The organism is Kitasatospora sp. NPDC048365, from assembly GCF_043200835.1.
GTDB lineage: Bacteria > Actinomycetota > Actinomycetes > Streptomycetales > Streptomycetaceae > Kitasatospora > Kitasatospora terrestris.
In genome coordinates this window covers 1-41,144 of record NZ_JBICYJ010000041.1, presented here as the reverse complement: position 1 = coordinate 41,144, position 41,144 = coordinate 1, and the positions used below count along the sequence as shown (strand labels likewise).

The 41,144-nt window shown below is 74.4% G+C and carries 43 protein-coding genes; 28 read left to right on the top strand and 15 right to left on the bottom strand.

Annotation, left to right across the window (positions count from 1 at the left end; all coding sequences use genetic code 11):
* Window positions 1–482: hypothetical protein (locus tag ACGFX4_RS32080; protein ID WP_393081916.1), on the top strand; the 482-nt coding region annotated here is incomplete at its 5' end.
* 58 nt (window positions 483–540) lie between these two features.
* Here ACGFX4_RS32080 and ACGFX4_RS32075 read toward each other — a convergent pair.
* Window positions 541–993 carry a nucleoside deaminase gene (locus ACGFX4_RS32075; RefSeq protein WP_393081913.1) on the bottom strand — a complete coding sequence of 151 codons (453 nt, stop codon included), beginning with the start codon at window positions 991–993 and terminating at the stop codon, window positions 541–543.
* Between the two features lie 147 nt (window positions 994–1,140).
* Here ACGFX4_RS32075 and ACGFX4_RS32070 point away from each other — a divergent pair, with 147 nt between their 5' ends.
* From ACGFX4_RS32070 to ACGFX4_RS32060, 3 genes are all read left to right on the top strand, one after another.
* Entirely contained in the window at window positions 1,141–2,007 is an 867-nt protein-coding gene (locus ACGFX4_RS32070; protein ID WP_393081910.1) for an EI24 domain-containing protein, read from the top strand.
* 78 nt (window positions 2,008–2,085) lie between these two features.
* Complete coding sequence (locus ACGFX4_RS32065; protein ID WP_393081906.1) at window positions 2,086–3,321, top strand: cytochrome P450; 1,236 nt, start codon at window positions 2,086–2,088, stop codon at window positions 3,319–3,321.
* A gap of 125 nt (window positions 3,322–3,446) precedes the next feature.
* Window positions 3,447–4,733: a GNAT family N-acetyltransferase gene (locus ACGFX4_RS32060; protein ID WP_393081903.1), complete on the top strand. Its 1,287-nt coding sequence runs from the start codon at window positions 3,447–3,449 to the stop codon at window positions 4,731–4,733.
* Between the two features lie 7 nt (window positions 4,734–4,740).
* On the opposite strand, the gene ACGFX4_RS32055 is transcribed toward ACGFX4_RS32060, so the two are convergent.
* Window positions 4,741–4,998 carry a Prokaryotic metallothionein gene (locus tag ACGFX4_RS32055; protein ID WP_393081900.1) on the bottom strand — a complete coding sequence of 86 codons (258 nt, stop codon included), beginning with the start codon at window positions 4,996–4,998 and terminating at the stop codon, window positions 4,741–4,743.
* A 129-nt stretch (window positions 4,999–5,127) separates the two neighbouring features.
* Between ACGFX4_RS32055 and ACGFX4_RS32050 the strand changes: the two genes are divergently transcribed.
* Complete coding sequence (locus ACGFX4_RS32050; protein ID WP_393081897.1) at window positions 5,128–5,442, top strand: antibiotic biosynthesis monooxygenase family protein; 315 nt, start codon at window positions 5,128–5,130, stop codon at window positions 5,440–5,442.
* Window positions 5,443–5,494: 52 nt separating this feature from the next.
* Here the strand turns inward: ACGFX4_RS32050 and ACGFX4_RS32045 are convergent, their stop codons facing one another.
* Complete coding sequence (locus ACGFX4_RS32045) at window positions 5,495–6,097, bottom strand: HdeD family acid-resistance protein (RefSeq protein ID WP_393081894.1); 603 nt, start codon at window positions 6,095–6,097, stop codon at window positions 5,495–5,497.
* 166 nt (window positions 6,098–6,263) lie between these two features.
* Between ACGFX4_RS32045 and ACGFX4_RS32040 the strand changes: the two genes are divergently transcribed.
* Window positions 6,264–8,030, top strand: coding sequence for an NAD-binding protein (locus ACGFX4_RS32040; RefSeq protein WP_393081891.1), 1,767 nt, complete (start codon window positions 6,264–6,266; stop codon window positions 8,028–8,030).
* Window positions 8,031–8,051: 21 nt separating this feature from the next.
* Here the strand turns inward: ACGFX4_RS32040 and ACGFX4_RS32035 are convergent, their stop codons facing one another.
* From ACGFX4_RS32035 to ACGFX4_RS32000, 8 genes are all read right to left on the bottom strand, one after another.
* Window positions 8,052–8,828, bottom strand: a complete 777-nt coding sequence (locus ACGFX4_RS32035) for an enoyl-CoA hydratase (RefSeq protein WP_393081888.1) — start codon at window positions 8,826–8,828, stop codon at window positions 8,052–8,054.
* A gap of 97 nt (window positions 8,829–8,925) precedes the next feature.
* Entirely contained in the window at window positions 8,926–9,954 is a 1,029-nt protein-coding gene (locus ACGFX4_RS32030) for an enoyl-CoA hydratase/isomerase family protein (protein WP_393081885.1), read from the bottom strand.
* Between the two features lie 95 nt (window positions 9,955–10,049).
* Complete coding sequence (locus tag ACGFX4_RS32025; protein ID WP_393081882.1) at window positions 10,050–10,244, bottom strand: hypothetical protein; 195 nt, start codon at window positions 10,242–10,244, stop codon at window positions 10,050–10,052.
* 189 nt (window positions 10,245–10,433) lie between these two features.
* Window positions 10,434–11,648 (bottom strand): fumarylacetoacetase, encoded by a 1,215-nt coding sequence (fahA, locus tag ACGFX4_RS32020; protein WP_393081879.1) that lies wholly within the window; start codon window positions 11,646–11,648, stop codon window positions 10,434–10,436.
* A complete protein-coding gene (locus tag ACGFX4_RS32015) occupies window positions 11,645–12,478 on the bottom strand; it encodes a hypothetical protein (protein WP_393081876.1) in 834 nt (277 codons plus the stop codon). The genes fahA and ACGFX4_RS32015 overlap by 4 nt, the downstream gene beginning before the upstream one ends.
* Window positions 12,457–13,644 (bottom strand): homogentisate 1,2-dioxygenase, encoded by a 1,188-nt coding sequence (locus ACGFX4_RS32010; RefSeq protein ID WP_393081874.1) that lies wholly within the window; start codon window positions 13,642–13,644, stop codon window positions 12,457–12,459. The genes ACGFX4_RS32015 and ACGFX4_RS32010 overlap by 22 nt, the downstream gene beginning before the upstream one ends.
* Window positions 13,645–13,667: 23 nt before the next feature.
* The gene (gene hppD / locus ACGFX4_RS32005) at window positions 13,668–14,876 is read right to left on the bottom strand and encodes a 4-hydroxyphenylpyruvate dioxygenase (RefSeq protein WP_393081871.1); all 1,209 of its coding nucleotides are present in this window, start codon (window positions 14,874–14,876) and stop codon (window positions 13,668–13,670) included.
* 133 nt (window positions 14,877–15,009) lie between these two features.
* Window positions 15,010–16,296, bottom strand: a complete 1,287-nt coding sequence (locus ACGFX4_RS32000; protein WP_393081868.1) for a phosphoribosyltransferase family protein — start codon at window positions 16,294–16,296, stop codon at window positions 15,010–15,012.
* A gap of 131 nt (window positions 16,297–16,427) precedes the next feature.
* On the opposite strand from ACGFX4_RS32000, the gene ACGFX4_RS31995 reads away from it, so the two are divergent.
* The 15 genes from ACGFX4_RS31995 (at window position 16,428) to ACGFX4_RS31925 (ending at window position 29,791) form a co-directional block, all read left to right on the top strand.
* Window positions 16,428–17,597, top strand: coding sequence for a sedoheptulose 7-phosphate cyclase (locus ACGFX4_RS31995; RefSeq protein ID WP_393081865.1), 1,170 nt, complete (start codon window positions 16,428–16,430; stop codon window positions 17,595–17,597).
* Entirely contained in the window at window positions 17,582–18,286 is a 705-nt protein-coding gene (locus ACGFX4_RS31990) for a cupin domain-containing protein (protein ID WP_393081862.1), read from the top strand. Before ACGFX4_RS31995 ends, ACGFX4_RS31990 begins: the two co-directional genes overlap by 16 nt.
* The gene (locus tag ACGFX4_RS31985; protein ID WP_393081859.1) at window positions 18,283–18,675 is read left to right on the top strand and encodes a hypothetical protein; all 393 of its coding nucleotides are present in this window, start codon (window positions 18,283–18,285) and stop codon (window positions 18,673–18,675) included. The genes ACGFX4_RS31990 and ACGFX4_RS31985 overlap by 4 nt, the downstream gene beginning before the upstream one ends.
* A 156-nt stretch (window positions 18,676–18,831) precedes the next feature.
* Window positions 18,832–19,980 carry a hypothetical protein gene (locus ACGFX4_RS31980; RefSeq protein WP_393081856.1) on the top strand — a complete coding sequence of 383 codons (1,149 nt, stop codon included), beginning with the start codon at window positions 18,832–18,834 and terminating at the stop codon, window positions 19,978–19,980.
* 119 nt (window positions 19,981–20,099) lie between these two features.
* Window positions 20,100–20,420, top strand: a complete 321-nt coding sequence (locus tag ACGFX4_RS31975; RefSeq protein WP_393081853.1) for a hypothetical protein — start codon at window positions 20,100–20,102, stop codon at window positions 20,418–20,420.
* The gene (locus tag ACGFX4_RS31970; protein ID WP_393081850.1) at window positions 20,417–20,854 is read left to right on the top strand and encodes a hypothetical protein; all 438 of its coding nucleotides are present in this window, start codon (window positions 20,417–20,419) and stop codon (window positions 20,852–20,854) included. Before ACGFX4_RS31975 ends, ACGFX4_RS31970 begins: the two co-directional genes overlap by 4 nt.
* Window positions 20,851–21,876, top strand: a complete 1,026-nt coding sequence (locus tag ACGFX4_RS31965; protein WP_393081847.1) for a zinc-binding dehydrogenase — start codon at window positions 20,851–20,853, stop codon at window positions 21,874–21,876. Before ACGFX4_RS31970 ends, ACGFX4_RS31965 begins: the two co-directional genes overlap by 4 nt.
* Window positions 21,873–22,592, top strand: a complete 720-nt coding sequence (locus ACGFX4_RS31960; RefSeq protein ID WP_393081844.1) for a cupin domain-containing protein — start codon at window positions 21,873–21,875, stop codon at window positions 22,590–22,592. The genes ACGFX4_RS31965 and ACGFX4_RS31960 overlap by 4 nt, the downstream gene beginning before the upstream one ends.
* A 51-nt stretch (window positions 22,593–22,643) precedes the next feature.
* Window positions 22,644–23,417 carry an SDR family oxidoreductase gene (locus ACGFX4_RS31955; RefSeq protein WP_393081841.1) on the top strand — a complete coding sequence of 258 codons (774 nt, stop codon included), beginning with the start codon at window positions 22,644–22,646 and terminating at the stop codon, window positions 23,415–23,417.
* Entirely contained in the window at window positions 23,414–23,950 is a 537-nt protein-coding gene (locus tag ACGFX4_RS31950) for a VOC family protein (protein ID WP_393081838.1), read from the top strand. The genes ACGFX4_RS31955 and ACGFX4_RS31950 overlap by 4 nt, the downstream gene beginning before the upstream one ends.
* Before the next feature lie 2 nt (window positions 23,951–23,952).
* Complete coding sequence (locus ACGFX4_RS31945) at window positions 23,953–25,083, top strand: NAD(P)-dependent alcohol dehydrogenase (protein WP_393081835.1); 1,131 nt, start codon at window positions 23,953–23,955, stop codon at window positions 25,081–25,083.
* Window positions 25,084–25,183: 100 nt separating this feature from the next.
* Complete coding sequence (locus tag ACGFX4_RS31940; RefSeq protein WP_393081832.1) at window positions 25,184–25,840, top strand: response regulator; 657 nt, start codon at window positions 25,184–25,186, stop codon at window positions 25,838–25,840.
* Between the two features lie 97 nt (window positions 25,841–25,937).
* Window positions 25,938–28,013 (top strand): sensor histidine kinase, encoded by a 2,076-nt coding sequence (locus ACGFX4_RS31935; RefSeq protein WP_393081829.1) that lies wholly within the window; start codon window positions 25,938–25,940, stop codon window positions 28,011–28,013.
* Between the two features lie 103 nt (window positions 28,014–28,116).
* Window positions 28,117–28,287, top strand: a complete 171-nt coding sequence (locus ACGFX4_RS31930; protein WP_393081826.1) for a hypothetical protein — start codon at window positions 28,117–28,119, stop codon at window positions 28,285–28,287.
* A gap of 169 nt (window positions 28,288–28,456) precedes the next feature.
* Window positions 28,457–29,791 carry a M28 family metallopeptidase gene (locus ACGFX4_RS31925; RefSeq protein WP_393082000.1) on the top strand — a complete coding sequence of 445 codons (1,335 nt, stop codon included), beginning with the start codon at window positions 28,457–28,459 and terminating at the stop codon, window positions 29,789–29,791.
* Window positions 29,792–29,847: 56 nt separating this feature from the next.
* Here the strand turns inward: ACGFX4_RS31925 and ACGFX4_RS31920 are convergent, their stop codons facing one another.
* Together ACGFX4_RS31920 and ACGFX4_RS31915 are read right to left on the bottom strand one after the other, a co-directional pair.
* Window positions 29,848–31,548 (bottom strand): acyl-CoA dehydrogenase family protein, encoded by a 1,701-nt coding sequence (locus tag ACGFX4_RS31920; RefSeq protein WP_393081823.1) that lies wholly within the window; start codon window positions 31,546–31,548, stop codon window positions 29,848–29,850.
* Window positions 31,549–31,550: 2 nt separating this feature from the next.
* A complete protein-coding gene (locus ACGFX4_RS31915) occupies window positions 31,551–32,114 on the bottom strand; it encodes a PadR family transcriptional regulator (protein ID WP_345699763.1) in 564 nt (187 codons plus the stop codon).
* 82 nt (window positions 32,115–32,196) lie between these two features.
* Between ACGFX4_RS31915 and ACGFX4_RS31910 the strand changes: the two genes are divergently transcribed.
* Both ACGFX4_RS31910 and ACGFX4_RS31905 read left to right on the top strand, forming a co-directional pair.
* Window positions 32,197–33,132 carry a winged helix DNA-binding domain-containing protein gene (locus ACGFX4_RS31910; protein ID WP_393081819.1) on the top strand — a complete coding sequence of 312 codons (936 nt, stop codon included), beginning with the start codon at window positions 32,197–32,199 and terminating at the stop codon, window positions 33,130–33,132.
* A 149-nt stretch (window positions 33,133–33,281) separates the two neighbouring features.
* Complete coding sequence (locus tag ACGFX4_RS31905) at window positions 33,282–33,725, top strand: SPW repeat protein (protein ID WP_393081816.1); 444 nt, start codon at window positions 33,282–33,284, stop codon at window positions 33,723–33,725.
* A gap of 98 nt (window positions 33,726–33,823) precedes the next feature.
* Here ACGFX4_RS31905 and ACGFX4_RS31900 read toward each other — a convergent pair whose 3' ends face one another.
* Complete coding sequence (locus ACGFX4_RS31900) at window positions 33,824–35,218, bottom strand: class II fumarate hydratase (RefSeq protein ID WP_393081813.1); 1,395 nt, start codon at window positions 35,216–35,218, stop codon at window positions 33,824–33,826.
* Window positions 35,219–35,344: 126 nt separating this feature from the next.
* On the opposite strand from ACGFX4_RS31900, the gene ACGFX4_RS31895 reads away from it, so the two are divergent.
* A complete protein-coding gene (locus tag ACGFX4_RS31895) occupies window positions 35,345–36,385 on the top strand; it encodes an aldo/keto reductase (RefSeq protein WP_393081810.1) in 1,041 nt (346 codons plus the stop codon).
* A 79-nt stretch (window positions 36,386–36,464) separates the two neighbouring features.
* A complete protein-coding gene (locus ACGFX4_RS31890; RefSeq protein WP_393081807.1) occupies window positions 36,465–37,031 on the top strand; it encodes a DUF6434 domain-containing protein in 567 nt (188 codons plus the stop codon).
* Window positions 37,032–37,055: 24 nt separating this feature from the next.
* Here ACGFX4_RS31890 and ACGFX4_RS31885 read toward each other — a convergent pair whose 3' ends face one another.
* Window positions 37,056–37,916 carry a carbon-nitrogen hydrolase family protein gene (locus ACGFX4_RS31885; RefSeq protein ID WP_393081804.1) on the bottom strand — a complete coding sequence of 287 codons (861 nt, stop codon included), beginning with the start codon at window positions 37,914–37,916 and terminating at the stop codon, window positions 37,056–37,058.
* 164 nt (window positions 37,917–38,080) lie between these two features.
* Here ACGFX4_RS31885 and ACGFX4_RS31880 point away from each other — a divergent pair, with 164 nt between their 5' ends.
* The 3 genes from ACGFX4_RS31880 to ACGFX4_RS31870 all read left to right on the top strand — a co-directional run bounded on the left by ACGFX4_RS31880 (window position 38,081) and on the right by ACGFX4_RS31870 (window position 41,048).
* On the top strand, window positions 38,081–38,407 hold the full coding sequence (locus ACGFX4_RS31880) for a hypothetical protein (protein ID WP_393081802.1): 327 nt from the start codon (window positions 38,081–38,083) through the stop codon (window positions 38,405–38,407).
* A gap of 100 nt (window positions 38,408–38,507) precedes the next feature.
* Window positions 38,508–39,689, top strand: coding sequence for an acyl-CoA dehydrogenase family protein (locus tag ACGFX4_RS31875; RefSeq protein WP_393081799.1), 1,182 nt, complete (start codon window positions 38,508–38,510; stop codon window positions 39,687–39,689).
* 96 nt (window positions 39,690–39,785) lie between these two features.
* On the top strand, window positions 39,786–41,048 hold the full coding sequence (locus ACGFX4_RS31870) for a multidrug effflux MFS transporter (RefSeq protein WP_393081796.1): 1,263 nt from the start codon (window positions 39,786–39,788) through the stop codon (window positions 41,046–41,048).
* The last annotated feature ends 96 nt before the right edge of the window (window positions 41,049–41,144 follow it).

Genomic DNA, 41,144 nt, shown 5'->3' with positions numbered 1-41,144 from the left:
ATGAGGTTGAGCCCGAGCCGGTCGTCGAGGTCGAGGCTGAGCCCGTGGCTGCGGCTGAGCCGGAGGTGGCCGTCGAGCCGGTGGCTGAGGTTGAGCCCGAGCCGGTCGTCGAGGTCGAGGCTGAGCCCGTGGCTGCGGCTGAGCCGGAGGCGGTCGTCGAGCCGGTGGCTGAGGTTGAGCCGGAGCCGGTCGTCGAGGTTGTTGCCGAGGTTGAGGCCGAGCCCGTGGCTGTGGCTGAGCCGGAGGCGGTTGTCGAGGCCGGTGGGCGGCCGGCGCGGCCGGAGGTCGTGCCCGGGCGTCCGGTGACCGCGTACGAGCCGGCGGAGCTGGTCGCGCTGGTGCGGTGGCTGGACACCGACGGCAGCACCCGGTCCGACGACGAGCTGCTCCGGGCCGCCATGAAGGAGCTCGGGTTCGCCCGTCTCGGCCCCCGGATCAAGGAGGCGCTGGGCGCCGCCGTTGCCGAGGTCCGCACGGCCTGACGTCAGGACGAGGGACGACCGCGCCCGCCCGCCGGAAGCTTCCGGCGGGCGGGCGCGGTCATTCGCCGATGTCCTCGAACCACAGCTCGGGCTGCGCGGTGATGAAGCCGCTCATCATCCGGACGCATTCGGGGTCGTTGAGCAGGGTGATCCGTACGCCGTGTTCGGCGAGCCAGTCGTGGCCGCCGCTGAAGGTGCGGGCTTCGCCGATCACCACCCGCCCGATGCCGAACTGCCGGACCAGGCCGGAGCAGTACCAGCAGGGTGACAGCGTGGTGACCATCACCGTGTGCCGGTAGCCGCGCAGTCGGCCGGCGTTGCGGAAGGCGGCGGTCTCGGCGTGCATGGACGGGTCGCCGTCCTGGACGCGCCGGTTGCGGCCGCGGCCGAGCAGTTCGCCGTCGGGGCCGAACAGGGCCGCCCCGATCGGGATGCCGCCTTCGGCGAGCCCGGTGCGGGCCTCCTCGACGGCGACCGCCAGCATCCGCGTTGCGTCGTTCTCCGGGTCCATCGGTCCTCCAGCTCGGTCCGTCCGTCGTGCCGCCGTCGCGCCGCCGTCGTACCGGCCGTTGCGCCGGCCGTCGCGGCCCTCCTCCCGACTCGTACCCACGCGGCACCCCGCCCGAGCGGTCCGGGGCCCTGACCGTAGGCTTCGCGCATGCGAGATTTCGGGGCGGGCCTGGGCTATCTGTTCAAGGGCCAGCGGTGGGTGGCGCGGCACGGCCGGTGGTGGGCGTTCGGGATGATTCCGGCGCTGATCACCCTGGTGGGGTACGTCGCGGTGATGACCGCGTTGATCGTCTGGTCGGGGGACATCGCCGACTGGGCGACGCCGTTCGCGGACGGCTGGGGCTCGCCCTGGCAGGGCCTGGTGCGGGGCGCGGTCTCGGTGGCGGTGGTGGGTTCCGGCGGGCTGCTGGCGCTGGTGACGTTCACGGCGGTGACGCTGCTGGTCGGGCAGCCGTTCTACGAGTCGTTGTGCGAGAAGGTGGACGAGTCGGAGGGCGGCGCGCCGGCCAAGCCGGAGGTGCCGCTCTGGCGGGAGCTGCTGGTCTCGGCGCGGGACAGCTTGGCGGTGCTGCTGCGGGTGGCGGCGTTCGGTGTGGCGCTGTTCCTGTGCGGGTTCATCCCGGTGGTCGGGCAGACGGTGGTGCCGGCGATCGGCATCTGCGTGTCGGGCTACTTCCTGACGGTGGAGCTGTCGGCCGTCGCGTTGCAGCGCCGGGGCTTCGCGCAGAAGGAGCGGCTGCGGATGCTGCGCCGCCGGCTGCCGCTGGCGGTGGGCTTCGGTGCGGCGTTGGCGCTGCTGTTCCTGGTGCCGTTCCTGACGGTGCTGGCGATGCCGGGCGCGGTGGCCGGCGCGACGCTGCTGGCCCGCGACCTGGCTCCGGTCGAGGAGTCGGGCGAGGAGGCCGACGACGAGACGGACCGCGACCAGACGGACGACCACGACGAGACCGGCTACGACGAGACGGGCGACGCACCCGGCGCCTCCGACGTGCCGGACGCCTTCCGTAAGTCATGATGATCGGACAATAGTCCCAACTCCCGTCCCGCTGACGGGATTTGACATCGCCTCCGCCGGTGCGCCATAACGTGCTGCATGAGTGCACCGGCGGGCGTCCACACGCCGAGCGGGATCGACCTCGGCGACCCCGAGTTCTGGCGGCTGCCCGCGCCCGACCGCGCGGCGGCGTTCGCCGAGCTGCGCCGGCTGGACGCGCCGGTGGTCTTCACCGACCGGGCGACCGGCCGGCCGTTCCACGCGCTGGTGCGGCACGCGGACGTGGTGACCGCCAGCCGTACGCCGGAGGTGTTCCTCAGCGGGCCGGGTGTCACCACGCCCGAGCCGGCCCGCTGGGTGCGGACGGTGTTCGGCGACTCGATGGTCAACCTGGACGACCCCCGCCACGCCGACCTGCGCCGGATCGTCTCCCGGGCGTTCACCCCGCGGCTGATCGCCCGGGTCGAGGACTCCATCCGGGAGATCGCGACCGGGCTGGTCGACCGGGTGGTGGCCGGGCGCCCCGAGGAGTTCGTCACCGCGGTCGCCGCCGAGCTCCCGTACCAGGTGATCTGCACCATGATGGGCATCCCGGACCGGCAGCGCCGGCAGATCCTGGCCCTGGTCAACCACGCCTCGGAGAACACCGGCGTGGCCCGCAGCCGGATCCGGGTCCCCGGCCGGGGGCTGCGGGCGCTGGCCCGGATGCAGTCGGTGATCGCCGCGCTGGGCCGGGAGCGCCGCCGCCGGCCCGCGGACGACCTGATCTCCGCCCTGGTGACCGCCGACGTGGACGGCCGCCGGCTGAACTCCCGGGAGCTGGGCGCCTTCTTCTCGCTGCTGCTGGTGGCGGGCGTGGAGACCACCCGCAACGCGCTCGCCCACGGGCTGCACCTGCTGACCGCGCACCCCGAGCAGCGGGCCCTGCTGCTCGGCGACCCGGACACCCACCTGGGCACCGCGGTGGAGGAGATCGTCCGGTACTCCACGCCGATCATCCAGTTCCGCCGCACCGTGGCCACCGACTTCGAGCTGCACGGCAACCGGCTGCGCGAGGGCGACAAGGTGGTGCTGTTCTTCGGTTCGGCCAACCGGGACGAGGCGGTCTTCACCGACCCGGAGGCCTTCGACATCACCCGCTCGCCCAACCCGCACCTGGGCTTCGGCGGCGGCGGCCCGCACTTCTGCCTGGGTGCCTACCTGGCCCGGCAGGAGATGAAGGTGCTCTTCCGCGAGCTGTACGACCGGCTGCCCCAGCTGCGCTCGGTCGGCGAGCCGGAGCTGATCCCGTCCAGCTTCGACCACCGGGTGCGGGCCCTGAGGTTCGACTACTGACGGGTACGGCCACCCGCGATCCGTACGGTTCGCACCCGCGCCGTTGTCCGCGCCGTCGAGCGCCCCGCCGACCTGCCTCGGCCTACCGTTCCGGGACCACCGAGCACGAGAGAGCGGGCCCCGGCATGGACTGGCTGATCCACGACTACCGCGAGGACGACCTGGCGGCGGTCGTCCACCTCATCGACACCACCGCCGAGCTCGGCCAGGAGTCGGTGTTCTCGCTGGCCGAGTGCATCACCGCGCTCACCTCCCGGCAGCCGGCCGTGGTCGCGGTCAGCCAGGGCGCGCCGATCGGCGCCGCGCTGGCGCACCTGGCGGGCGACCGCGCCTGGGTGATGCGGATCGCCATCGCCCCGGCCTGGCGCGGGCGCGGCCTGGCCAGCGGGCTGCTGCGCGAGCTGGAGCGCCGGCTGGTCGAGCGCCGGGTCCGCCGGATCGCCTACGTGCTGCCGGAGGAGGAGCAGCTCGGCGAGGGCCTGCGCAACGCCGGCTACACCCGCCGGCCGGCGGTCGCGTACTTCGAGAAGGCGGAGCCGCCGACCGGGCCGCTGGAGGGCCTGATGGAGGAGCTCGGCGGCCGGTTGCTGCCCGGCGACCTGTGGGCGAAGGTGGCCGGCATGGCGGCGGAGAAGTCGCTGATCGAGCGTCGGGTGGTCAGCCCGCTCGCCGAGCCGGAGCGGGCCGCCCGGCACGGGGTGCGGCCGCCCCGGGCGATCGCCCTGTTCGGGCCGCCCGGTACCGGCAAGACCACCTTCGCCCGGGCGGTCGCCTCCCGGCTGGGCTGGCCGTTCGTCGAGCTGCTGCCCTCCCGGCTCGCCGACGAGGGCAACCTGGCGGCCGCCCTGCGCACCGCCTTCGCCCGGATCTCCCGGCTGGAGCGGGTGCTGGTCTTCATCGACGAGGTGGAGGAGATCGCCCCGGTCCGTACCGAGGGGGTGCCGGGCGGCATGCACGGGGTGACCAACGAGCTGCTCAAGCTGATCCCCGGCTTCCGGGAGGGCGAGGAGCGGCTGCTGGTCTGCGCGACCAACTCGATCCGCTCGCTGGACCCGGCGTTCCTGCGCCCCGGGCGTTTCGACTACCTGATCCCGATCGGTACGCCGGACGCGGCCGCGCGGGCCGCGATCTGGTCCCGGTACGCGGCCACCCGCGCCGACGTGGACCTGGACACCCTGGTCGCGGCGAGCGAGCTGTTCACCCCCGCGGACATCGAGCACACCGCCCGGATCGCCGCCCAGACCGCCTTCGAGCGCGACCTGGCCCGTCCCGCCGACAGCGGCGGCGGCCCGGACACGGCGGGGGCGACCACGGACGACTACCTCGCCGCGATCGCCCAGTGCCGGCCGACGGTGACCCCCGCGATGATCGAGGAGTTCACCGCCGACATCGGCTCGCACGCACGCCTGTGACCCGGGCTCAGGACGGGTGGGCGCCCACCGCGTCGCGGATCTGGGCGCCCAGCTCGCTGTTGGCCCGGGCGCAGTTGGCGCAGCAGAAGAAGCTGCCCGCCACCTCTACGCCGTGGCCGACGATCCGGACCTGGCACTGCTCGCAGCGCGGTGCGAGCTTCTCCATCGCGCACTCGAAGCTGTCGAAGGTGTAGATGTCCCCGGTGATCGTCTTGATCTCGAAGGACAGCCAGTAGTCGTTGTTGCACACCACGCAGACCGCCATGGAAGGACTCCTGTTCTCGGGACGTTCGGACACAGCTGCGTGATCGAGTCTTCGCCGCCCGCAGCCACCCGGCAATCGGCGGCGGTCCGAACGGATAATGGGCCCAGGGGCCCGGCTGAGGAGGCCACCATGATCGTCCGCATCTGGGAGGCGCAGGTGTCGCCGCGCCGGATCGAGCAGTTCTGCGCCGAGCTCGCGGCGGAGGTGCTGCCGACGATCGCGGAGCGCGAGGGCTTCCTCGGCGGGGAGCTGCTGCGGGCCCTGGTCGACGGCGACCACCGGGTGCGGATGATCACCCGGTGGCGCGACGAGGACGCCCTGCGCGCGTACGCCGGGCCGATGTGGCGGATCCGCCCGGTGTGGGCCGAGGGCGAGCTCAACTTCCTGGACCACCCGCCGACCGTCTCGCACTTCACCTCCTTCGCCCGGGTCGAGCAGGACTGAGGTCGAGCAGGACTGAGGTCGAGCAGGGCCGGGGTCGAGCAGGACCGAGGGCTCAGGCACCGGACGGTAGGCCCTTGGCGGCGCTGCGCATCCGGAAGGCCGTGACGATCTCGACGAGGCCGAGGACCAGCAGGACACAGCCGGTCAGGACGGCGAGCGCGGTGATCGACTCCACCGGCCAGACCATCAGCAGGATGCCGCCGAGCACGTTGAGCACGCCGGCGAAGATCTGCCAGCCGCGCTGCGGCATGGCGTGGTCGGAGGCGGCCGCGGCGAGCTGGGTGATGCCGCGGAAGAGCCAGCCGATGCCGATCCACAGGCCGAGCAGGACCAGCGAGCGCACGGCGCTGCGGAAGCAGAGCAGGCCGAGCATCACGCACAGGGCGCCGCTGATGAAGGCCAGGACCCGCATCGCGGTGGAGACGTGGGTGCCGAAGGCGGCGACCAGCTGGACGACGCCGATCACCAGCAGGTAGATGCCGAAGAGCACGCCGATGACGGTCAGCGTCTCCTTCGGCCAGGCGATGACCACGACGCCGAGGGCCAGGGAGATCAGGCCGCCGATCAGCACGGCCTCCCAGGCGATCTTGGCCAGTCGCTGGAGCGGCCCGTCGAGACCGGGGTATTCCGGGGTCGGAGTGGGTGCGGTGGCCATGGTGACTCCTGAAGGGCGGAGGGCTGGACCTTTCCACTCTCCTGGCGGAACGGACGGACGGCATCGCGGGCACACCCGTTCGGATGGTCGGTCGGGGCAACTGATTGCCCGTCGGCCATCTGCCGTCTTCCTTCGGGGCCGAACGGGTGAACTAGAATCTGACGGTATGACGGAGGAAGGGCGGGGGACCCCTGAGGCCGAGCTCAGTGGGCACTACATCGTCTGCGGCGGCAACGCGCTCGCCCATCGGCTGATCGAGGAGCTGCTCGACCAGTACGAGGTGCCGGTGGTGGCGCTGGTGCCGGACCTGGCCCGGGAGCACGGGCCGCGGATCGCCGGGCTGGAGGGGCTGGCCGCGGTGGTGGAGTCCGGCGCGGTGACCGAGGAGGCACTGCGCTCGGCGGGGGTGGACGGCGCGGTCGGGATCGCGCTGATGGACGCCACCGACCAGGAGAACATCCACGCTGCGCTGACCGCCGAGAACCGGAACCACGGCATCCGGATCGTCCTGCGGGTCTTCAACCAGCGGCTGGGCGAGCACCTGGAGAAGCTGCTGCCCAACTGCGCCGCGCTGTCCGCCTCGGCGACCGCCGCCCCGGCGTTCGCCAACGGCGCGCTGGGCCGGCCGAACTCGGTGCAGGTCGGCGAGCGCTACCTGTACGTCGCGTACGGCGAGGACATCCGCGACAACCAGGTCTGCCTGGTCGCCGACCGGATCGACCCGCAGGACCTGAGCACCATGCGGGTCCTCCCGGAGGGCGAGAGCCGGATGGCCGAGTACGTGGAGCTGGCCACCCGGATGAGCGACGAGAGCCCGATCGAGCTGGGCCGCCCGCCGCTGCGGGAGCCGGCCGACCGCGGGCAGGTCGCCGCGCTGCAGGCGCTGACCACCGAGCCGCCGCTGCCGATCCCGTTCCGGAAGCGGCTGCGCTGGTGGGCGCAGGACGTCCTGCGGTACTTCACCAGCGTCCGGCTGCGGGTGGTGCTGTCGACCGCGTTCGCGGCGGTGCTGCTCGGCACGGTGGTGCTCTGGTGGCACAGCGGCGACCTCGGCTGGACCGTCTACTACAGCCTGCTGGACGTCGCCGGCGCCGCCCAACCCGACCTGCCGGGGCAGGAGTTGCTGGGCAGCGCGTGGACCAGGGCGGCCCAGGTGCTGATCACCTTCTGCGGGATCACCTTCGTGCCGGTGGCCACCGCGATCGCGGTCGAGGCGCTGGCCAGCGGCCGCCGCGGGATCCCGCGCTCGCCCGGCGCCCGGACCCGCGACCACGTGGTGGTGGTCGGCCTCGGCAACGTCGGCACCCGGGTGGCGACGGTGGCGCACGAGGCCGGGGTGCCGGTGGTGTGCGTCGAGCGGGATCCGCAGGCGCGCGGTATCGCGGCGGCGCGGGCGCTGGGGCTGCCGGTGGTGATGGGCGAGGGCCCGCTGGCCGCGCAGCTCACCCGGGCGCGGGCCAAGCACGCCCGGGCGGTGGTCGCGGTCACCCGTGACGACGCGGCCAACCTGGAGGCGGCGCTGGAGGCCCGGGCGATGCGGCCCGAGGTGCGGGTGGTGGTGCGGCTGTTCGACGACGAGTTCGCCCGCCGGGTGTACGCCACGCTCGGCAACGTGGCCTCCCGCTCGGTGTCCTACCTGGCGGCGCCGGCCTTCGCGGCCGCGCTGATGGGGCGCGAGGTGCTGGGCACCCTCTCGGTGTACCGGCACGTGCTGCTGATCGCCGAGCTGGCCGCCGACGAGGGGTCCGGCCTGCTGGGCAGCAACCTGCGCACCATCGAGGAGGGCGGCGGGGTGCGGGTGGTGGCGGTCCGCCTCGCCCGGTGGCCGGAGGAGTACCAGTGGAGCTTCGCCGACCGGGCGCGGGCGCTGGAGCCGGGTGACCGCATCGTGGTGGCGGCCACCCGGGCGGGGCTGGCCCGGCTGATCCAGTGATGCCGGGCCGCCGCCGGCCGCCTACTTGTTGCTGAAGTTCGCCGGGCGCTTCTCGGCGAAGGCGGTCATGCCCTCCTTCTGGTCCGCGGTGGCGAAGGCCGCGTGGAACAGCCGGCGCTCGAAGCGGACGCCCTCGGCGAGGGTGGTCTCGAAGGCCCGGTTCACCGACTCCTTCATCATCACCGCGGCGGGGGCGGACATCGCGGCGATCGTCTCGGCGGTGGCCATCGCCTCGGCCAGCAACTGGTCGGCGGGGACGATCCGGGAGACCAGGCCGGCCCGCTCGGCCTCCTCGGCGTCCATCATCCGGCCGGTCAGGCACAGCTCCATCGCCTTGGCCTTGCCGACCGCGCGGGTCAGGCGCTGCGAGCCGCCGATGCCGGGGATGACGCCGAGCTTGATCTCCGGCTGGCCGAACTTCGCGGTGTCGGCGGCCAGCAGGATGTCGCAGAGCATCGCCAGCTCGCAGCCGCCGCCGAGCGCGTAGCCCGCCACCGCGGCGACCACCGGCTTGCGCAGCCGGCCCAGCTCGTCCCACGGGCCCAGCCAGTCGTCCAGGTAGACGTCGGGGAAGCGGTTGTCCTGCATCTCCTTGATGTCGGCGCCGGCCGCGAAGGCCTTCTCCGAACCGGTGATCACCAGACAGCCGATCTCCGGGTCGCGGTCGAAGTCCTTGGCGGCGGCGACGACCTCGGTCATCAGCTGGGTGTTGAGCGCGTTCAGCGCCTTCGGCCGGTTGAGCGTGATGATCCCGACCCGGCCCTTGCGGTCGACCAGGATCGTCTCGTACTCGGTCATCGTCGTTGACTCCCTTGCGTTGCCCTGCGGCTCACTGACGGTGGATACGATCTCCGAACCGGCGCCCGGGCGCCAGTCTCGCCAGGCGAGACGATCGTCACCCGAGGCCCAGCTCGCCGTCGACCGGCGTGGTGAAGAATCCGGCCACCGCGGCCTCGGTGACCTCGGCGAGCGTCGCGGGGCGCCACCGGGGGTCGCGGTCCTTGTCGACCACCTGGGCCCGGATGCCCTCCACCAGGTCGTGGTGGGCCAGGGCGGCGCAGGAGATCCGGTACTCCTGGTCGAGGGTCTCGGCGAGGGTGGCCAGCGTCCGGGCCCGGCGCAGCGCGGCCAGGGTGACCTTGAGCATGGTCGGGGACTTGGCGGCGATCTGCTCGGCGGCCTCCTTGGCCTCCGGGACGCCGCAGTCCAGCAGCCGCTCCACGATCTCCTCGACCCGGTCGGCGGCGTAGCAGGCGTCGATCCACTCGCGCTGCCCGGCCAGTTCGCTCGCCGGGGCGTCGGCGGCGTGCGCGGCCAGCGCCTCGGCGGGGGTGCGGGTGGCGAGCTCGGCGGTGAAGGCGGGCAGCGCGGCGGCGGGCACGAAGTGGTCGGCGAAGCCGCAGTGCAGGGCGTCGCCGGCGGTCATCGACGCGGCGGTGAGCGCCAGGTGGGTGCCGAGCTCGCCGGGGGCCAGGGCGAGCAGCCGGCTGCCGCCGACGTCCGGGACCAGGCCGATCCGGGTCTCCGGCATCGCCACCGTGGTGCGCCCGGTGACCACCCGCACGCCGGCGTGGGCGGAGAGGCCGACGCCGCCGCCCATGGTGATGCCGTCCATCACGGCGACGTACGGCTTCGGGTAGCGGGAGATCAGCTCGTTGAGCCGGTACTCGTCGCGGAAGAAGCCGCGGTAGCCGGCGCCGCCCTGCTTGGCGTCGTCGTGCATGGCGCGGATGTCGGCGCCCGCGCACAGGCCGCGCTCGCCGGCGCCGGTGAGCACCACGGTGGCCACCGCGGGGTCGGCGGCCCAGCCGTCCAGGGTCTCGCGGACGGAGCGCAGCATGGCGTGGGTCAGCGAGTTGAGCGCCCGCGGCCGGTTCAGGACGATCCGTCCGGCGTGGCCGTCCCGCTCGAAAAGCACGTCCATGGTTGCTGTCTCCTTGCTGATCGAGGTCTCCCCGGCGGCAACGGTACCGGGCCCGCCGCGCGGGGCGGCGGGCCCGGGTGCCGGGGCGCGACCGGTCAGCAGGGGTGGGCGGCGGCGAGCGGGAAGGCGTGGACGCAGTGGGTCGGGTGCTGGGCCGTCGGATCGACGAGTACGGCGGCGGCCGGGGCCGGATGCGCCGGGTACGGGGCGAGGGCGTCGGCCGGCGGCACGGGCAGCAGCAGGTTGGCGGCGGCGAACGCGGCTCCGTAGAGCAGGGTGCGCAGCTTCATCGGGGGTCCTCCGGGGGAGAGTGTCCGCAACGGCGCGTCCCCGTCGGTGCCGGGCGTGGGATGCCCGGCTCGGGGGACGCTGGTGCGTCAACTTCTAGGGGAGGACCGGCCGGTGGGGCCACAATCTCACCCGTACGGCGGCGCGCTGCGTGCACGGGGTTGACGCGCGTGCCGCCGCGGGGAGGGGTGCTACGGGACGATCCGGCCGGTGACCTCGCCGAAGCCGATCCGGCTGCCGTCCGGGCCGGGGGCGGTGGCGGTGATGGTCACCTCGTCGCCGTTCTCCAGGAAGGTGCGGGTGGTGCCGTCGGCCAGCTTCAGCGGCTGCTCGCCGTTCCAGGTGAGCTCGATCAGCGCGCCGCGGGTGGCCGGCTCGGGGCCGCTGACGGTGCCGGAGGCGAAGAGGTCACCGGTGCGCAGCGAGGCGCCGTTGACCGTCATGTGGGCGAGCTGCTGGGCGGCGGTCCAGTACATCGAGGCGAACGGCGGGTGGGAGACGGTCTCGCCGTTGAGCGCGACCTCCATCGTCAGGTCCAGGCCCCAGGGCTCGGCGGCCCGGTCGTCCAGGTAGGGCAGCAGCTCGAACTCCCGGGCGGGCGGGGCGACCCGGGCCTGCTCCAGGGCGTCCAGCGGGACCACCCACGGGGAGACCGAGGTGGTGAAGGACTTGCCGAGGAACGGGCCGAGCGGCACGTACTCCCAGGCCTGGATGTCGCGCGCCGACCAGTCGTTGAGCAGCAGCACGCCGAAGACGTGCTCGCGGAAGTCGGCGAGCTCCACCCGGGTGCCCAGCGCGGTCGGGGTGCCGACCACGAAGCCGACCTCCGCCTCGATGTCCAGGCGGCGGCAGGGGCCGAAGGACGGCAGCGGGTCGGTGGGGGCCTTGCGCTGGCCGTGCGGGCGGATCACCGGGGTGCCGGAGACCACCACGGTGCCGGCCCGGCCGTGGTAGCCGATCGGCAGGTGCTTCCAGTTGGGGGTGAGCGGCTCGGTGCCGGGACGGAAGATCTTGCCCAGGTTGGTGGCGTGGTGCTCGGAGGCGTAGAAGTCGACGTAGTCGGCGACCTCGAACGGCAGGTGCAGCTCGACCTCGGCGAGGTCGTGCAGGCAGCGGCCGATCTCCGGCCGGTGGGCCTCGTCGGACAGCCAGCCGGTGAGTGCCGAGCGGACCGCCGTCCAGGTCGGGCGGCCGGCCGCCATCAGCGGGTTGAGGCTGTCCGCGTCCAGCAGCACGGAGGGGCTGCCGACCGCGCGGGCCGCCGCGCCGGCGTCCAGCACGAGGTCGCCGATCCGTACGCCGATCCGCCGCCGGCCGGGCTGGTCGGGGGCGGTGAACACGCCGTACGGGAGGTTGTGGATGCCGTACGGGGAGTCGGCGGGCAGGTCGAGCCAGGTGGTGGTCAACGGTCCTCCAGGGGGTGGGTCAGCAGGCCGAGCGTGTCCAGGTCCTCGAGCGGCTCGGTGATGCTGCAGGTGCCGAAGGAGGTGAAGAAGCGGCGGATGTAGGCGACCTGGTGGTCGCTCAGGCCGCGCACCGCGTCCGCGAGCACCGTGCCGTCCCGCTCGGCGAGCAGCTCGGCCGCGGCCTTGCGCTCCCCGGTGAGGGCGGCCAGCGCCACGTTCAGGAAGCCGTGGTGCTCGAAGCCGGTCGCCGGGTCGGTGTGCCGCACCGCGTGGTGCAGGCCGGCGGTGCACTTGTACGGCAGGCCGCGCTCGGCGCAGCCGGCCAGGAAGGCGGCCAGCTCGTCCTCGTCGGGGAAGGCGTCGGCGCTCAGGCCGCCGGTGCGGTACTTGGCGCGGTAGGGGGAGGCCACCAGGGCGTCCAGGTGGTCCTCCAGCCGCCCGGTGCGCGGGATCTCGACGGCCGCGGTGACGCCGATCGGCAGCAGCTCGTCCAGCGCGGCGACCGCCGCCGGGACGTCGGGCGCGGCCAGCTCGACCGTCACCACGGTCAGGCCGGCCGCGTCCGCGAGCGCCGCCGGGAGCTGGGCGCTGCCCCCCGGCAGCACCAGGCCCACCGGCAGGTCGGAGCCGGCCAGTTCGGCCAGCTCGCCGATCCGGCCCGCTCCGCACAGGAACGGGCCGACCGCGTCGGCGTACCGGGAGGACCGGTGCGCGAGGTGCGCGGGCACCGCCTCGGCGAGCGGCGCGTCCCCCGGGGGGAACAGCGCCGCGTCGTCGAACAGGCCCGTGAAGAGGGCGGGAACGGTCGTCATCGCCGCGACCACGTCCACGCGTAGTTCGGGTCCTCGGAGGCGCCGGCCGCCTCGCCGAGCTCCAGCGGGCGGAAGGTGTCCACCATCACCGCCAGCTCGTCGAAGAACTCCACGCCGATGGAGCGCTCGTACGCGCCCGGCTGCGGGCCGTGGGTGTGGCCGCCGGGGTGCAGCGAGATCGAGCCCTGGCCGATGCCCGAGCCCTTGCGCGCCTCGTAGTTGCCGCCGCAGTAGAACATGACCTCGTCGCTGTCCACGTTGGAGTGGTAGTACGGCACCGGGATCGACAGCGGGTGGTAGTCGACCTTGCGCGGCACGAAGTTGCAGATGACGAAGTTGTTGCCCTCGAAGACCTGGTGGGCCGGCGGCGGCTGGTGGATCCGGCCGGTGATCGGCTCGAAGTCGGCGATGTTGAAGGCGTACGGGTAGAGGCAGCCGTCCCAGCCGACCACGTCGAACGGGTGGTGCGGCACGGTGTACCGGGTGCCCACCACCCCGCCCGGGCCGCGGTGCTTGACCAGCACGTCGACCTCGCCGCCGTCCACCACCAGCGGGCCGACCGGACCGCGCAGGTCCCGCTCGCAGAACGGCGCGTGCTCCAGCAGCTGGCCGTACTTGGAGAGGTAGCGGCGGGCGGGCGTGATGTGGCTGTTGGCCTCGATGCAGTAGGCCCGCAGCGGCTCGTCGCCGACCGGCACCCAGCGGTGGGTGGTGGCCCGGGGGACGATCACGTAGTCCCCCTGGCCGACCTCCAGGCTGCCGAAGACGGTCTCCACCACGGCGGAGCCCGACTCGACGTAGACGCACTCGTCGCCGAGCCCGTTGCGGTACAGCTCGCTCGGGGCCCCGGCGACGACGTACGACAGGCGCACGTCCGCGTTGCCGAGCACCAGCCGGCGCCCGGCCACCACGTCGGTGTTCTTCCACTCCGCGCCCTGGAACAGCTCGTGCAGCTTCAGGTGGCGCGGGATCAGCGGGAGGTTCGCGGTGGTGGACTGGTCCGGCAGCTCCCACACCGAGGCCGCCGTGATCGCCGACGGGATGCCCTTGTGGTAGAGCAGCGAGGAGTCCGAGAAGAAGCCCTCCTCGCCCATCAACTCCTCGTAGTAGAGGCCGCCCTCGGGGGTGCGGTGCTGGGTGTGCCGCTTGCGGGGGACGTTGCCCAGCTGCCGGTAGTGCGCCATGGTCTACGAATCTCCCTGTCGACTCAGAGGTTGCCGCGCTTTTCCTGCTCGCGCTCGATCGCCTCGAAGAGCGCCTTGAAGTTGCCCTTGCCGAAGCCCAGGGAACCGTGCCGCTCGATGAACTCGTAGAACACGGTAGGCCGGTCGCCGATCGGCTTGGTGAAGATCTGCAGCAGGTAGCCGTCCTCGTCGCGGTCGACCAGGATGCCGCGGCTCTTCAGCTCCTCGATCGGCACGCGCACCTTGCCGATCCGCTCGCGCAGCTCCGGGTCCTCGTAGTAGGAGTCCGGGGTGTTCAGGAACTCCACGCCGCGCGAGCGCAGCACGTCGACGGTGGTGAGGATGTCGTTGGTGGCGAGCGCCATGTGCTGGCAGCCGGCGCCGGTGTAGAACTCGAGGTACTCGTCGATCTGGGACTTCTTCTTGGCGATCGCCGGCTCGTTCAGCGGGAACTTCACCCGGTGGTTGCCGCTGGCGACGACCTTGGACATCAGCGCCGAGTACTCGGTGGCGATGTCGTCGCCGACGAACTCGGCCATGTTCACGAAGCCCATGACGCGGTTGTAGAACGAGACCCACTCGTCCATCTTTCCGAGCTCCACGTTGCCGACCGCGTGGTCCAGCGCCTGGAACAGCCGCTTCGGCGCGCCCTCGGGGCGGACCACGGTGGAGGTCCGCGTGACGTAGCCCGGCAGGTACGGGCCGTGGTAGCGGGAGCGGTCGATCAGGGTGTGCCGGGTCTCGCCGTAGGTCGCGATCGCCGCGCGGCGGACGGTGCCGTTCTCGTCGGAGACGTCGTTCGGCTCCTCCAGGATCGTGGCGCCCTGGGCGCGGGCGTGCGCGATGCACTTGTCCACGTCCGGCACCTCGATGGCCAGGTCGACCACGCCGTCGCCGTGCCGGCGGTGGTGGTCCAGCAGCGGGCTGTCCGGCAGCACACCGCCCTTGATCACGAAGCGGCAGGAGCCCGACCGCAGCACGAACGCCTTGCGGTCGCGGCGGCCGGTCTCCGGACCGGAGTACGCGACCAGCTCCATGCCGAACACGGCCTGGTAGAACTGCGCCGTCTGGGTGGCGTTGCCGACCACGAAGACCACCGCGTCCTGGGCGGTGACCGGGAACGGGTCGTTCTCGGCGTCGTGCTCGACCAGGCCCACCAGGGTGCGCAGCTGCTCGGCCGTGAGGCCGGCCTCCAGCTCCTCGGGCGTCAGTTCAACGGCGTTGGCGGTCATGGGTGCTTCCTCCACGTCGAGGTCGGTTGCGCTGAGCTTGGCCCCTGCCGGATGGATGGGCAACAGGTCGGATTTGGGCTGATCAATGTGTGCAAGATGAGCAGGTGAGGGGGGCCATCGCTGTACAGATTGTTCAGTTGTCGGCCGGCAGGTGCGTGGTGAACCAGGAGACCGCCAGGTCCGCCACCGCCTCCAGCGCGCCCGGCTCCTCGAACAGGTGCCCGGCGCCCGGCACCACCTGCAGCGAACTCTCGCAGCGCAGCTCCGAGCGCGCCTGCCGGTTCAGGTCCAGCACGTCCGGGTCGGCGCCGCCGACGATCAGCAGGGTCGGCGTGCGCACCTCGGCCAGGCGCGGGCCGGTCAGATCGGGGCGCCCGCCCCGGGAGACGACCGCCACCGGATCGAGGTCCGGCTCGACGGCGGCCCACAGCGCGGCCGCCGCGCCGGTGGACGCCCCGAAGAAGCCGACCGGCAGGCCGCCGACCGCGGCCGGCAGCCGGCGGGCCGCCCCCGCCAGCCGGGAGCCCAGCAGCGCGGTGTCGAAGACCTTCCGGCGGTCCGGCTCCTCCTCGGCGGTCAGCAGGTCGAACAGCAGGGTCGCCAGGCCGGCGCGGTTCAGCTCGGCCGCCACCCGGCGGTTGCGCGGGCTGTGGCGGCTGCTGCCGCTGCCGTGCGCGAACAGCACCAGGCCGGCGGCGGACGCGGGGACCGCGAGATCGCCCGGCAGGGTGACGTCCGGGAGGGCCAGCTCGACCTCGACCGGATCTGGCTCCGGGTCCGGCTCCGGGGCCTCCGGCGCCGCGTCCAGCAGCTCGACCACCTCCGCGTCGGAGGTCTGCGAGAAGTCCGCGTAGAACTCGCCGATCGCCCAGAAGTGGCCCGGCGTGTGCGGGCACACGAACGCGTCCACCTCGGTGCCCAGGCGCTGCGCCCAGTCCTGCGGCGCCACCGGGACCGCCAGCACCACCCGCGCCGCGCCCCGGGCCCGGACGATCCGGCAGGCCGCGAGCGCCGTCGACCCCGTCGCCACGCCGTCGTCGACCACCACCACCGTGCGGCCGCGCAGGTCCACCGGCGCGCGGCCGCGACGGTAGCGGGTGGCCCGGCGGTGCAGCTCGGCGCGCTCGCGCCGCTCCACCTCGGCGAACTGCTCCGGGGTGACGGCCGCGCCGCGGACGATCGGGTCGTTGACCACCCGGGCGCCGTCCTCGCCGATCGCCCCCATGCCCAGCTCCGGCTGGAACGGCACCCCCAGCTTGCGGATCACGCAGATGTCGAGCGGGGCGTGCAGCGCCCGCGCCACCTCCGCCGCCACCGGCACCCCGCCCCGCGGCAGGCCCACCACCACCGGGTCCTCCGGGTGCGAGCGCACCACCTCCGCCGCCAGCCTGCGGCCCGCGTCACGCCGATCGGTGTACATGGCAGCTGCCTCCGCCTTCCACGGTACGCGCGCGGGCGCAGGCCATCAGGGGCTCGCCGTCCCTCGAAACCGGGACGTCGGGATGGCGACGGTGGAGGTCCGACCAGGCGAGACCCCGAGGAGCCGCTCCCGTGCGCACACCTGACACCCACACCCACGGACTGTTCACCACCGGCGAGCCGGTGAGTTCCTGGACGGTCGCCACCGCGCTGCCGGTCAGCTACGAGGTGCGGTTCACCCCGCGCCTGCTGGACCCCGGCAACCCCGCGCTGGGGGAGGCGGGCGCCGCCCCCGGCCGCCGGCTGGTGGTCGTCGAGGAGACCGTCGACCGCCTCTACGGCGCACGGATCCGGGCCTGGTTCCGGGCCCGCGGCACCGAGCACCGGATCTGCGTGCTGCCCGCCCACGAGCAGGTCAAGACGATGGACTCGGTCTACCGGGTCGTCGAGGCGATGGACCGGTTCGGGATCGCCCGGCGCGGCGAACCGGTGCTGGCGATCGGCGGCGGCGTGCTGATGGACGTCGTCGGCCTGGCGTGCAGCCTGTACCGCCGCTCGACGCCGTTCGTCCGGATCCCCACCACGCTGATCGGCCTGGTGGACGCCGGGGTCGGCGCCAAGACCGGCGTCAACTTCGGCGAGGGCAAGAACCGGCTCGGCACCTACCACCCGGCCGTCGCCACCCTGCTCGACCCGGCGTTCCTCGCCACCCTCGACCCCCGGCACGTCAGCAACGGCACGGCGGAGATCCTGAAGATCGCGCTGGTCCGGGACCGCCGCCTGTTCGAGCTGCTGGACCGGCACGGCGAGGCCCTGGTCGCCGAGCGCTTCCAGGGGCCGACCCCGGGCACCGAGGTGCTCACCAGGGCCGTCCACGGCATGCTCTCCGAGCTGCAGCCCAACCTCTGGGAGAAGCGGCTGGAGCGGTCGATGGACTACGGCCACTCGTTCAGCCCGACCGTGGAGATGCGGGCACTGCCCGAACTGCTGCACGGCGAGGCGGTCTGCGTGGACATGGCCCTCACCACGGTGATCGCCCACCGCCGCGGCCACCTGGACACCGGGCAGCGCGACCGGATCCACGCCCTGATGCGCCGGCTCGGCCTGCCGGTCTGGCACCCGCTGGTCGAACCGGACACCCTCGGCGCGGCGCTCGCCGACACGGTCCGCCACCGCGACGGCCGGCAGCGGCTCCCGCTGCCGCTCGGGATCGGCGACTGCTGCTTCGTCGACGACCTCACGGCCGGGGAACTCGCGGCCGCCGCACGGGAGACGGAGGCACTGGCATGCATCGCACGGTGATCGTCGCGGACACCCGCGAACCCGCCGACGTGTACGGCGTGCACGGCACCGAGGGCCTGACCCAGTGGGCGTGCCTCGCCCGCCGGGTCGGCCTCGGCGGCGGCTGGGAGGCCGTCGAGTGGGCCAGGATCCCGCCCGGCGGCGTCAGCGGGGAGCACCTGCACACCCGCACCGAGGAGGTCTACGTCCTCCTGACCGGCCACGGGGAGATCACCCTCGACGGCCGCCCGCACCCCGTCAGGGCCGGGGACGCCGTCCTCACCGGGCTCGGCACCCGGCACGGACTGCGCAACCTCGGCGACGAAGCCCTGGAATGGCTGGTGATCGAGATGCCCGCCGCCCCCGTCCCGCACCCCCGCGGGCCGCTGACGGACCACCGCGTCGTCAGAGACCTCCGCCGGGTCGGCCCGATCGACCCGCGGGCGGTGTTCACCGGGCCGCTGCGCCTGCTGGAGGCCCGCCGACTCCCGTACGGGGAGCGGCTGGTGCTCGACGCCGGCACCGTCGAGCACACCGTGTTCGTCACCGGCGGGTCCGGCCGCGCCGCGATCGGCGACGTCCGGATCCCGCTCCGCCCCGGCCGGGCGCTGACCCTGCCGCTCGGCACCCGGGCGGTGCTCGCCGCCGGACTGGACGGCCTCGAACTCGTCCACGCCGAACTCCTGGTGGAAGGAGGCGACCCGGCATGATCGTCGCTGGGCGGGACAACCCCGCCGTCCACCTCGGACCCGGCACCCAGCGCCTGCGCACCCGCTGCCTCGCCAGGAGGGGCATGCTGCACAGCGAGACCGAGTCCTTCGACCACCTGCGGATCGGCCCCGGCGCCTGCTTCGACCCGCCCGGCCGGGACGGCACCGAGGCCGCCTGGTACGTGCTGCGCGGCCAGGTCGCCCTGCTGGACCGCCCCGGCCGGCCGCACCGCACCCTCGCCGAGGGCGACCTGCTGCTGGCCCCCGACGGGCGGCGCGTCCACCTGCACGGCGGCCCGTTCGGCGCCGAGCTGCTCTGCCTGACCGTCCTGCCGGACCGCGTCAGCGCCGAACTCCCGCCCCGCAGACCGGACCTGACCCGCACCTGACCGACCGACGCACCGGGCGCCGCCTCCCGAACGGGACGCGGCGCCCGGTGCCGTGCCCGGGACCGGTCCGGGCCCGGCGGCTCAGGCGCCCGGGTCGGCGGGCCGCCGACGGTGGGGAGGTCGTACCGCACCGACCCCAGGAAGGGGAGTGCCGCCATGGCCGCCACCCGTCCCGTCGCCCTCGACCGGCAGCTGCAGGTCGGACCGGCGCTGCTGCGCCTCGCCGTCCGCGGCGGACCCGGCGCACCGGACCTCCTCCGGGCCGAACTCGACCGGCTGGGCGGCCCGTTCACCGTCCTCGCCGGCCCGGACGTTCCGGCCTCGGCGCTGCGGCCGCTGCTGCCTGGGGCGCCGGTGGTCCGCACCGCCGGCGCCGCCTCGCTGGCGGAGGTCCAGCGGCTCGCGGAGCGGCTGGCCGCCGCCGGGTTCCGGCCCGGCGGCGTGCTGGTCGCCGTCGGCGACGGCCTGGTGGGGGAGAGCGCCGGGGTGCTCGCCGCACTGCTCCACGGCGGCAGCCGGCTGGTGCACGTGCCCACCACCCTCGGCGCGCTGTGCGGGCCCGCGCTGTCGCTGCGGCACGCCGTCGGCGACGGCGCGTTCGGCGTGTGGCACACCCCCGAGCTGGTCCTCGCCGACCTGGACGCGGTGGCCCGCGCGGACGTGGCGAGCGGCCTGGCCGAGGTCGCGCGGCACGTCCTGGCCGTCTGCCCGGCCGGGTACCGGGAGGTCGCGGCCCTGCTCCGGCCCGAGCCGCGGTACGCACCCCGGGAGCTCGCCGCCCTCGTCGCGCTGTGCGCCGACGCCCGGGCGGCGGTCGTCGCGTACGACCCGCAGGAGCGCGGGCCCGGGCTGGCCCTCGGGTACGGGCGGACCGCCGGGCGGGCGCTGCGCCGGCTCGCCGGGCCGGTGCTCGGCGAGGGCGCCGCGGACGGGCTGGGCCTGCTCGTCGCCGCGCGGGCGGCGGTCGGGCTCGGCCTGCTGGACCGCGCCGACGAGCACGCCCACCGCGACCTGCTGGCCCGCGCCGGACTCCCGCTCACCCTCCCCGCCCACCTCCCGGTCGACCCCGGCGCGTTCGCCGCGGCCGTCCGCACCGGGCACCCCGGAACCGTCCTGCTCGCCGGCCTCGGCCGGCCGCACTGCCGGGACGGCACGCTGCTCGCTGACGTCGACGCCGGCACCCTCGCCGCCGCCCTCGACGCGATCCGCCCCGCCGGCACCGTCCCGCCCCAGCCGGGACCGGGCCGCCGGACGCGCCGCCGAGGAGCACCCGCCCTGCCGCCGACCGCGCGGCGGACGCCGTGACCGGGGCCCCGGCGCGCGGCCGGTCCCGGGTCGGGACCGGGTGCCCGTGCGGTCGGGACAGCGGGCGGACGACAGTCGAGACCGAGACACCCCGACGGAGCCCCCCAGGAGGACCCGAGATGCCCAGTACCGCCATCACCGCCCTGCACCGGGGCCGCGCCGTCGACCCGGCCCGGGTGCTCACCGGGCCGCTCCGCGGCATCGGCCTGGGCTGGCTGGACGCCGGCGAGGCCGTCGAGCTGACCGCCGAGGGCCACGAGCACGCGGTGTACGTCACCGCCGGCAGCGGCACCGCCGCCGGCCCCGGCAGCGACGTCCCGCTCGCCGAGGGCACCGCCGTGACCCTGCCGCTCGGCTCCCGCACCACCCTCACCGCCTCCGAGGAGGGCCTGGAGTACTTCCACGCCGTCCTCGCCGTCCCCCGGGGAGGCACCCGATGATCGTCGTCACCAGCCCCACCTCGGCCGCCCCGGCACTGCTGGGTGCCGACGGCTCCTGCGTCCGGATCCGCCCGCTCGTCCCGCGCGGGGTGCTGCACAGCCCCGCCGAGGGGTTCGAGCACCTGCGGCTGAGCCCCGGCGCCGAGCACCCGCACCGGCCCGCGGCCGGCGCCGAGTCCACCTGGTACGTGCTGCGCGGACCGGTGCTGGCCGAGCAACTGCCGGACGGCAACCAGCACCTGGCGGACGCCGGCGACCTGCTGCTGGTCGCCCGCGGCGGCGGCCTGCGGCTGCAGGCCGGACCGCTCGGCGCCGAGCTGCTCGGCCTGTCCACCGCAACGCCCGCGACGTCCGGTACCGCGAAGTCCGGTACCGCGAAGGCGCGTTCCGCCGAGCGGGCGCGGGCCCGGGGCCGACGGGCGGCCCGGCCGTGAACCGCCCGACCCCGCGCACCATGACCGCGCTGCGGATCGAGGGCCCGCACCGCGCCGCCCTCGCCCGGATCCCCGTCCCCCGCCCCGGGCCCGGCGAACTGCTGGTCCGCACCTCGCTGCTGGGCCTGTGCGGCACCGACCTGGAACTGCTGCACGGCACCGCCGCCTACCTGCGCGACGGCCGGGCCCGCTACCCGCTGGTGTTCGGCCACGAGTGGACCGGCACCGTGGTCGACGGCACCGCCGAACTGGCCGGCGGGCAGCGGGTGGTGGGCCACACCATGGTCCACTGCGGGCGGTGCCGGATGTGCGGCCGAGGCCGCCGCAACCTGTGTGAACGGCTCACCGAGGTCGGCCTGTACGGGCGCCAGGGCGCCGCCGCCGAGTACCTGACCATGCCGGTCGGCTCACTCACCGCCGTCCCCGACACCGTCCCCGACCGGGCCGCCGCCCTGGTCGAACCGGCCGTCACCGTGGTCGAGGCGATGGCCCGGGCCGGCTGCGGGCTCGGCGACCGGGTCGCCGTGGTCGGCACCGGCACGATCGGCCTGCTCGCCGTCCAACTCGCCGCCCGGCTGGCCGGATCGGTCGACGCGGTCGGCGTCGACCCGGCCGGACTCGACCTCGCCGTCCGCTGCGGCGCCCGCCACGCGTACACCCCCGGCGCGGCGGCGGACCGGGCGTACTCGCTGGTGGTCGAGGCGTCCGGCGCCCCGAGCGCCTACCGGCGGGGGCTGGACCTGCTGGAGACCGGCGGCCGGCTCGCCGTGGTCGGCGTCGCCGGCGAACCCGCGGAGGGCTTCGTCCCCGGCGAACTCGCCCTGCGCGGACTGGACGTGTACGGCATCCGGCACGGCCTCGACCACTACGACCGCACCCTGCGGCTGTTCCGCGACGGCGTCCTGGACGCCGAACCGCTGATCGCGGCCGTCCTCGCGCCGGGCCCCGAGGCGCTCGACCGCCTCGCCCACGGGCGCACCGGCCCGCCCAAGCTGCTGCTCGACTTCCGGGAGACCCGATGATCCTCGTACCGCTGGCCGTTCCCGACCGGGCGCCCGACCTCCGGCTGCTCGCCGCCACCGGGCACGGCACCGTCGCCGCGCGGGCGGTGCCCGCCGGAGGGCGCGCCGAGTTCACCGCCGGGGCCGGTGAGACCGTCCTCGTCCTGATCGGCGGCCGGGCCCGGCTCGCGCCGCCGGGAGGGGAGACGGTCGGACCGGGCGGCGGCGCCCACCTGCCGCCCGGCGCCCGGGTCGCGCTCACCGCGGTCGGCGGCCCGGCCGTCGTCCTGACGGCCACCGCGCACGGCGGCGCGGACCCGGCGGCGCGCGGCAGCGCGGCACCCCGGCCGCTCGCACCGACCGCCGACGGCGACGGGGCCCGGGCCCTGGCCGAGGGCGGTGGCCACGAGGGGATGGGCGTGCGCTGGCTGGCCACCGCCGACACCGTCGGCACCCGCCGACTCACCCTCGCCACCTCGGTCTTCACCCCCGGCGGCAGCCACCGGCTGCACCGGCACCCGGCGGCCGACGAGTTCTTCCTGGTCCTCACCGGCGGCGGCGAGCACCTCACCGGGGCCGGGCCGGTCCGGCTCGCCGCGGGCGACCTCGCGGTCGTCCCGGTCGGCGAGTGGCACGGCTACCGCACCGACCCGTCGACGACCACCACGGCGCTGTACGGCTACCTCGGCGCCCCCGACCTGCGATCGGCCGGGTACCTGACCCGGCCCGGGAGTTGATCACATGAACACCGAGCCCACCGACCACCCCATCGACCGAAGGAGCCTCGGATGACCGCCGTCGTCACCGGTGCCAGCTCCGGTATCGGCCGGGCCGCCGCCGTGGCCCTCGCCGGGGCCGGCCACACCCTCGCCCTCGGCTACCGGAGCGACCCGGCCGGGGCCCGCCGGACGGCCGAACTCGCGGGCGGCGGTGAGCCGTTCGCCGTCGACCTGGCCGACCCGGCGGCCGCCGCGCGGGCGGTCGAGCGGGCCGCGGAGCGGCTGGGCGGCATCGACGTCCTGGTCAACTGCGCCGGGGTGAACCGCCGTTCGCCCGTCCTGGAGGAGTCGCTGGCGGACTGGGAGCGGATCCTCGCGGTCGACCTCACCGGGCCGTTCGCCTGCGCCCAGGCGGCCGCCCGGCTGATGGTCGCGCAGGGCCGGGGCGGCCGGATCGTCAACGTCACCTCGGTGCACGAGTTCCTGCCGATCCCCGGCGGCGCCGCGTACTGCGCGGCCAAGGGCGGCCTCGGCGGGCTCACCAGGGTGCTCGCCCTGGAACTCGCGCCGTACGGGATCACCGTGAACGCGGTCGGCCCCGGCGAGACGGCCACCCCGATGAACGGCGTCCCCGACGGGCAGGACGCGGCCGCGCTGCACCGCCCCGCCATTCCCGCCGGCCGCCCCGGCAGGGCCGCCGAAGCGGCCGCCGCCATCGCCCACCTGGCCTCGCCCGAGGCCGCGTACACCACCGGCGTCACCCTCACCGTCGACGGCGGGCTCGCCCTGACCGCCGCCGTCGCCAACCAGCGCACCTCCGAACGGAACAGGACCACCCCATGACCGGCATCCCCGGCGCCCTCGCCGTCCACCACGTCGCCTTCACCGTGCCCGACCTCGACCAGGCGGTGGAGTTCTTCACCGAGGTCCTCGACGCCCGGCTGCTCTACCGGATCGGCCCGGTGGAGGACAAGGAGGGCGACTGGATGACCCGCCAGCTCGGCGTCGACCGGGACGCGTCCGCGCATATCGCGATGCTCCGGCTCGGCCCCGTCACCAACCTGGAGCTCTTCGAGTACACCGCGCCCGACCAGCGGCGCGACCCGCCGCGCAACAGCGACGTCGGCGGGCACCACCTCGCCCTCGCCGTCGCGGACGTGGACGCCGCCGTCGCCCACCTGCGGCGGCAGCCCGGCGTCGAGGTGCTCGGCGAACCGCAGACCGTCACCGACGGCGGACCGATCCACGGCGACCGCTGGGTGTACTTCCGCACCCCGTGGGGCCTGCAGATGGAGGTGCTGAACATGCCGATCGGCATGCCCTACGAGCGGGACACCGACGCCCGGCTCTACTCGCCCCTCACCGCCTGGAGCTGACCGTGACGACGTACTCCGCCGCCACCGCCACCGCCGCCGTGGTCCGGGCCCCGGGCGGGCCGTTCACCCTGGAGGAGGTGCACCTGGACGCGCCGCACCCGGACGAGGTCCTGGTCGACATCGCGGCCGTGGGGATCTGCCACACCGACCTCAGCGTCCGGGCCGGCCGCACCCCCGGGCCGCTGCCCGCCGTCCTCGGGCACGAGGGCGTCGGCACCGTCCGGGCGGTCGGCCCGGCCGTCACCCGGGTCGCGCCCGGCGACACCGTGGTGCTCACCTTCGACTCCTGCGGCCGCTGCCCCGAGTGCCGCACCGGGCGGCCGGTCCGGTGCCGGCACTGGGAGCACCTCAACCTCTTCGGCGGGCGGCGGCTCGACGGCAGCGCCAGCGCGTACGGCGCCGACGGCGGTGAGCTGAACGGGCGCTTCTTCGGTCAGTCCTCGTTCGCCACCCGGGTGCTGGCGAGCGAGCGGAACGCCGTCCCGGTCGGCCGGGAGCTGCCGGTCGAGCTGCTCGCGCCGCTCGGCTGCGGGGTGCAGACCGGGGCCGGTGCGGTGCTCAACGTCCTGCGGCCGGAACCCGGCGACACCGTCGCGGTGTTCGGCGCGGGCGCGGTCGGACTCACCGCCGTCCTCGCCGCCGCCCGGCTCACCCCCGCCGCCCGGATCGTCGCCGTCGACCTGCTGCCCGGCCGGCTGCGGCTCGCCCGCGAGCTCGGCGCCACCGACACCGTCGACGCCCGCACCGAGGATCCGGCCGCCGCGATCGCCGGACTCACCGGCGGCCGCGGCGCCGAGCGGGCCCTGGAGACCAGCGGCAGCGTCCGGGCGCTGCGCCGGGCCGTCGACGCGCTCGCGGTCGGCGGGCTGTGCGGCGTGGTCGGCGCGCCGCCCGCCGGGACGGAGGTCGGGCTGGACGTCCCCGCGCTGCTGGCCCGCGCGCCGCGCATCGTCGGCGTCAACCAGGGCGACGCCGACCCGGCCCGCTTCCTCCCGGTCCTTGCCGAGCTGGTCCGCACCGGGCGCCTCCCGATCGACCGCCTGGTGCGCACGTACCCGTTCGCCGACATCGAGGCCGCCGCCACCGCCGCGGCCGGCGGCGAGGCCGTCAAACCGGTCCTGCTGATGAGGTGAGCACCCGGCCCGCGGAGCGACCCGGCATGTCACGCATGGTGACCGCCGGGTCGCTGCTAGTGTCGGCGGGGTGGATGATCAGCCAAGTGGTGCCGGGAACGTGCGCGTACTGATCGTTGACGACCACCCGCTCTTCCGCGAGGGCCTGAGGGCCGCGCTGGCGAGCGCCGTGGGGATCGAGGTGGTGGGGGAGGCGGAGAGCGTCGCCGAGGTGCCGGGCGCGGTGGCGACGCTGGATCCGGACGTCGTGGTGATGGACCTCTCGCTGCCGGACGGCTCCGGCCTGGAGGCGACCCGGCGGCTCACCGAACAGGCCGCGGCCGACGGCTGCGGGCCCGTCCCGGTGCTGATGCTGACCATGGCCGACGACGACGGCAGCCTGCTGGCGGCCCTCCAGGCGGGCGCCCGCGGCTACCTGGTGAAGGGCGCCGGCCGCGACGAGGTGCTGCACGCGGTGCGCACGGTGGCCGGCGGCGGCGCGGTGTTCGGCTCGGACATCGCGGCCCGGATCACCACGCTGCTGGCCGGCACCAGGCTGCGCGAGGCCGGGCAGCTCTTCCCGGCCCTCACCAGCCGCGAGGCGGAGGTGCTGGACCTGGTCGCCCGCGGCCTGGACAACCGGCGGATCGCCCGCGAGCTGTTCGTCGCGGAGAAGACGGTCCGCAACCACGTCACGCACATCTTCGAGAAGCTGCACGTCGCGACCCGCGCCGAGGCGGTCGCCCGGGCCCGGGACATGGGCCTCGGCGACAGCTGACCCGGGCCCGGGAAGAGGGCCGGGACGGGACGCCGATCCCGGGCGGACGGGACGACGGGCCGCCGAGGATGGTCCCGTCCACACCGAGGAGGCCGAGATGACGACCGTGACGGGCGCGACCACCTTCGTGCCGCACCGACCGACCCGGGCCCTCCTGTGCTGCGCCGCGGCCCTGTTGTGCGCACTGGCCTGGGCGGTCCTGATGATCACCCATCCGCACAGCGTGCCCGCCCCGTACTACGACGGCGCGATCGTCGCGGTCTTCCTGTGCTTCTCGCTCGCCGGCGCCTTCGTCCTGGTCAACCGGGCAGCTCGGGGGCTCGGTTGGGCGCTGCTGGTCACCGGACTGGCCCTGCAGGTGTCCTACCTGGCCGGCCTCGCGGCGGAACTCGGCGGGGCGAGCGGCGCGGCCGGCGACCTGGTGGTGCTCACCGGGCTGATCGGCTCGACCTGCTACGCGGCGATGATGCTGCTCTTCCCGCTCTGGCTGCCGGACGGCCGACTGCCGCGCGGCCCGGCCGGCCGCGCGCTGGTCGCGCTGTACGCGGCCTGGGGCGTCGTGATCGGCTTCGTCAACACCGCGATGCCGCCCGACTGGTACGGGATCGACAATCCACTGCATCACGGCGTCTGGGCCTCGGTCTACCGGGGCTACGCCGACGTGTTCGGCCCGGCCGGGGATCCGGTCACGCTCGGGCGCAACATCTTCACCGCGATGGTCGCGTTCGGTCTGCTGATCGCCGCGGTCCGCTGGTACCGCTCCCCGGGGCCGCACCGCCGGTTGGTCGAACTGGTCGCGCCGTACCTGCTGTGGATGGCGCTGGTGATCGTGCCGTACTACACCGGCTTCGACCCGGACTGGGCCGTCTACGCCATCACCCTGGTCGCCCCGACGGCCTGGCTGATCGGGCTGGCCACGGCCTTCCGCCGGGACCGATCGCTGTCGCTGGACCGGGCGACCCGGCGGCGGCTCAGCCTGTGCGTCTTCCTGACGGTGCTGTTCCTCCTGGCGCTCGGGCTCGCCTACGCCGTGCACCAGCTGGTGCCCACCGAGCATCGGACCGCGGTGGCGCGCTGGTGGGTGCTGGTCGGCGCGGTGGCGTTCGGGGCGCTGCTGCGGCCGCTGTTCGAGGCGGTCTCCCGTGCCGTCGACCGGTACTACTACGGCGAGCGGGCGCACCCGTACCAGGTGGCCCGCGGCCTCGCCGAGCGGCTCAGCCGCACCGTCGACCCGGCCCGCACCCCGCCGCTGCTGTGCGAGACCGCCGTGCACAGCCTGGGCCTGCCGGCTGCCGCCGTACGGGTCACGGGCGGCGCGGGCGAGCGGGAGCTCGCCGCGCTCGGCACGCTCGGCCCGGGCGTCGAGCGCTTCCCGATGCACTACGAGGGCGCCGAGATCGGCGCCCTGCTCGTCGCCCCGCGCACCGGCCAGCCGAGCCTGGACCGGCAGGACCGGGACGTGCTGTGCCTGCTCGCCGACCAGTCCGCGCCCGCCCTCGCCTCGCTCAGGCTCACCGAGGACCTGCAGGCCAGCCGCAAGCGCCTGGTGCTGGCGCGCGAGGAGGAGCGCCGCCGGCTGCGGCACGACCTGCACGACGGCCTCGGGCCCGCGCTCTCCGGGCTGCGGCTGCGCCTGGACGCCGCCGGCGCGGGCGAGGGCCGGGGCTCCCCGGCGGGCATCGCGCTGGCCGCCGCCTCCGACGGGATCGGCCAGCTGATCGTCGAACTGCGCCGGATCACCGACGGGCTGGCACCCGCCGCCCTCGACGGCGAGGGACTGACCGGCGCGCTGCGCCGGCTGGCCGACAGCCTGGCCGGCCGGAACCTGGCGGTCGCCCTCGACCTGCGGCCCGACCCGCTGCCGCCGCTGCCCGCCGCGGTCGAGGTGGCCGTCTACCGGATCAGCGGCGAGGCGTTGAACAACGTGGTGCGGCACTCCGGGGCGAGCAGCGTCCGGCTGGAGCTGCGCGTGGGTGAGGACGAGGTGACGGTCGAGGCCCGGGACAACGGCGGCGGCTTCCCGCACCACGTGGACGGCGTCGGGGTGGGCCTGCGGTCGATGGCCGAGCGGGCCGAGGAGCTCGGCGGGCACTTCACCGCCGCCAACGACGCCCAGGGCGCCCGGGTGCGGGCAGTGCTGCCGCGGACGGGCCCGGCCGAGCAGCCGGGGTAGCGCCGGGCACCCGGGATGGATCCGGGACCACGGCCCCATGCGGCCGGGACCGGGCGGGGCGCACAGTCGAAGGACCGACCCCCCGACCCGGAGGAGAGACCAGATGGCAGCGATACCCGAGAACCGGACGGCGCAGGACGCCCAGGCCGGGGGCAGCGCTTCCGGTGTGGCCTCGACGGCCGCCGGCCCGACGCCGCCCCCGACGCCCCAACCGGCACCCGGCCCCAAGCCGGAGAGCCCCTGCGGCGGGATCGGCCAGCAGCCCTGCAAGTAGCACAGACCACCCCTCGACCCGGCCCGGCCGGTACGGAGTACGGACTCCGTACCGGCCGGTCCTCTTGACGCGGGCTTTGCCGACACCCAATCATCATGGTCGCGTCAATCCATGTTCCGTTCCCGTTCTGCCCCACCAGAATCCGGAGCTCCCGTTGCCCGAGCCTGCCCTGCGGCGATCCCGCGTGCGCCGCTCCCTGCCCGTGGCCGCCGCGATCGCCGCCGCCGCGCTTGTCCTGCCCGCCTCCACCGCCACCGCGTCGGTCCACGCCGCCGCGCCGCCCGCCGCGGCGCCCGGTCTGGCCGCCGCGCCGGACATCCCGGTGGCCAACGTCAAGGCCCACCTGGCCCAGCTGCAGTCGATCGCCACCGCCAACGGCGGCAACCGGGCGCACGGAAAGCCCGGTTACAAGGCGTCCGTCGACTACGTGAAGGCCAAGCTGGACGCGGCCGGCTTCACCACCGTGCTGCAGTCCTACACCTACAACGGCGCCACCGGCTGGAACGTCATAGCCGACTGGCCCGGCGGCGACACCGCCCACACCGTGATGGTCGGCGCCCACCTGGACTCGGTCAGCGCCGGGCCCGGCATCAACGACGACGGCTCCGGCTCGGCCGGCATCCTGGAGGCCGCGCTGGCCGTCTCCCGGGCCGGCTTCCAGCCCACCAAGCACCTGCGCTTCGGCTGGTGGGGCACCGAGGAGGCCGGCATGGTCGGCTCCTCGAAGTACGTCAACAGCCTTGCGGCCGCCGACCGTTCGAAGATCGAGGCGTACCTCAACTTCGACATGATCGGCTCGCCCAACCCCGGCTACTTCGTCTACGACGACGACACCAAGCTGGACCAGCTGTTCAAGACCTACTTCTCCGGCCTGGGCGTCGCCACCGAGCCGGAGACCGAGGGCGACGGCCGCTCCGACCACGCCCCGTTCAAGAACGCGGGCATCCCGGTCGGCGGCCTGTTCAGCGGCGCCGACTACATCAAGACCAGTGCCCAGGCGAGCAAGTGGGGCGGGACGTCCGGCCAGGCGTTCGACCGCTGCTACCACCAGTCCTGCGACACCAGCTCCAACATCAACGACACCGTGCTCGACCGGATGAGCGACGCCATCGGGTACGCGCTGTGGACGCTGGGCTCCGAGTCCGCGCCGCCGCCCGGCACGGTGTACGAGAACACCACCGACGTGGCCGTCCCGGACGCCGGCGCCGCCGTGGAGTCCCCGGTCACGGTCACCGGCCGCACCGGCAACGCCCCGTCGACCCTCCAGGTGGGTGTGGACATCAAGCACACCTGGCGTGGGGATCTGGTGATCGACCTGGTCGCCCCGGACGGCAGCACGTACCGTCTGAAGGGTTCCAGCTCCAACGACTCGGCCGACAACGTGATCGCGACGTACACCGTGAACGCCTCCTCGGAGGTCGCCAACGGCACCTGGAAGCTCCGGGTGCAGGACGTCGCGGCGCAGGACACCGGCTACATCGACAGCTGGAAGCTGACGTTCTGACAGGTGTCCTCAGGGGGCCCGGTGATCCCGGGCCCCCTTTGGGCTTTCCGCGGCCCTTACGGCTGCATCTCGTACGCGCCGGAGAGCGCCTCGACCTGCGTCCAGACCCGGGCCGCCCGCTCGGCGTCGGCGACCGGGCGGCGGACGTGGGCCAGTGCCCAGGCGGCCTGCTCCTCGGTGGTGGAGGACTTGCCGTGCAGCTCGGTGGCGTGCGCGGAGAAGTCCCGGACCAGCGCGTCGAAGACCTGGTCGAGCAGGTCCGCGTCGAGGCCGGTCAACTCGGCCTGCTCCAGCACCAGCTGGCCGTAGACGATCAGCGCGAACAGCTGGCCGATCTCCAGCAGGAAGTCCAGGTCGGCCTGCTGCTCCTTGCTCGGCGCGTGGGCCAGCAGCAGCGCGCAGAAGCCGTCCGCCTGCTCGCGGAAGCGGGCCACGTTGGCGACGTGGGCGTGCGCGTCGTACGCGGTCCGCCAGTCGTGGAAGCGGATCGCGCCCAGGCCCCGGGCCGGGCCCTGGCGGAACAGGAACGCGTCGTCCGCGGCGTCCAGCCGGCTCGGCACCGGCGCGTAGTCGGCGGGCACGAACAGGTAGTTGCCCATGAACTTGAGGATCAGCGCCAGGTTGACGTGGACCGTGCCCTCCAGCTTCGGCAGGCCGCGGATGTCCTTGGCGGCCTTGTCGAAGTAGGTGTCCGCCTCGAAGCCCTTGGCCGCGATGACGTCCCACATCAGGTCGATGACCTTCTCGCCCTCGGTGGTGACCTTCATCTTGGTCATCGGGTTGAAGAGCAGGTAGCGGCGGTCCTCGGGCGAGGCGGTGCGGAAGTAGTCCACCGCGCGGTCGCTGAACAGCTTCATCGCCACCAGGCGGGCGTACGCGTCGGTCAACTCCCGGCGCACGTGCGGGAAGTCGGTGACCTTCCGGCCGTACAGCACTCGGTTGTGGGCGTGCGTGACCGCCTCGTACATGGCGTGCTCGCAGATGCCGACGGAGGCGGTGCACAGGTTGAACTTGCCGACGTTGACGGTGTTGAGCGCGGCGTCGAAGGCGGCCTGGCCGGTGTGCAGCACGTCCTCGGCGCGCACCGGGTACTCCTCCAGGCGGAACTCGCTAACGTACATCTGCGCGTTCACCACGTTCTTGACCAGGTGGTACGCCTCGTGCCGGCTGTCGGCGGCGAAGAAGACGTAGCCCTCCGGGCCCTCCACGTCGGAGCGGCGGCCGAACACCGAGACCAGGCCGGCGACGTTGCCGTTGCCGATGTAGTACTTGGATCCGGTCGCGGTGAAGCCGCCCTCGCCGTCCGGGGTGAGGATCATGTCGGTGGAGTAGATGTCCGCGCCGTGGGTGCGCTCGGACAGGCCGAAGGCCATCACGTGGCCCTCGGTGAGCAGCTTCGCGGCGCGCGCCCGGACGGCCTCGTTCTCGCTCTGCCAGACCGGGCCGAGGCCCAGCACGGTGACCTGCCAGGTGTACCAGTAGCCGAGGCCGTAGAAGCCGAGGATCTCGTTCAGCTCGGCGTTGCGGGCGGTGTCCCAGCGCTTGTCCGGGTCGGCGCTCGACGGGGTCAGGAACTCGGCGAACAGCCCTTCCTTCGCGGCGAACTCGAGGAAGTCGCCGTACCAGGCGCGGTCGATGTAGGAGTCGATCAGCGCCTTCTTGCCCCGGGTCTCGAACCAGTCCACGGTGGCGCGCAGCAGGCGCCGGGTGGGCTCGTCGAACTGGACGGGGTCGTAGCCGCGCGGGTTGAAAAGCATGCTCAGTCCTGGGGGTTCGAGGGTGTACGGGCGAGGCGGTGCAGGGTGGCGAGCACGTCGTCCAGCCAGGCGAGGGTCATCCGCTCGTACTCGATGCCGCCGCGCAGCACCACGTGCTGCAGCTGCTCCTGGGCGTCGAGGACGTCGGGGTCCGGGAAGTCGCGGTCCGCGCCGGTGAGGTAGCGCTCCAGCAGCGCGGCGTGGCCGGCCCGGTGCCGCTCCACCTCGGGGATCAGCTCCGCCGGGTCGGAGAACGCGGCGGCGCGGATCTTCACGGCCAGCTCGTGCCGGACGGTCTCCGGCTCCACCGGCTCGCGCAGCCACGCGGCGACCGCCTGCCGCCCGGGCCCGGTCGCCGAGTACACCTTCTTGTCCGGCCGGCCGTCCTGCGCGACGTGCTCGACGACGACCCAGCCGTCCGTCTCCATCCGCCGCAGCACCCGGTAGATCTGCTGGTGGGTCGCGGTCCAGAACCGGCCGATCGACCGGTCGAACCGGCTGGCCAGCTCGTAGCCGGAGCCGGGTCGCTCCAGCAGCGAGACGAGGATCGCGTGCTCCAGTGCCATGACCGGCATCCTGCTATGCAACGAGTTGCATAGGCAATGCGGGCGCGCGGTGGTGAGACACAGCTCACGGACAATGGACGGTGTGATCGAGGACGAGGCGCTGCGGCGCTGGCGGATGCACACCCATTTCGCCGACGGGCCGGACGGCGTCGCCGCACTGGCCCGCCGGGCCGCAGGCCTCCAGGCGCAGGACGCCTCGGCGGTGCGGCGCCAGCTCGCGGCACGCGGGGTGGCCGAACCGGAGCGGGCAGGGGCGGCGTACGCGGCCGGCGAGGTGGTGAGCAGCTGGCTGATGCGCGGCACGCTGCACCTGGTCCCGGCCGCGGACGCGCGCTGGCTGACCGGGGTGTTCGGGCCGCGGGTGGTCGCGGGCGGGGCCCGGCGGCGGCGCGAACTCGGGCTGGACGAGCCGCTGCTGGAGCGGGCGCTGGCCGTGCTGCCGGAGCTGCTGGAGACGCCGGCGACCCGGGCCGGGCTGGTCGCCGGGCTGCGGGAGCGCGGGGTGCCGGTGGAGCCGGACGGCCAGGCGCCGCACCACCTGATGGCGTACGCGGCGGCGCACGGCGTGCTCTGCCGGGGGTCGGAGGAGCCGACCTACCGGCCGCTGCCCGCGGGGCGCTCGCCGGAGCCCGAGGACGCGCTCGCCGAGCTGGCCCGGTGGCACGCGGGGGCGTTCGGCCCGGTCGGCCCGGAGGACTTCGCCGGCTGGTCGGGGCTCGGGCTGACGGCGGCCCGCCGGGCGTTCGCCGCGGCCGGGCTGGTGGAGGTCGCACCGGGGCTGTCGGTGCTCCCCGGCGCCCAGCCGCCGCCGGAGGGCCCGCCGCTGGAGCGGCTGCTGGGCCCGTACGACTGCTTCCTGCTGGGCTACCGGGACCGGCGGCTGATGCTGGACGAGGCGCACGCGAAGCGGATCAACGCGGGCGGCGGGGTGATCCGCCCGGCGGTGGTCCGGGACGGGCTGGTCGTCGGCACCTGGCGGCCGGAGGGCGGGCCGGGCACGGTCGAACGGTGGGCGTGAGCGGCGGGTGCCGGAGGCGGGCGTAAGAAATTAATAAAGGACAAACCGGCCGGTAGCGTTATTTACCCGGCATAGCGGGTAGTGACCATGCGCCTGCCATGAACCTAGTGGAGGAGGTGGTCCCGGTGTCGACCCAGCTTCCGACTGGGATGGAACACCATCCGGACATTCTGGCCCTGCGAGAGCAGGCCGAGCGGGCGACGTCGAGCAGTCGCGGGCAGGGCGTCGAGGCGCTCGGAGTGGCCTGCGGGCTGTTCCTGGCGATCTCACCCTGGGTGATCGGCTACGCCGGTCTGCTGGGTTTCCTCGCCAGTGGCGTGGTCATCAGCAACCTGGTCCTCGGCCTCGGCTACGCCTGGCTGATGGCGGGGTACGGCGCCTTCGAGCGCACCCACGCCCGGGCGTACGCCTCGCTGGGGATCGGCATCTGGACGATGGTCGCGCCCTGGCTCACCGCCGGTGACGAGGCCATTCGCCGGGTGATCTGGACCAACCTGATCGTGGGCGGTCTGATGACCTGCCTGGCCCTGGCCGCGATCGGACTGGCCATGGGCGGCACCGGCACGATGATGCGGCGCCGCGGCGGCGGGTGACGGACGGGCCCGCGCGGAACGCGGAGGCCGGCACCGGGAGTTCCCGGCGCCGGCCTCCGCGTGTCCGGGCCCGCGTGTCCGGGCCCGCGTGTCCTCGCTCAGGGGCGGGTCATCCGCAGGACGTCCAGGGCCTCGTCGAGCTGCTGCTCGGTGAGCAGCCCGCGCTCCAGGTAGCCGCGCTCCACCACCACCTGCCGGATGGTCTTGCGCTCGGCGAGCGACTGCTTGGCGACCTTCGCGGCCTCCTCGTAGCCGATGTAGCGGTTCAGCGGGGTCACCACCGAGGGGGAGGACTCCGCGTACTCACGGGCCCGCTCGACGTTGGCGGTGATCCCGTCCACCGCCCGGTCGGCCAGCAGCCGGGCGCTGCTCGCCAGCAGCCGGACCGACTCCAGCAGGTTGCGGGCGATCACCGGCAGCATCACGTTCAGCTCGAAGTTGCCGCTCGCGCCCGCCACCGTGACCGTGGCGTCGTTGCCGATCACCTGGGCGGCCACCATCAGCACCACCTCGGGCAGCACCGGGTTGACCTTGCCCGGCATGATCGAGGAACCCGGCTGCAGGTCCGGCAGGTTGATCTCGGCCAGGCCGGTGCGCGGGCCGGAGCCCATCCAGCGCAGGTCGTTGGCGATCTTGGTGAACCCGACCGCGACCGTGCGCAGCTGGCCGCTCAGCTCGACCAGGCCGTCCCGGGCGCCCTGCGCCTCGAAGTGGTCGCGCGCCTCGGTCAGCGGCAGCCCGGTGGCCCGCGCCAGCTCGGCGACCACCGCGGCCGCGAACCCCGGCGGGGTGTTGATGCCGGTGCCCACCGCCGTTCCGCCGAGCGGCAGTTCGGCCACCCGCGGCAGCGTCGCGGCGAGCCGCTCGATCCCGTACCGGACCTGCGCCGCGTACCCGCCGAACTCCTGCCCCAGGGTCACCGGGGTGGCGTCCATCAGGTGCGTACGGCCGGACTTGACCACCTCCGCGAACTCCGCGGCCTTGGCCTCCAGCGCCCGCGCCAGGTGCTCCAGCGCCGGGACCAGCTCGCCGGTGACCGCCGCCGTTGCCGCGATGTGGATCGACGACGGGAACACGTCGTTGGACGACTGGCTCGCGTTCACCTGGTCGTTGGGGTGGACCGGACGGCCCAGCCGCTCCCCGGCCAGCGTGGCGATCACCTCGTTGGCGTTCATGTTGGACGAGGTGCCCGACCCGGTCTGGAACACGTCCACCGGGAACTCCGCGTCCCAGCGGCCCTCCGCCACCTCGGCGGCCGCCGCCGCGATCGCCTCCGCCGTCGCCGCGTCCAGCACGCCCAGCTCGGCGTTGACCGTCGCCGCCGCCGCCTTGATCCGCGCCAGCGCCGCGATGTGCGCCCGCTCCAGCGTGCGGCCCGACACCGGGAAGTTCTCCACCGCCCGCTGCGTCTGCGCCTGCCACTTGGCGCCCGCCGGCACCCGTACCTCACCCATCGAGTCGTGCTCGATCCGCCAGCCCGCGTCCTCGCCCATGCTGCGACACCTCCTGGACACCAGAGCCTCGCACGGCGCCCCGGCATTCCCCGGTATTGACCTGGAGCGTGCTCCAGCACCTAGGGTCGGCCGTCGTACCTGCGACGATCCTGGGGGAGTCCCACCATGCGCTACCGCTACCTCGGCGGCACCGGCATCGAAGTCAGCACGCAGTGCCTGGGCACCATGATGTTCGGGGCGGTCGGCAACCCCGACCACGAGGACTGCGCCCGGATCGTCCACGCGGCGCTCGACGCGGGCATCAACTTCGTCGACACCGCCGACATGTACTCGGCCGGCGAGTCCGAGACCGTGGTCGGCAAGGCACTGGAGGGCCGCCGCGACGAGGTCGTGCTCGCCACCAAGGTGCACTTCCCGCTCGGCGAGGGCCGCAACCGCAGCGGCAACTCGCGGAGCTGGATCGTCCGCGCGGTCGAGGACAGCCTGCGCCGGCTGCGCACCGACTGGATCGACCTCTACCAGGTGCACCGGCCCGACCACCGCACCGACATCGAGGAGACCCTGTCCGTCCTCGGCGACCTGGTCCGGGCGGGCAAGATCCGCGCCTTCGGCTGCTCCACCTTCCCCGCCGAGCAGATCGTCGACGCCCACCACGTCGCCGAGCGGCGCAACCTGCCGCGCTTCCGCACCGAGCAGCCGCCGTACTCGCTGCTGGCGCGCGGCGTCGAACGGGACGTGCTGCCCACCGTGCAGCGGCTCGGCATGGGCGCGCTCACCTGGTCGCCGCTGGCCTCGGGCTTCCTCACCGGGCGCTACCGCAAGGGCCTGGAGATCGACCTGGGCCGCGGCCGGGCCGCCCTGCACCCCGGCCGCTTCGACCCGGCGCTCGCCACCACCGCCGCCAAGCTGGACGCCGTCGAGGAGCTGGTCGCGCTCGCCGAGCAGATCGGCTGCACGCTGCCCGAGCTGGCGCTGGCCTTCCCGCTCGCCCACCCCGCCGTCACCTCGGTGATCATCGGGCCGCGCACCGCCGCCCAGCTCGACGCCGCGCTCAAGGGCGCCGACCTGGTGCTCGACGACGCCGCGCTGGACCGGATCGACGAGATCGTCCCGCCCGGCACCGACGTCTACCGCCCGGACGGGGCCTGGCAGCCGCCGTCCCTCACCGACCCGGCCCGCCGCCGCCGCCCGCTCGGCGACCGCTGAGGTCCGCGCCCCCGGGGGATTTGACGTCATGTCGACATGCGGCGCTTCGCGAGTCCGGGGGCCCGGCAGAATGACGTCCATGGACGAGAACACCGGCCCGGCGGCGGCCGGGGCCAGACCGGCCCTGACGGCCGGGCTCACCGGCGCCGAACTGCTGCGCTGGTACTGGACGCTGGAGGAGCTCACCGGGCTCGCCCGGACGATGGGCGTGCCGCGCGGCGGCGGCAAGCCGGCGCTCACCGCCCGGCTGACCGCGGCCCTGGACGGTCGTCCGCTGCCGGCCGCCCCAACGCGCCGCCGCCCCGCGGGCGCGCAGCTCGCCGGGCCGGTCGACGGGGCGAGCGTGATCCCGGCCGGGCAGCGGTGCAGCCAGGTGCTGCGCGGCTACTTCCTCGCCGAGATCGGTCCGGGCTTCCACTTCGACGCCGCCATGCGGGAGTTCATCGCCCGGAACCCGGGCCGGACGCTGGCCGACGCGGTCGCCCACTGGCACGCCACCCGCGCCGGGGCGGCCGGTCCGCGCGAGATCGGCGAGCAGTTCGAGTTCAACCGCTTCACCGCCGCCTGGCACCGAGAGAACCCCGAGGGCAGCCGCGCCGAGGCCCGCGCGGCCTGGTTCGCCCACCGGGCGCTGCCCAGGGCCTGAGGAGGGCCGGCCGGCCGCCGGACGTCAGCCCAGCTTGGCCGCGGTGCGGGGGGCCGGCGCCGCGTGCAGGGCGGGCTGGACCAGGACCGGGTCCTCGGTGCGGGCGGCCGCCAGCACGGCCGGGTCGAGGCGGACGGTGAGCAGCTCCGGGTCGTCCGCGGAGGCCTCCGCGAGGAGCCGGCCGTCCGGGCCCCAGACGGCGCTGCCGCCGCAGCCGGTGTACGGGCCGGCCGGGCCGATGTGGTTGGCGAGCGCCACGTACAGGGTGTTGTCGAGGGCCCGCGCCGGGAAGACGGTGGCCCGCTGGTGCCGGCCGCCGCCGGTGCCGAACAGGGCGCCGACCAGGTAGGCGTGCGCGCCGTCCAGCGCGGCGGCCCGGGCGTGCTCGGGGAAGCCGGAGTCCCAGCAGACGCCGAGGCCGAGCCGCCAGCCGTCCAGGTCCAGGGTGCAGCCCGCGTCGCCGCCGCCGAAGCCGGCGGCGCGCTCGTTCGGGGTGGCGAACTGCTTGCGGTACACGGCCGCGACCCGGCCGGCCCGGTCGACGGCGAGCGCGGCGATGTGCAGCGCGCCGGTGACGGCGTCGCGGACCGGCGCGCCGAGCACCGCGGCGGTGCCGGTCGCCGCGCAGGCCCGCAGCAGCGGCTCAAGCCGCGGATCGTCCGCGGAGACGGTGCAGCGGGCGGGGTCCGCGGCGATGCCGGGCAGCTGGTACCCGGAGACGAAGAGCTCGGAGAGCAGCAGCAGCCCGGCGCCCCGCTCGGCGGCGCGGTGCACCAGGTCGGCGGCGGCGGCCACGTTGGCGGGGATGTCCAGCGGTTTGCAGGGGGCCTGGCCGACGGCGATCACCAGGGGGTGGGTGGGCAGATCGTGTATAGGAGTGCTCACGGGGACCAATCATTACCGATCGGGCTGCCGGGCTCAACCCCGGACCGGCTGCGGACCGGCCGCGACCCGGCCGCGGCCCGACTGCGACCCGGCTGCGGCCCGACTCCGGCACGTCCTGGCGTGGCGGAGGCCGGCCCGCCGGGCCCGGGTGCAGCATGGGCGGTATGACCGACGACGCACCCGACCCGGCGGCCCGCTACCGGGAGATCGCCGAGGAACTGGCCCCGCGCGGAGTCACCCGTTCGCAGATGTTCGGGATGCCCTGCCTCAAGGATCCGGCGGGCAAGGCCTTCGCCGGGCTGCGCGAGGACGAACTGGTCTGCCGGCTCGGCCGCGACAGCCAGGCTCTCACCGAGGCGCTGCACCTGCCCGGCGCGCACCTCTTCGACCCGATGGGCGGCCGCCCGATGAAGGACTGGGTCTGCCTGCCGCCCGCCGCCCTCGGCCACTGGGACAACTTCGCCGAGGCCGCCCTCGGCGCCGAGCGCTGAGAGCTGTCGCCCCGATCACCCGGCGTCCTGTACCGGCCGGTAGCCCGGCGCGGCATACTTCGGCGCGGCACCACCACGCCGAACCCTCCGAGGAGCCCGCATGGCCACCACCCCCGCCCGCCTCGATCCGGCCGACCTGCTCGCCGTCGGCGACCTGCTGACCGACGAGGAGCGGCTGATCCGCGACACGGTCCGCCGGTTCACCGAGGACCGGATCCGCCCGCAGCTGGCCGACTGGTTCGAGCGCGGCGTCTTCCCGGCCCGCGAACTCGCCCCCGAGCTCGGCGCGTTGGGCGTCCTCGGCATGCACCTCGACGGCTACGGCTGCACCGGCTCCACCGCCGTCGAGTACGGCGTCGCCTGCATGGAGCTGGAGGCCGCCGACTCCGGACTGCGCAGCTTCGTCTCCGTCCAGGGCTCGCTCGCCATGCGCTCCATCCACGCCTTCGGCAGCGAGGAGCAGAAGCAGCAGTGGCTGCCCGACCTGGCCGCCGGCCGGGCGATCGGCTGCTTCGGCCTGACCGAGCCCGACTTCGGCTCCGACCCGGCCAACATGCGCACCCGGGCCCGGAAGAAGGGCGAGGACTGGGTGCTCAGCGGCACCAAGATGTGGATCACCAACGGCTCGGTGTCGGACGTCGCCGTGGTCTGGGCGCAGACCGACGAGGGCGTGCGAGGCTTCGTGGTGCCCGCCGGGACCAAGGGCTTCACCGCCACCGACGTGCACGGCAAGCTCTCGCTGCGGGCTTCGGTGACCAGCGAGCTCTCCTTCGACGAGGTGCTGCTGCCGGCCGACGCCGTGCTGCCGGGCGTCCGCGGGCTGAAGGGCCCGCTGTCCTCGCTCAACGAGGCCCGCTACGGCATCCTCTGGGGCACCGTCGGCGCGGCCCGCGACTGCTACACGGCGGCCCTGGACTACGCGAAGACCCGGATCCAGTTCGACCGGCCGATCGCCGGCTTCCAGCTCACCCAGCAGAAGCTGGTCGAGATGATGCTGGAGGTCGAGAAGGCGTACCTGGTCGCGCTGCGGATCGGCCGGCTCAAGGACGAGGGGAACAGCCTCCCCGCGCACGTCAGCTTCGGCAAGCTCAACAACGTCCGCGCCGCCCTGGAGATCGCCCGTTCGGCCCGGACCGTCCTCGGCGCCAACGGCATCACCACCCAGTACCCGGTGCTGCGCCACGCCAACAACCTCGAGTCGGTCCTCACCTACGAGGGCACCTCCGAGATCCACACCCTGGTCCTCGGCGAGGCCATCACCGGCGAGGCCGCGTACCGCTGACCGGCGGTACGGCGTTCCGCCGGTCGGGACCCGGGTTTCGCTCAGGGGGCACGGTGCGATAGGACGGGGCGCATACCCACCACCGTGAGGAGCCCCATGACAGGCCCGACCGTCGACGCCGGCGGCGACCGGTCCACCGCGACCGAGCCGATACCCGCCACCGACCGGGCGCCGGGCGCGGCCACCGTGGCCGTGCTCGGCGCCCTGGTCGCCCTCGGCCCGCTGACCACCGACCTCTACCTGCCGGCCCTGCCCGGCCTCACCGCCGACCTGCACTCCACCGCGCCTGCCGCCCAGCTCACCCTGACCGGGTCGCTGCTCGGCCTCGCGCTCGGCCAGCTGCTGTTCGGCCCGCTCAGCGACCGGCTCGGCCGCCGCCGCCCGCTGCTGGTCGGCATGGCGGTCTACACCCTCGCCACCGTGGTCTGCGCGCTCGCCGACTCGATGGCCGTCCTGGTCGTCGGCCGCGCCCTGCAGGGCGCGGCGGGCGCCGCCGGACTGGTGATCTCCCGCGCCATCGTCCGGGACCGGCTGGAGGGCGTGGCGATGATCCGCTTCCTCGCCTCGATGGGCCTGATCTCCGGCCTCGCCCCGATCCTCGCGCCGGTGGTCGGCGCCCAGCTGCTGCACGTCACCGACTGGCGCGGCACCTTCGCGGTGCTGGCGGTGCTCGGCGCGCTGCTCACCGCGGGCGCGGCCCTGTGGCTGCGGGAGACCCTGCCGGCCGAGAAGCGGCACGGCGACGGCCTGTCCACGACCGTCCGGGCGATCGGCGGGCTGCTGCGCGACCGGCCGTTCCTCGGCTACGTGCTGACCTCGACCTTCGCCTTCGGCGCGCTGTTCGCGTACGTGGGCGGCTCGTCGGTGGTGCTGCAGACGGTGTACGGGGTCTCGCCGCAGACGTACAGCCTGATCTTCGCGGTCAACTCGATCGCCGTGGTGGGCTTCACCCAGCTGAACGGGCGGGTGCTGGTCCAGCGGTTCAGCTCGCGGTCGCTGCTGATCGTCGGGCTGGCGGCGGCCGCGCTGGCGGGCGGCGCGGTGGTGCTCTTCACCACGGCGTGGGACGTGGGCCTGGCGGGTGTGTGGCCGGCGCTGTTCCTGCTGATGGCCAGTATGGGCATCGTGCTGCCGAACTCCAGCGCGCAGGCGCTCACCATGGCGCCGCACGCGGCCGGTTCGGCCTCGGCGCTGCTGGGCACCGGCACCTTCCTGTGCGGCTCGGTGGTCGCCCCGCTGAGCAGCGTCGGCGGCCACCCCTCGGCGCTCGCCCTCGGCACGGTCGTCCTGACCTGCGCGGTGATCGCCCTGGCCGCCTACCTCGCCCTCTGCCGCCCGCAGCGGGCCGAGAGCGCCTAGCTGTACTGACCACGGAGGTTGGTGACGGGGTTCACGGCGGTGTGATCTTGAAATGAGTGAGGGCCTTCTGGCCAGGTGTGGATTGCGACATCTGCA

Coding starts and splice junctions, on each gene's coding strand:
- ACGFX4_RS32075 (WP_393081913.1), bottom strand. CDS start 993: ATGGACCCGGAGAACGACGCAACGCGGATGCTGGCGGTCGCCGTCGAG.
- ACGFX4_RS32070 (WP_393081910.1), top strand. CDS start 1,141: ATGCGAGATTTCGGGGCGGGCCTGGGCTATCTGTTCAAGGGCCAGCGG.
- ACGFX4_RS32065 (WP_393081906.1), top strand. CDS start 2,086: ATGAGTGCACCGGCGGGCGTCCACACGCCGAGCGGGATCGACCTCGGC.
- ACGFX4_RS32060 (WP_393081903.1), top strand. CDS start 3,447: ATGGACTGGCTGATCCACGACTACCGCGAGGACGACCTGGCGGCGGTC.
- ACGFX4_RS32055 (WP_393081900.1), bottom strand. CDS start 4,998: ATGGCGGTCTGCGTGGTGTGCAACAACGACTACTGGCTGTCCTTCGAG.
- ACGFX4_RS32050 (WP_393081897.1), top strand. CDS start 5,128: ATGATCGTCCGCATCTGGGAGGCGCAGGTGTCGCCGCGCCGGATCGAG.
- ACGFX4_RS32045 (WP_393081894.1), bottom strand. CDS start 6,097: ATGGCCACCGCACCCACTCCGACCCCGGAATACCCCGGTCTCGACGGG.
- ACGFX4_RS32040 (WP_393081891.1), top strand. CDS start 6,264: ATGACGGAGGAAGGGCGGGGGACCCCTGAGGCCGAGCTCAGTGGGCAC.
- ACGFX4_RS32035 (WP_393081888.1), bottom strand. CDS start 8,828: ATGACCGAGTACGAGACGATCCTGGTCGACCGCAAGGGCCGGGTCGGG.
- ACGFX4_RS32030 (WP_393081885.1), bottom strand. CDS start 9,954: ATGGACGTGCTTTTCGAGCGGGACGGCCACGCCGGACGGATCGTCCTG.
- ACGFX4_RS32025 (WP_393081882.1), bottom strand. CDS start 10,244: ATGAAGCTGCGCACCCTGCTCTACGGAGCCGCGTTCGCCGCCGCCAAC.
- ACGFX4_RS32010 (WP_393081874.1), bottom strand. CDS start 13,644: ATGGCGCACTACCGGCAGCTGGGCAACGTCCCCCGCAAGCGGCACACC.
- hppD (WP_393081871.1), bottom strand. CDS start 14,876: ATGACCGCCAACGCCGTTGAACTGACGCCCGAGGAGCTGGAGGCCGGC.
- ACGFX4_RS32000 (WP_393081868.1), bottom strand. CDS start 16,296: ATGTACACCGATCGGCGTGACGCGGGCCGCAGGCTGGCGGCGGAGGTG.
- ACGFX4_RS31990 (WP_393081862.1), top strand. CDS start 17,582: ATGCATCGCACGGTGATCGTCGCGGACACCCGCGAACCCGCCGACGTG.
- ACGFX4_RS31985 (WP_393081859.1), top strand. CDS start 18,283: ATGATCGTCGCTGGGCGGGACAACCCCGCCGTCCACCTCGGACCCGGC.
- ACGFX4_RS31980 (WP_393081856.1), top strand. CDS start 18,832: ATGGCCGCCACCCGTCCCGTCGCCCTCGACCGGCAGCTGCAGGTCGGA.
- ACGFX4_RS31975 (WP_393081853.1), top strand. CDS start 20,100: ATGCCCAGTACCGCCATCACCGCCCTGCACCGGGGCCGCGCCGTCGAC.
- ACGFX4_RS31970 (WP_393081850.1), top strand. CDS start 20,417: ATGATCGTCGTCACCAGCCCCACCTCGGCCGCCCCGGCACTGCTGGGT.
- ACGFX4_RS31960 (WP_393081844.1), top strand. CDS start 21,873: ATGATCCTCGTACCGCTGGCCGTTCCCGACCGGGCGCCCGACCTCCGG.
- ACGFX4_RS31955 (WP_393081841.1), top strand. CDS start 22,644: ATGACCGCCGTCGTCACCGGTGCCAGCTCCGGTATCGGCCGGGCCGCC.
- ACGFX4_RS31950 (WP_393081838.1), top strand. CDS start 23,414: ATGACCGGCATCCCCGGCGCCCTCGCCGTCCACCACGTCGCCTTCACC.
- ACGFX4_RS31935 (WP_393081829.1), top strand. CDS start 25,938: ATGACGACCGTGACGGGCGCGACCACCTTCGTGCCGCACCGACCGACC.
- ACGFX4_RS31930 (WP_393081826.1), top strand. CDS start 28,117: ATGGCAGCGATACCCGAGAACCGGACGGCGCAGGACGCCCAGGCCGGG.
- ACGFX4_RS31920 (WP_393081823.1), bottom strand. CDS start 31,548: ATGCTTTTCAACCCGCGCGGCTACGACCCCGTCCAGTTCGACGAGCCC.
- ACGFX4_RS31915 (WP_345699763.1), bottom strand. CDS start 32,114: ATGGCACTGGAGCACGCGATCCTCGTCTCGCTGCTGGAGCGACCCGGC.
- ACGFX4_RS31905 (WP_393081816.1), top strand. CDS start 33,282: ATGGAACACCATCCGGACATTCTGGCCCTGCGAGAGCAGGCCGAGCGG.
- ACGFX4_RS31900 (WP_393081813.1), bottom strand. CDS start 35,218: ATGGGCGAGGACGCGGGCTGGCGGATCGAGCACGACTCGATGGGTGAG.
- ACGFX4_RS31895 (WP_393081810.1), top strand. CDS start 35,345: ATGCGCTACCGCTACCTCGGCGGCACCGGCATCGAAGTCAGCACGCAG.
- ACGFX4_RS31890 (WP_393081807.1), top strand. CDS start 36,465: ATGGACGAGAACACCGGCCCGGCGGCGGCCGGGGCCAGACCGGCCCTG.
- ACGFX4_RS31880 (WP_393081802.1), top strand. CDS start 38,081: ATGACCGACGACGCACCCGACCCGGCGGCCCGCTACCGGGAGATCGCC.
- ACGFX4_RS31875 (WP_393081799.1), top strand. CDS start 38,508: ATGGCCACCACCCCCGCCCGCCTCGATCCGGCCGACCTGCTCGCCGTC.
- ACGFX4_RS31870 (WP_393081796.1), top strand. CDS start 39,786: ATGACAGGCCCGACCGTCGACGCCGGCGGCGACCGGTCCACCGCGACC.